This window comes from Faecalimonas hominis, from assembly GCF_054660755.1.
On sequence record NZ_BAAHSH010000058.1, the window covers coordinates 1 to 47,854 of the forward strand.

Consider the following 47,854-nt stretch of genomic DNA (forward strand, 5'->3'; position numbering starts at 1 on the left):
GGGCAGTTTCTGCCATCTCCGTAACTTCGAGATAAATGGCTTCCGTCATTTTCCCAGAATGTTGATTGCTTTTTTTAATACTTCAAGGGCATCCTGTGCATCTCGTAATTCTCGTTTTAATCGTGCGATTTCTTTTGCTTCATCAGAAGCATAGTTACCGGAACCTCGGCTTTCAATATCACCTGTTTCACGCAGTTCTTTCTGCCAGCGTGATAAAGTCTGCTGACTGATTCCTAAATTTGTAGCACAGCCCTGCAGTCCTAAGGTCTTGTGATCATGATAATACTGGACTGCATCCAGCTTAAATTGTTTGTCATAGTGCTTTGCCATAATGAGATCCTCCTTCAGTGCGGTACCTACATTGTACCATAATTTTTCTTATAAGGAATTCTCATTTTGACTTGTACTATTTATATTCTAACACCAGTATGGAATTTTATGATTGGTAAGCGGTTTCAAGGGAAAGGTTATGAGAAACAAGCAACAATGGCATTTTTGGAGTATTTTAAGACTTAAGCATAATGCCAGTAAATCATATATCAGCGTAACTTTGGAAAATGTGGTTACATGCAAAATGTATTTTTTTATAGGTTTAAAGAAAACAAAGAGGTGGAGTATTCCTTTTTTGGACAAGCATTTTAGAGAAATACAAATGGTAAAAAAATCGTAGCAGATTTAAAAACTTCCGATTTGTAAAGTGAATAAAAACGTGGAATTTATTACGAGGAGGATTGGCATGATTTTTAATTTTAATCCGTGGCAATTAGATGCTGATGTTGACTTGACAAAACAATTATATGAAGAAGTTGACTATTCCGTCGATAAAACAGCCAATATAGAGTTTATCGAAAGTCTGTCATCAGAACAACAACTGTTTTTTAACTCTTTAGGAATTGACTTGGCTAAAATAGAGGTTGATAAAGTGGCTTTTATATGTGTGCATAATTCTTGTCGCAGTCAAATTGCGGAAGCACTTGGAAAATATCTTGCATCGAATGCTTTTGAAAGTTATTCTGCCGGAACAGAAATAAAACCACAAATCAATCAAGATGCAGTTCGTTTGATGAAAGAAATGTATCAGATAGATATGGAAAAAACACAATACTCAAAATTATTATCGGATATACCACAAGTAGATATTGTCATTACAATGGGCTGCAATGTAGATTGCCCTGCAATTCCATGTAAATATAGAGAGGATTGGGGCTTGAATGATCCTACCGGTAAGGACGACATTGAATTTTCAAAAATTATACGCACAATCCATTCAAATATACTTGAGTTGATGGAAAGAGTTTTGATATACGATAAAATCGCTAAGGGAGATGGCACAAAATAACTGTGCCTCTCCCGATTTTTTCATACAAAGTTTATAAATCTTTCGCTTTCATTTTTTGAATTTCTTTTTCAATTTCTTGTGTTCTGCGTTTTCTTCCCTGATAACATTCAATCAAACACCAAACAAGCGGAACAGCAAATACTGCTACATTTTTATAATTCACTTCAATATTTCTGAAAAAGTAGAAATATATTCCTGTCGCAACTATCAGAACAGGAATGATTAATCCCCAAAACGGGCTTTTGCGCTTTGTCAAGATTGTTTGCACACCCATAAGTGCGAAAACAACTGCAATGATAACAATAATTAAATAAGTTGGCATAGTCATTTCTCCTTTTCACTTTTGTATTTTTCGATAATAATTTTTGCGGTTTCCAAATCTATTCGAGAATCAACTGCAAGACCTTTCACAAATGTTGTAAAGGGTTCTTCTTCCTTTTGGTCTGACACTTCAATTTTCTGAATTAACTTATCTAATCGTAATCGTACCGTAGGATAAGTAACGCCATATATTTTTGCGATTTCTTTTAAGGAACCTGACTTCAAAACAAAGTTCTTCAAAAAGGTAGCGTCTTCCTGTTCTAAAGCCAATATCCATTGAGGTATTTTGTCAATCTCCATTTTATAAACACCTTTCATTTATTATTTAATTAATATTAATAAAAAGTAAATTATGTAAGCGGTATTTAAAAGTTGTGCTTGAAGAAGGAAAAGGCTGTGTAAAACATTGTTAAGCCTCTGTAAAGTGTATTGAAATCAAAGAAAAAAGTGATAATAATGAAACCTGCAAGACGTGAAAGCAAAAGTCAAAAAGGAGAAAAATAATGAAACAAAAATCAAAAAAGAAAATGTTATTATCGTTAGCAGTAGTGACAACGGTTTCCATGATTGGAAATACACAGGTACAGGCATTTGGAGAGTACGGGCAGGGAGATGGAACAAATAAATTAAACAGTGGGTTAACAGCGACACAGGATTATCAGACATGGTATAACACGAAATGGAATCAACAGGAAAGCGGAGAAATGGATTCGGGAAAAGTAGTGCTGACACCGGGGAAAGATGAGAGAAGTTTGAATTTTGCATGGTATTCAGAAGAAAAAGGAGTTCCTCAGATTCGTATTTCTGTAAATCAGGATATGACTCAGGCAAAAACATTTACAGGGACAGCGGAGTCGATTCAAAAGAATAACTTATTTAAAACATATACGTCAAGCAATAAAGTATCCGTAGAAAATTATTTGCAGGAAAATACAACATACTACTATCAGTGTTCCATAGACGGACAAAATTGGAGTGGTACAAATAAGTACCAGACACATTCGTTTAGTCAATATCAGGCAGTTTTAGTGGGTGATCCACAGATTGGAGCGTCTGGAAGCAATGGACAGGGAACAGAGGAAGATACAGACATTGCGGTTAATACTTACTCATGGAATAAAACTTTGAATTGTGCATTAGGAGAGAGCGGGATTGCTCGAAATGCAAGTTTTATCTTATCGGCAGGAGATCAGATTGATTATTCTGATGATAACTATACGATTAGAGAACAGGAATATGCAGGATATTTGTACCCGGAAGTTTTGAGAAGTGTACCGGTTTCAACGACAATCGGAAATCATGAGTCAAAAGGTGACGATTATTCATACCACTATAACAACCCAAATGCGTCAGAACTTGGAAGCACAGAGTCGGGCGGAGATTATTACTATAGTTATGGAGATGCACTTTATATTGTGTTAAACAGTAATGATCGTAATATGGAAGAACATCGTCAACTTATGGCGCAGGCAGATGAAAGCCATAAAGATGCTAAATGGAAAATTGTAATGTTCCACCATGATATTTACGGTTCCGGTTCGCCACACTCTGATGTAGATGGGGCAAATTTAAGAATTTTATTTGCACCTTTAATGGACGAGTTTGATGTGGACGTCTGTCTGACAGGACATGATCATTCTTATGCCCGTACTTATCAGATTTTAGATGGAAAAGTAATCGATACAGAAGGCGTGGGAGAAGGTGCAAGCAATGCGGTTAATCCTGAGGGAACTTTATATATTGCTGCAGGTTCTGCAACCGGAAGTAAATTTTATACATTAAATACGACAAAACAATACTATCTGGCAGAACGTTCCAACACACCGATTCCGACATTTTCAACAATTGATGTTTCGGCAGATAAATTGACATTAAAAACATATGATTATGAAGGAAATAAATACGCAAACGACGTGACAATTCAAAAGAACAATGGAGCCACTTCTATCATTGAAGAAAAAGATGCGGCAGAGAAATTGGACTTAAGCGTGATGACAAGCGGTTCAAAAGTAAGAGTGCAAGATGCGTTAAAAAATGTTGATACTATATTAGATACGAGAGATGACAGCAAAGCAACAGGCGAATTGGTCAGAAAATATAACACGGCGGAAGATCCTGTAAATTATTACGCATATGCGCAAAATGGTTACGGGGATACGTCCAATAACAAAGTGCTGAAAAAAGGGTATTCTACTTTGTTAGATAAAACTTTGTATGAAAATGATACAAATGTTCCTGTCTCAGCGGAGATGATTACAAAAGCGTATGCAAATCTTACATATGCAAAAGAAGAAATTGTGACAACTACAGAGTTTGCTGAACTTGTAAATCAGTTTGCAGAAGCAGAAAAAGAACTGTCGAATGCAACGATAGGAAACAAAAAAGGTGAATATGCGCAGGAAACAGTAGACACATTCAAAAAAGTTTTGGGCGAATTGAAAGTTCAGGCAGATGAAACAAAGATTACCAAAACAGAATGGACGCAGTTAAGTGCAAAACTTGCTGATGAAAGAACAAAATTTGCTCAGAGTGCAAATCAGAAAGACAAGGAAGAAAAACCTATCGGTTCACAGAACCCGGAAAGCAGCACGCCGGATACAGGTGCTTCCGGAAACGGTACTTCTGCAAAACCGGGAAATACAGTGAAAACAGGAGATACTCAACCAATTGGACTGTTAGGGGCAGCAGGGTTTGTGTCATTGGCAGTTGCGGTGTTGGTGAAAAGAAAAAATAAATAATTAAGAGTAGACAGGACAGAGGTATCTGTCCTGTCTGACATATGGAGGAGATTGTGAAAAAAGGTATATCAGCATTCGGAAAATTAAGCAGAAAAGAAAAATGCAAACATTTTTGTGTATGGGAAGCAATTTTGTTATTTCTCCTGTTTTTATTTGTGTTCAATCAGAAGATAGAAAAAAAGCAACTAATTGAAGAAAATGGAAATCAGTTTGAAAAAGCGGAAGTGGTGGAGATTGTTTCAGAAAACCGAAATGAAGACGGAAGTCAACAGGGAACGCAGAAAATCAAGGTGCGTTTAAAAAGCGGGGAATTTAAAGGAGAAGTTGTAGAGGCGACCAATATTGACAGTTATCTCTATGGAGCGGACTGTAAAGTGGGGACGTCTGTTGTTGTACAGATTAGCGAATATAATGGAAAAATTAGTGCCAGCGTGTACAATTATAATCGCACAACAATTCTATTTGCGATGATAGGAGTATTTCTTCTTGCGCTTGTTTTGATTGGAAGAGGAAAAGGGGTTACATCTGCCTTGGGGTTGATTTTTACTTTTGTCTGCATTTTGTACTTATATTTACCTATGATGTATTTAGGATTTTCACCGTTTTTCAGTGCAGTTGTGGTGACGATTCTAACCACGCTGGTCACAATGTACTTTATAGGAGGATTTTCTAAAAAGACGTTGTGTGCGATTGTCGGAACGGTAGGCGGTGTTGTAATTGCCGGAATTTTTGCAAACCTATTTGGAAAGTTAGGGCATATAACAGGGCATAATGTGAGCGATATTGAAACATTACTATATATAGGGCAAAATAGTAAATTACAGATAGGAGGACTTTTGTTTTCGGGAATTTTGATTGCGTCTTTGGGAGCGGTTATGGACGTGGCGATGTCAATATCTACAACGATTGAGGAACTTCATTTTCACAACCCAAATCTTACGAGACAGCAGTTATTTAAAAGTGGAATTAAAATTGGCGGAGATATGATGGGAACAATGTCCAACACATTGATTTTAGCATTTACGGGCGGCTCTTTAAGTACGCTTATGACTTTTTATGCGTATGATATGCCGTTTTTGCAGATGATGAATTCTTACGAAATGGGAATAGAGATTATACAGGGAATATCAGGATCGTTAGGTGTAATTTTGACAGTACCGTTGGTTTCGTTAGTTGCAGCGGTATATATGGGAAGACCGGCGGTTGAATAATAAGGAAAATAGGTTGTCAAGTACAGGCAGCCTATTTTTTTAACCAAAATTATGAAAGAAGAAAGAGGGAATTTTTGTACATTATTTTCCTGTGGAATTTATTGACGGTAGGGGATTGGAGTGGTAGTATAGATAATGCACAGTCGAACAAGATATAGTGATTATGCAAAAAAGATAATACTAAATATAGAATATATAGACAATTAAGAAAGGAGAGAGTTCATGATAAAAGTAATCAAGAAAGACGGAACAAAGGAAGATTTTAATGTACAGAAGGTGATTGTTGCGGTCAACAAATCAGCGTACCGTGCATTAATTAAATTTACGGAAGAAGACTTGGACTTCATTTGTAAATTTGTTGAGGAAGAAGTACAGAAGATGGGTGTGGAAGAAATTCGTATTGCCCAGATGCACAATGTTGTGGAAGGTGCTTTAGAGAAGGTTAATCCTGTAGTGGCAAAAAGTTATCGGGATTACAGAAACTACAAACAGGATTTTGTGCAGATGTTAGATGAAGTTTACAAGAAAAGTCAGTCTATTATGTACATTGGGGACAAGGAAAACAGTAATACGGACAGTGCGCTTGTATCTACAAAGAGAAGTTTGATTTTCAACGAATTGAATAAAGAATTGTACAAGAAGTTTTTCCTTACGGTTGAGGAGATACAGGCAATCAGAGAAGGTTATATTTACATTCATGATATGTCGGCGAGAAGAGATACGATGAACTGCTGCCTGTTCGATGTGAAAAATGTATTGACAGGCGGATTTGAGATGGGAAATCTCTGGTATAACGAGCCGAAATCTTTGGATACGGCGTTTGACGTTATCGGAGACATCGTTTTAAGTGCTGCGAGCCAGCAATATGGCGGATTCACTGTTCCGAGTGTCGATGACATATTAGAACCGTTTGCGGAAAAATCTCATAAGGCATTGTTGGAAAAATATAAAAACTTGGGCCTTTCTGAAGAAAAAGCACATGAAGTGGCATGGGCGGATTTGGAAAAGGAAATGGAACAGGGATTCCAAGGCTGGGAATACAAGTTCAACTCAGTATCTTCAAGCCGTGGCGACTATCCGTTTATTACGGTGACTTCAGGTACAAACACAAGTATCTACGGTAAACTGGCAACAATTAAAATGTTGGAAGTGCGTAAGAATGGGCAGGGAAAAGAAGGGCATAAAAAACCGGTATTGTTCCCTAAAATTGTGTTCCTATATGATGAAAATCTACATGGTCCGGGAAAACCACTGGAAGATGTTTTCGAGGCAGGAATTGAGTGTTCAAGAAAAACAATGTATCCTGACTGGTTAAGCCTGACAGGAAAAGGATATGTTCCAAGCATGTATAAACGATATGGAAAGATTGTCAGTCCAATGGGCTGTCGTGCGTTTTTATCACCGTGGTATGAAAAAGGCGGAATGAATCCGGCTGATGAAAATGATAAACCTGTATTTGTGGGAAGATTTAATATCGGTGCAGTAAGTCTTCATCTTCCAATGATTTATGCAAAGGCAAAACAGGAAAACAGAGACTTCTTTGAAGTGCTTGACTATTATTTGGAACTTATCCGTCAACTCCATATCCGTACTTATGAATACTTGGGAGAGATGAAAGCATCTACAAACCCATTGGCATACTGCGAAGGCGGATTTTACGGCGGTAATTTGGGGTTGTACGATAAAATCAAACCGTTATTAAAATCAGCAACTGCTTCCTTTGGAATCACGGCAATTAATGAATTGCAGCAACTTCACAATAAGAAATCTTTAGTGGAAGACGGAGAGTTTGCAATTAAGACATTGGAATATATCAACAAGCGTGTAAATGAATTTAAGAAAGAAGACGGACACTTATATGCGATTTACGGAACACCGGCAGAAAATTTATGTGGTGTTCAGGTACAGCAGTTCCGTAAAAAATATGGTATTGTAGAAAATGTTTCTGACCGCGAATATGTAAGCAACAGTTTCCACTGCCATGTAACGGAAGACATTACACCGATTGAGAAACAGGACTTGGAAGCACGTTTTTGGGATTTGTGTAACGGTGGGAAAATTCAATATGTAAAATATCCGATTAATTATAATGTAGAGGCGATTAAAGCGCTGGTAAGAAGAGCGATGGAGATGGGATTTTACGAAGGCGTAAACCTGTCGTTATCTTACTGTGATGACTGTGGACATGAAGAACTTTCCATGGATACATGCCCAAAATGCGGAAGTACAAACCTTACTAAAATCGACAGAATGAATGGATACCTTTCTTATTCACGAGTAAAAGGAGATACGCGTTTAAATGACGCTAAAATGGCTGAAATCGCAGAAAGGAAGAGTATGTAAATGCGGTATCACAATATAACTAAAGATGATATGCTAAATGGTGACGGATTGCGTGTAGTTTTGTGGGTGTCAGGCTGCAGTCATTGCTGCAAAGAGTGTCACAATCCGATTACATGGGACGCTAACGGAGGACTGGAATTTGATTCCGCTGCAAAAGAAGAATTGTTTGCGGAATTAAGCAAAAGTTATATCAATGGAGTTACCTTCAGCGGTGGTGATCCGCTGCATATCAATAATATTTACGAAATAGCGGATTTGGCAAAAGAAATTCGAGAAAAATTTCCACATAAAACAATTTGGCTTTACACAGGCTCTGTTTGGGAGAGCATAAAAGATATGGAACTCATGCGCTATATTGATGTGCTTGTTGACGGGGAATTTGAATGTGATAAAAAAGATGCCAATTTACATTGGAAGGGAAGTTCCAATCAGAGAGTAATCGATGTGCAGGAAACATTGAAAAAAGGAAAAGTAGTATTACATGACTAAGGCGGGAAGAGAAGATGAAAAGAATAGCAAAATTTCATAAAGTAAGTTATGAGCAGTTCAAGGAAGGCTGGACGGATACATTTGGGAAAATTGAAGACGGTAAAATAAAAGAGATTTATGACGGAATAAGATTGCCGAAAAGAGCGACTTCAGGCTCGGCCGGATATGATTTTTACGCGCCGGTTACAGTTGTGTTAAAACCGGGAGAAACAATAAAGATTCCTACAGGAATTCGTGTGGAAATGGAAGAAAACTGGGTTCTCAAATGTTACCCAAGAAGCAGTCTCGGATTTAAGTACCGCCTGCAGCTAAATAACACGGTTGGTATTATTGACAGTGACTATTTCTATTCAGATAATGAAGGACATATTTTCGTGAAATTAACAAATGATTCCAACGAAGAGAAGACGGCAGAAATTCTGAAAGACACAGGATTTATGCAGGGGATTTTCGTGGAATATGGAATTACGTTCGATGATGATGTTACAAACGTCAGAAACGGTGGACTTGGCAGTACAACAAAATAGTTTTTTTGATAATCCTCTATAGAGAAGACATGGCAGAAATGCCGTGTCTTTTCTTGTATATTTCTACTATGTTTCGGACATGATAATTTAAGAAGAAAAAACGGAGGGGAAATATGGTAGAAAAAATGACAACAAGAAAAGTGAGTTCTTCACTTTCTGAGAATGTGGAATATATGAATCAGGTTTTACCTGTAGATGAAAGTTTTGATTTGATTAGAAGAGACATTGTCATTGGTGAGAAAAAAAGTTCCTTCTATTTTATAGACGGGTTCACCAAGGACGATACAATGCAGAAATTAATGACATCATTTTTAGGAGTAAACAAATATGATATGCCGGAGGACGCAACTACATTTTCTCAAAAATTTATTCCCTATGTGGAAGTGGACGTGTTGACCGAGTTTGATGAAATATTGAGAAATGTGTTGTCGGGAGTGTCATGCTTTTTTATAGAAGGGTACTCTGCCTGTCTTGCCATTGACTGCCGCACATATCCGGCGAGAAGTGTGGAAGAACCGGATAAAGATAAGTCTCTTAGAGGCTCAAGAGATGGTTTCGTGGAAACAATCGTATTTAATACTGCTTTGATGAGAAGAAGAATTCGAGATCCGCATCTGATTATGCAGATGATGGACATAGGGGACAGTTCCAGAACAGATGTGGTCGTTGCATATATGGAAGACAGAGTGGATAAGGAACTGTTAAAAAATCTGACAAACAGGCTGAACGAGATTAAAGTGGACGCTCTCAGAATGAACCAGCAAAGTCTGGCGGAACAGTTATTCAAACGGAAATGGTTTAATCCCTTTCCAAAATTCAAATTTACAGAAAGACCGGATACGGCATCTGCCTGTCTGTTGGAGGGAAAAGTCGTCCTTTTGGTAGACAACTCTCCGTCAGCGATGATTCTGCCAACCTCGATTTTTGATATGATAGAGGAAGCGAACGATTATTATTTTCCGACCGTGACAAATGTATATTTGAAAGTTTCCAGAGCCATTATCACTGTCGCTACGGTATTTGTCACGCCGCTGTTCCTTTTATTTATGCAGAATCCACAGTGGCTTCCTAAAATGTTTGAGTTTGTCCTTATACGAGACGTGCAGAATATTCCGCTATTATATCAGTTATTGCTTCTTGAACTTGCCATCGACGGACTTAGGCTGGCTGCAATGAACACGCCGGGTATGTTAAGTACGCCGCTGAGTGTGATAGCGGGTATCGTTATGGGGGAATTTTCTGTGAAATCCGGCTGGTTCAACAGCGAAGTGATGCTGTACATGGCCTTTGTGGCGGTGGCAAATTATACGCAGCCAAACTTTGAATTGGGGTATGCGTTGAAGTTTATGCGATTGATATTGCTCGTTCTCACTGCATGGTTTAACTGGATAGGATTTGTCATCGGTTGTGTGATTGTTATTCTCTCAGTTTCCTGCAACAAAACGCTGTCAGGGCGAAATTATTTAAACGTAAAATTAAATTAAAGTGTTTTCCTGATGAGAAAAAAATGGTATGATAAACCTATATAGACAGGAGGTATCAACCATGAAAGAATTTATTATTGCAACGGATAGTACAGTAGATTTACCAAAAGCATTTTTAGAGGAAAATCATGTTTTAACTATTTCCTTATCTTATGTTATGGACGGGGTTACTTATAAAGACTTAGACGGGTTATCCCATGAGGAGTTTTTTGAAAAGATAACAAACGGCTCTCTTCCGACAACTTCACAGATTAATCCTGAGGAGGCGAGAAAAGCGTTAGAGCCTGTTGTAAAAGAAGGAAAAGAAATTTTATATCTGGGCTTTTCGTCAGGGTTAAGCGGAAGTTATAACAGTGTGCGAATGGCAGCAGAAGATTTGATGGAAGATTATCCTGAAACAAAGATTGTTACCATTGATAGTTTGTGCGCGTCTATGGGCGAAGGGCTTCTTCTCTATAAGACACTTCAACTAAAAGAACAAGGGAAAAACCTTGATGAGATAGCAGAGTGGGTAGAGGCTAATAAACTGCATATCTGTCACAATGTTACTGTAGATGACCTTAATCATTTACATCGGGGCGGAAGAATTTCTAAGACAACAGCAGTTTTAGGGACTATGGTTAAAATTAAGCCGATTATTCATATGGACAACGAAGGAAAATTAGTTGTTATTGGAAAAGAACGTGGAAGAAAGAAATCTTTGCTTACACTTTTAGACAAAATGGAGAAGCAGATGCAGGGATACGAGAATGATGTAGTGATGATAACCCACGGAGACTGTATTGAAGATGCGAAATATGTGGAAGAGCAGATACGTGAGAGATTCGGTATTGAAAATATTATCGTCAATGGAATCGGTTCTGTAATCGGCAGCCATACGGGAGCGGGAGTAGTTGCAGTATTCTTTATGGGAAGTGAAAGATAAAGACAAAGAAAAGGGCGTGTGAAAAAACGAAAGTTTTTTCACAGCCCCTTTTCTTATTATAATACAATAATTCCTAAAGCATTGAGAATGGAACTGACCAAAATCGCAATAAGGCATACAGGTGCAATCCATTTAATCATAACGGAGAATAACCTTTCTCCTTTGAATTGTGTGTTTCCTATTTTTACTTCATCGGCAATTGTTTTTGGTTTGATTACAAAGCCGACAAAAATGCAGGTGAAAAATGCAAGAATCGGCATTAATACACTGTTGCTGATAAAGTCAAATGTATCCAAAATGGAGAGACCAATAAATTTGATGTGTGACCACATACCGAATCCAAGTGAGGACGGAAGTCCCATAAGAAGCGCAATGATGGTGACAACACCGCAGGTGAATTTTCTCTTCCAGTGGAATTTATCACGCAGGATAGATACAATGGTCTCCATCAAAGAGATGGCAGATGTCAGCGCTGCAAAAAATACAAGCAGGAAGAATAATGTTCCGATAACATCGCCCATCGGCATACTGTCAAATACTTTTGGGAGAGTGACAAACATAAGTCCCGGTCCCTGATTAAGACTTTCTGCAGTTCCTCCTGAGAAAGCAAATACTCCTGGAATAATCATAAGACCTGCAAGAAAGGCAATGCCTGTGTCAAAGATTTCAATCTGTCGTACGGAAGATTCCAAATTATTGTCTTTCTTCATGTAAGAACCGTAAGTTACCATAATTCCCATTGCAAGCGACATGGAATAGAAAAGTTGTCCCATTGCAGCCAACACTGTTTTGATGGAAAAGTTCTCAAAACTTGGCTTCAGATAATAAATCAATCCTTCCATAGCGCCGTCCACAGTCAGTCCGTAAAGGGCAATACCTACGGAAAGAAGGACAAGAACAGGCATCATAAACTTACTGACTGTTTCAATTCCTTTCTGTACACCGAGTAAAACTACAACGGCGGTAAAGGCGATAAAGAGAAAGAACCAGCCGATAGGTTCTGCCGTGGAAGAAATAAATTCGTTAAAATAAGTATCAGTTGCCGCTTTCGCACCGTTGCCTGAAATGAATACGGCAAAATATTTAATTACCCAACCACCGATTACACTATAATATGGAAAGATAATAATTGGAATAATTGCGGCGAGAATACCCAAAAATCCAAAACGGCTGTCCAGTTTCCTGAAAGCACCTATGGCACTGAGTCCTGTTTTACGTCCGATGGCTATCTCTGCGATCATTAAAGTGAATCCGAAAGTGACGGCGAGAATGAGATATACAAGCAGAAAAGTTCCACCCCCATACTGTGCAGCAAGATATGGGAAGCGCCAAATGTTCCCCAGACCTACTGCTGAACCTGCTGCGGCAAGTACAAATCCGATTTTACTTGAAAAACTACTACGTTGTGACATAATAAAACCCTCCTCTTCCTTTAAAATATTGTTTATGATTATTGCACAAGAACAGTATAAAATCAATAAAAAAATAAAAAGAAAAAAATTGTTGACAGTGCGATAAGATTGTGATAGATTAATAAGAGCGGAAAGCAAAAAATAAAGTAGAGTATCCACTCTCACCTTAGCACGAGCAGGTGACTAACGGTTTGATATTGAGCATAATTATAGCATTTTCCTTTAGAAAAGAAAAGTATATTATGTAATATTCAGGTGGATAGTTTGTGCTATTCATTTTTTTGCGTTCAAGAGGTTTTATATTTATGATGGAGGTGCAAGACAATTAGCGATTTAATGATTAACGAACAAATCAGAGACAAAGAGATACGTCTGATAGGAGAAGATGGAGAACAGTTAGGAATTATGTCTTCAAGAGAGGCGATGAAACTCGCACAGGAAGCAGATTTGGACTTGGTTAAAATTGCTCCAACAGCAAAGCCGCCGGTTTGTAAGATTATCGATTACGGTAAATACAGATATGAGTTGGCAAGAAAAGAAAAGGAAGCAAAGAAAAAACAGAAAACTGTTGATGTGAAAGAGGTACGTCTGTCACCGAATATTGAATCAAATGATTTGAATACAAAGGTCAATAACGCAAAGAAATTTATCGAAAAAGGTAATAAGGTAAAAGTAACATTACGTTTTCGAGGAAGAGAAATGGCACACGTTCAGACAAGCAAACATATCTTAGATGATTTTGCGGAGATGCTGAAAGATGTTGCTTCTGTTGAAAAACAGCCAAAGTTAGAAGGAAGAAGCATGAGCATGGTTTTAACGGAAAAACGTTAAACATAAAATAAAAACGGATTAAAAATCCACAGTAAACATTAAGGAGGAAGTTTATTATGCCAAAAATTAAAACAAATAGAGCCGCTGCAAAGCGCTTCAAAAAAACAGCAACAGGGAAATTAAAAAGAAATAAAGCTTATAAAAGCCATATCTTAACTAAGAAATCTACAAAGAGAAAAAGAAATCTTAGACAGGCAACTATTACAGATGCCAGCAACGTAAAGAATATGAAGAAAGTATTACCATATCTATAAGATTTAGATAAGATTGAAGGAGGACTAAGAAATGGCAAGAATTAAAGGCGGAATGAACGCTAAGAAGAAACATAACAGAACATTAAAACTGGCTAAAGGTTACAGAGGAGCCAGAAGTAAACAGTATAGAGTAGCAAAACAGTCAGTAATGAGAGCATTGACATCTGCATATGCCGGAAGAAAACAGCGCAAACGTCAGATGAGACAGTTATGGATTGCACGTATCAACGCAGCAGCAAGAATGAATGGTTTATCATACAGCAAATTTATGCACGGATTAAAAGTTGCAGGCGTAGAAATGAACAGAAAAATCTTAGCAGACATGGCTATCAATGATGCAGCAGGATTCGCTACATTAGCAGAATTAGCTAAAAAAGCAAACTAATTAAACAATAAAACTATTCAGTCATGGGAAAATCCAATATGACTGAATAGTTCAAAAAAAGTTTTAAAAAGTTGTTGACAAATATATTGAAATATAGTAATATTATTTTCGGAGAGAAAATGATATAAGGTGTGCAGGAGTGTCGGAACTGGCAGACGAGCAAGACTAAGGATCTTGTAAGCAATGCGCTTGTGTGGGTTCAAGTCCCATCTCCTGCAGGAGAATGAAGATAGAAACATAGAAATATGTTTCTATTTTTGCGTATGACAAATTTATGAGAATTCTGATTTACATATCTGTTTTATCCAATAGCGGGAAAGTGCATGAGTACTTTCGGTTTCTAAACAAAAGAGACATTGTCTGTAGAAATGTATTTCCCATTCCAATACGGGAAGGGATACGTTTTCCAAAACACAGATTAGTTTTTGCAGCAAAAGAAGAACGTCTTGGTTTATGTATTTTATTTCCTGAGAACAATCCAAAGAAATTTCAGAGGAAAACAGGCAGTTTCCGGCCTGCGCAGTTTTAGATAAGAGTGTTTTATATTTTTTTTCAAAAGAAGACAGTGCATTATAATCTTCCGCAGGAGATAAAGCAGAAATTTGCTTTAGAATTATCCGGCCTAAAAATAAGTGAAGTTCAATGGATTTTATTGTGTAGGATTCCCGTTCTGTCATAAAGACCTCCTAAAACTATCATTATAATTTATTATATGCAGCCAAATATAAAAAGTTAGTCAAAAAATTTGACGAAAAAAAGGAAATGAGAGTAAAGTACAGAATATTATATAATAAGACACTGAAAATTGTTTCTACAGGAAGTTGAGGGACGGTTTATGACGATACGGGAGCAGTTAGAATTAAGAGAATTAGAATATTTAAGTCCTTTTGCCACGTTGAGCAGCCGGTCAAAAGGAAGAGAAAGAGAAGAGGAACAGTGTGACGTGCGTCCGGTGTTTCAGCGGGACAGAGACAGAATTTTGCATTGTAAGGCGTTTCGCAGGCTGAAGCAGAAAACACAGGTATTTCTGTTGCCCAAAGGCGATCATTATCGGACAAGGCTGACACATACACTGGAAGTTTCCCAAAATGCCAGAACGATTGCAAAAGCCCTGCGGCTGAATGAAGATTTGGTTGAGGCTATTGCTTTAGGGCATGATTTGGGACATACGCCTTTCGGACACGCCGGGGAGAGAGCATTAAATGAAGTGTGTCCGCATGGATTTAAACATAACGAACAAAGTGTACGTGTTGTGGAATGCCTTGAAAAGCAGGGACAGGGATTAAATCTGACATGGGAAGTGCGGGACGGTATTTTAAATCACAAAACAAGCGGCAGGCCGTCCACACTGGAAGGAGAAATCGTAAGACTCTCCGATAAGATAGCATATATCAATCATGACATTGATGATGCCATTCGGGGAGGGGTTCTGAAACCGGAGGATATTCCGGAAGAATATCGGGAAATACTTGGTGAGACAACACGAATGCGCCTCAATACAATGATACATAATGTAATTATCAACAGTATGGATAAACCTTACATTAAAATGTCGGAGGATATAGAAAAAGCGACGGCAGGGTTGAGAAAATTTATGTTTGAGCATGTATATTTTAATCCGGCAGCAAAAAGTGAGGAAAGCAAAGCGGTAGAAATGATTAAAAATCTGTATGGGTATTATATTTGCCATATGGATAAACTTCCGGAGAAATATTTACAGAGAATTGATGAGGGAAAGAGTACAAAAGAACAGAACGTGTGTGATTTTATTGCGGGAATGACTGACGCATATGCGGTAAAGAAATTTCAGGAATTTTTTATTCCGGAATCGTGGAAAAATTAAAAGGAAATAAGAAACTTTTGTCGAATATATAAATATGGGAGCATAAATCATAAAGACTTTTATATACAGGAGGTATTCCATGTATTATTCGGAAGAATTAGTAGAGGAAGTGAGAATGAGGAATGATATTGTAGATGTCATCTCCGGATATGTAAAACTTCAGAAAAAAGGAAGTTCCTACTTTGGACTTTGTCCGTTTCATAATGAGAAGTCTCCGTCATTTTCAGTCAGCAGAGAGAAACAGATGTATTACTGTTTTGGCTGTGGGGCAGGCGGGAACGTGTTTACTTTCATTATGGAATATGAGAATTATTCATTTGTGGAGGCATTGAAATTTCTTGCCGAGAGGGCGGGAATTGATTTGCCCGAGGTGGAATATTCAAAAGAGGCGAAGGAAAAAGCAGATTTAAAACTGACTATTTTAGAGATAAATAAACTGGCGGCGAAGTACTTTTACGCACAACTGAAAGCGGAGGGTGGAAAGACTGCGTACGCTTATTTGAAAAACAGAGGGCTGAGTGAGGAGACGATCGTGGCTTTTGGACTAGGGTATGCTAACAAATACAGTGACGATTTGTACAGATACCTGAAGATGAAGGGATATGGTGACGAACTGCTTTTGAAAGCCGGACTGATCAGCGCTGACGAACGAAAAGGCGCATATGATAAATTTTGGAACAGAGTTATGTTTCCGATTATGGACGTGAATAACAGGGTAATTGGTTTTGGCGGACGGGTTATGGGAGATGCAAAACCGAAATATCTGAATTCACCGGAGACGATTGTTTTTGACAAGAGCCGCAATTTATACGGACTGAACCGGGCAAGAACATCAAGAAAGCCGTATTTCCTTATTTGTGAGGGATATATGGACGTGATAGCACTGCATCAGGCAGGATTTACGAATGCGGTTGCATCACTGGGAACGGCGCTCACAGTGGGACATGCTTCCCTGCTGAAACGTTATGTAAATGAAGTGTATCTTACTTATGACAGCGATGAAGCGGGAACGAGAGCGGCGCTTCGGGCAATTCCTATTTTAAAAGATGCGGGAATTACCGCAAAAGTTATCCGTATGGATCCTTACAAAGATCCCGATGAGTTTATTAAAAATCTTGGAGCAGAGGCTTTTGAAGAGAGAATTTCAAAAGCGAGAAACGGATTTATGTTTGGTTTGGAAATGCTGGAGAAAGAGTTCGATATGAATTCTCCGGAAGGGAAAACGGAATTTCATCATGAAGTTGCAAGAAGGCTTTGTAATTTTGAAGAGGAAATTGAGAGAGAGAATTATATCGAAGCGGTGGCACAGGCATATCATATCGGCTACGATAACTTGAGAAAACTTGTGACAAAAATGGCAGTACAGTCAGGGCTTGCGACTCCGGCAGTAAAGCCAAAACAGGCTGTTGGAAAAGATAAAATTCGGGAAGACGGTAACTTGCAATCACAAAAAATATTGTTGACATGGCTGCTGGAAGATGAGAAAATCTTCGGGCAGATAAAAAAATATATTTCTCCAAAAGATTTTACGGAGAAACTATATACAACCGTTGCAGACATTTTGTATGAACAGTATGAGGACGGAGAAGTAAACCCGGCAAAGATTATGAATCATTTTACAGACGAGGAAGAACATAGGGAAGTCGCTTCACTGTTCCATACAAAAATTAAAGAACTGACAACAAAGCAGGAGCAGGAAAAAGCGTTAAAGGAGACAATTATCCGAGTGAAGAATAACAGCATAGAATATGCTACAAAGATGTTAGATCCAACGGATATTGTCGGACTGCAAAAACTGATGGACGCAAAGCGGGAACTACAGGACTTGCAGAGACTGCATATTTCCATTGATTAAGGATAAAATAAAAGCAAATGAGAGGATTGATACGATATGGAAGAAAATATAGTAAAATTTGAAGAAAAACTAAAGGAATTATTGGCGCTTGGGAAAAAGAAGAAAAATATTTTGGAAATACAGGAAATCAATGAAATTTTTGCGGACATGGAGTTGGAGCCGGAGCAGATGGAAAAAGTGTTTGAATATTTGGAAGGGCAAAATATTGACGTTCTCCGCATCAATGGCGATGTAGATGATGATGACGATTTAGAGGTTGTTATCACGGAAGAAGATGAAGTGGACGTGGAGAAAATAGACTTGTCTGTGCCGGACGGTATCAGTATTGAAGATCCTGTCCGTATGTATTTAAAGGAGATTGGTAAAGTCCCTCTGTTAAGCGCAGAAGAGGAGATTGAACTGGCAAAACGTATGGCGGAAGGCGATGAAGACGCTAAGAAACGTCTTGCAGAGGCAAACCTTCGTCTTGTTGTCAGCATTGCAAAGCGTTATGTGGGAAGAGGAATGCTTTTCCTTGATTTGATTCAGGAAGGAAATTTAGGTCTGATTAAAGCGGTGGAAAAATTTGATTATGAAAAGGGCTTTAAATTCAGCACATATGCGACATGGTGGATTCGTCAGGCGATTACAAGAGCAATCGCAGATCAGGCGAGAACAATCCGTATTCCGGTTCACATGGTGGAAACAATTAACAAATTGATTCGTGTATCAAGACAGTTGCTTCAGGAATTGGGAAGAGAACCGTCACCGGAAGAGATTGCGGAAGAATTAGATATGCCGGTAGAAAGGGTAAGAGAAATTTTAAAAATTTCGCAGGAACCTGTATCCTTGGAAACACCGATTGGCGAGGAGGAAGATAGTCATTTAGGAGATTTCATTCAAGATGATAATGTTCCTGTACCTGCTGAGGCGGCCGCTGCCACACTGTTGAAAGAACAATTGGGAGAAGTTTTAAATACATTGACAGACAGAGAGCAGAAAGTATTGCGCCTTCGTTTCGGAATGAATGACGGAAGAGCGAGAACTTTGGAAGAAGTAGGAAAAGAATTTGACGTCACAAGAGAAAGAATTCGTCAGATTGAGGCAAAAGCGTTAAGAAAACTTCGTCACCCTAGCAGAAGCCGTAAATTGAGAGATTACTTAGATTAGGAGTCGCTATGGAATTATCAGTAAGACTACAGGCGGTTGCGGATATGGTCACGGAAGGGACTAAAGTTGCAGATGTAGGGACAGATCATGCGTATATACCGATTTATTTGGTAGAGCATGACAAAAATCCCTCTGCAATAGCGATGGATATTAACAGAGGACCTCTTAAGAAGGCGGAAGAAAATATCTCTTCTCACAATCTGGAAAACAAAATAGAAACGAGGTTATCTGACGGATTGAAACAACTCCATTTGGGTGAGGCGGACAGTGTCGTTATTGCCGGAATGGGCGGAGGCCTTGTCGTGAAGATTATGGAAGAGGGGACTTTGCATAAGAAATATGTAAAAGAATGGATTTTGCAGCCACAGTCGGAAATCAGTAAAGTAAGACAGTATCTGAATGAGAACGGATATTGTATTGTGGAAGAAAACATGGTTATCGATGAAGGAAAATTCTATCCGATGATGCGGGTGACAGAAGGAACGATAGAAGAGTATACACAGGAAGAACTGTGCTACGGGAAATGCCTTTTGAAAGAAAAGAACCCTATATTAAAGAAGTTTTTAGAAAAAGAAATTGATATAAAGAAGGAAATCCTTGAAAAACTGCATCAGACAAAAGGTGGACAGGTAGCGAAAAGAATTGAGGAAATTGAAGAAGAGACAGACAGATTACAAAAAACTTTGAGTAGTTTTTAAGGAAGGAAGAGCATATGCTGTGTAAGGAGATTATAGAAAAACTGGAAGAGTTGTATCCGAGTAATGCGGCGCTTACATGGGACAATGTAGGACTTCTTGTGGGAAGGAAGCAGAAAGAGGTGAAGAATGTTTATGTTGCCTTAGATTTGACGGAAGAAATCATTGACAGGGCGATAGAGGAAAAGGCTGACATGATTATCACGCATCACCCATTGATTTTTTCGCCGCTTCGCACAGTTACGGATATGGATTTTATCGGCCGCAGAGTGGTAAAACTGCTGCAAAACGATATTTCCTATTATGCCATGCATACAAACTATGATGTGCTTCGCATGGCAGATTTGTCAGCAGATATTTTGGGAATCGACTGTCAGGAGGTTCTGGATAAAACTTCGACAGAGGAGGACAAAGGTATCGGCAAAATCGGCATATATGAAAATGAGATGACTTTGAGGCAGTGCAGTGAATTGGTAAAAAAGAAATTCGGCTTAAATGCCGTTCAGGTATTCGGAGCGGAAGAGAAAACTGTCAGAAAAATAGCGGTTTGTGCCGGTTCAGGGAAAAGTGTTATCTCTCTTGCCATTGACAAAGGGGCTGATGTACTTATTACGGGAGATATAGGTCATCACGAAGGAATAGATGCGGTAGAGCAGGGGCTTACAATCATTGATGCAGGGCATTATGGCTTGGAGCATATTTTTATAAAAGATGTAGCGGAAACGCTGGAAAAGGATTTTTCTGAACTTGTGGTAAAACAGGCAGAGATAGTTTTTCCGTTTCAGGTATATTAAAAACAGTTTCTAAATCATATAGAAAAGAGGGAGTAGTATGGACAGAAAAATGTGCAGAATACAGATAGGGAACGAGATAAAACTTTATGAGGAAGGAACAACATATAAAAAGATTGCCGAGGACTATCAGGGAGAGTATGAAAATGATATAGTTCTCGTGCTTGTTGACGGAAAGTTACAGGAGTTGCCAAAACAATGTAAGCATGACTGTAAGTTAGAATTTATTACAACGGATACAAAGATTGGAAATGAAACATACAGAAGAAGTATGTGTCTTTTGATGGTAAAAGCCATTGAGGACGTAACGGGCAAAGAAAATGTGAAAAAAATACGGGTACAGTACTCGGTGAGTAAAGGATATTATTGTACGGCAGATGGAGATTTTGAGATTACCGATACATTTTTGCGTCAGGTAGAAAAGCGCATGGAAGAAATGGCGGAGGAAAAAACTCCAATTGTAAAGAAAACGGTTCACATTGATGATGCCATGTCTCTCTTTAAAGAGCAGGGAATGTATGATAAGGAGAGACTGTTCCGATATCGAAGAGTTTCAGCGGTAAATTTATATGAAATGGAAAATATGGCTGATTATTATTACGGATATATGGTTCCAGATGCATCATATCTGAAATATTTTGCCTTATATCGCTATGATGACGGATTTGTACTGCAAATGCCGACAAAGGACGAGCCGAAAGCGGTTCCGCCCTTTGAGCCACAGAAGAAACTGTTTCAGATTTTAAAAGAGTCTACCCAATGGGGAGACATGATGCATATTGAGACGGTGGCGGATTTGAATGAGCAGATAACTCGTCAGGGAATGGAAGAAGTTATACTTGTGCAGGAGGCATATCAGGAGAGAAAGATTGCGGAACTGGCAATGCAGATAGTACAGAGACCAAGTGTTAAGTTTGTTTTGATTGCAGGGCCGTCCTCGTCTGGGAAAACAACGTTTTCGCATCGCCTGTCCATTCAACTGCAGGCATTGGGGTTAAAACCACACCCGATTGCAGTGGATAATTATTTTGTAAATCGTGAGTTCACGCCGAGAGATGAAAATGGGGATTATGATTTTGAATGTCTGGAAGCGATTGACAGAGAACTGTTTAATCATCAGTTGACGGAATTGCTGGAAGGGAAGGAAGTGCAACTTCCTACGTTTAATTTCAAAACGGGAAAAAGGGAATATAATGCACCTCCGACTAAAATGGGAAAACAGGATATACTTGTTATAGAAGGAATCCATTGCCTGAACGATGCCCTTACCTATAAACTGTCATCAGAAAATAAATTTAAAATTTATATCAGTGCATTGACACAGTTAAATATTGATGAGCATAATCGTATACCGACGACAGACGGAAGACTGTTAAGACGTATGGTTAGAGATGCCAGAACGAGAGGAACGTCGGCACAGAATACGATTGCCATGTGGCACTCGGTAAGAAGAGGTGAAGAGAGAAATATTTTTCCGTTTCAGGAGGAGGCAGACGCTATGTTTAGCTCTGCTTTAATCTATGAACTGGCGGTGCTGAAACAATATGCGGAACCGATTTTATTTGGAATTGACAAAGATTGTGATGAATATGTGGAGGCAAAACGATTGTTGAAATTCTTAGACTATTTCGTTGGAATCAGTGCGGAAAACGTACCGAAAAACTCCCTTTTGAGAGAGTTTATCGGTGGCGGCTGTTTTCGGGTTTAGTCAAATAGTTTTGCCATGTCATAAGGAAGAGGAGCAGTGAATGTAAGATGCTGTTTGGTAATCGGGTGCATGAAAGTCAGGCGGTGAGAGTGAAGCGCCTGCCGTCCGATAAAAGTATAATCGGGATTATATAAGAAATCCCCTAAAAGTGCATGACCGATATATTTCATATGAACACGGATTTGATGGGTACGCCCTGTTTCTAATTTTAAGGAAACGAGGGAATACCCATTTTTTCTTTGCAAACATTTGTAATGTGTCCGGGCAAAATCTCCCTCAGAGAAATTTACTTCTCTTTCTATCGTGGAGTCTTTTGTGCGGGCAATAGGGGCATCTATTATTCCGGCATCGTCCACATATCCGTCGGCAATGGCTATATACTCCCGATGAATCAGACGGTTTTTTACCATATCGGATAGGAGAGAAGCGCTGTACATATGCTTTGCCAGAATAAGAAGACCGGTTGTGTCCCTGTCCAGACGATTGATACAGCGGTAGACAAAAGGGACTTCTTTTTGGGCATAGTAGTATGCTACGGCATTTGCCAGAGTGTTATCATAATTATTTTGGGAAGGGTGGATAGGCATATTTGCGGGCTTATTTATTACCATTAAATCTTCATCTTCATAGACGATATCGAGGGGAAGAGAAACCGGAACGATGTTGTCAGAGGAAGTTGTCTCTAATAAAGTTACGGTGAGTATATCATTTTTGTGAAGAATATCCCGTACTCTTGCCCAGTTTCCGTTTAACAGTAATCCTTTCTCAGTTCGTTTTAAATGTGTGATAATCGGAGAAGAATAACACTCTGCTTTCAGGAAAGAAAGCAGAGTGTCATTTTCAAATTCCTCCGGTATCCTATAAGTAAATACTCGTCTCATAAATACCTCTCTTCAGAATTAATTTGATTTAATTTCACGCCATAATTCATTGTAAATGGCGTCATTTTTATCCCCTAAGAACTTAAATGTCTCACAGCGCTCTAATTCTTTGGCGTCAGGGAAAGCAATTGTACTGTTTCGTATTGCCGGATCTTCAATCAGTTTTCGTCCTTCTGTATTTGGAGTAGAGTAGGTGATATAATCGAAGTTCATCTTTGCAATATCAGGACGGCAGAGGAAGTTGATAAATTTCTCGCCGTTTTCTTTATGTTTTGCGTTTTTCGGAATGACCCATGAGTCAATCCATACATTTGATCCTTCTTTTGGGATAACATACTCTAAGTCCGGATTTTCGAGTTGTGTATAAATTGCCTCTCCGGAGTAGATGACACCGATTGCCGCCTCGTTTCCAATCATTTTATCTCTAACCTGGTCGATGACATATGCATGCACAAGAGGTTTCTGCTTGATGAGCAATTCCTTAGCCTCCTGAAGTTCGTCCAAATCAGTAGAGTTGAGTGAGTAGCCGAGATATTTTAATGCTACGGCAAAAGCATCGCGGACGCTGTCCTGCATCAAGATGTTATCTTTATATTTCTTATCCCACAACACAGACCAACTGTCAATTGGTTCGTCAACCATTTTTTTGTTGTAGAGGATACCTACAGTTCCCCAGCAATATGGAACGGAATATTTGTTCTCGGCATCAAACTGTTTGGACTGTTCCATATACTGCGATCCGATGTTTTTGATATTTGGAATGTTATCAAAATTTAATTCGGCAAGCAGATCGTTTTCAATCATACGCTGAATCATGTAATCAGAAGGACAGACAACATCGTAAGCGATAGCGCCTGACTGAATTTTCGGATACATAATTTCGTTTGTTTCAAATTCCTCGTAGACAACATTGATTCCTGTTTCTTCCTCGAACATGGTAATGACTTCGGGATCGAGATACTCTCCCCAGTTATAAACGATTACCTGATTATCACCGCTTAAATCTTCTTTTGAACTGTAGAAGATACCTCCTGCGACAACGACAAGGGCCATAGCGACAGGAATGACACGGCGGAAGACGAAACGTGAAACCCGCGTAGATTTTTTCATTTCTTTTGCCTTTGCTTCACCATCTTTTTTAGCCGGAGAAATGTTAATCAAGATTAACAAAATCAATACGGACACAAAAAGAAGAGTGGAAAGCGCATACATTTCCGGTTTAATTCCTTTACGCACTTCACTGTAAATTTTAGTGGAGAGTGTATCTACTCCCGGTCCTTTTGTAAAGTGAGTGATAACAAAGTCATCTAGCGACATAGTGAATGCCAGTAAAAATCCTGAAAATACACCCGGTAAAATATCAGGAAATACAACTTTAAAGAAAGCGTAAACCGGAGATGCACCTAAGTCCAACGCGGCCTCATAAGTACTTCGTTTCGTCTGCTTTAATTTGGGCATAACACTTAAAATAACATAAGGAATGTTGAATGTGATATGTGCGATTAAAACAGTTGCAAATCCGAGTGAAAACTGGATTCCCATGAATTTTAATGCCGTTCCCATTGCGATGAAAAGAAGCATTAAAGAAATTCCAGTAACGATATCTGCATTTAGCATGGGAATGTTTGTGATTCCCATCATAAGTGTCCGCGATTTCCGTTTCATACTTTGAATGCCGATAGCGGCAGCGGTACCGATGAGCGTTGCGATGAAAGCGGACAAAAGTGCGATAAGTAAAGTTGTATACAGAGCATTCATAATCTGTTCGTTTTGAAAAAGGGAAACGTACCATTTTCCCGTAAATCCACCCCATTTTGCGCGTGTCTTTGAATTATTAAAAGAAAGTACGGCAAGTGTAACAATCGGAGCATATAGTAAAAAAATGATAAGTGATAAATAAATATTTTGTAATGTCTTTTTCATTAAAATGCTGTCCCCTCTCCATCTTTATCGTATTTTGCAATCAATGCCATACTGGCAATAATAAATATCATTAAAACCAGTGAGAGTCCTGAACCTACATTCCAGTTGCTGCTCTGTTTGAATTCCTGCTCAATAACATTTCCGATAAGAAGAATTTTACTTCCTCCGAGCAAGTCGGAAATAACGAAAGTAGTCAGGGCAGGAACGAATACCATGGTAATTCCACTGATGATTCCGGGTGTAGTCAGTGGAAAAATAATTTTTGTAAATGTCTGTATATTGTTTGCTCCTAAGTCTTTGGCAGCAGAGATAACGTCTTTGTCAATTTTTACAATCACATTATAGATAGGCAGCACCATAAACGGCAGGAAGTTGTATACCATACCGAGTATAATGGCGGACGGCGTATTGATAATGGATTGGGTAGGTAAGTGGAAGAAGGATAGAATACTGTTAATAACTCCGTTCTTTTCCAAAAGTGTCTGCCATGCAAGTGTGCGGAGCAAAAAGTTCATCCACATTGGCAGGATAAAAATCAATACAACAAAACTTGTCTGGTTCATACTTTTTGAGGCGAGTATCATTGCCAGCGGGTATGCTAATATAAGACAGATAACTGTGCTGATTAAGGAGAGCAGAAGGGCAAGCCCGAGTGCTTTTAAATTTTCCGGTGTTGTAATCTTAGCAAGGTTTGATAAAGTAAATTCATTTTTACTGTTTGTCAGCCCGTAATATAAAATCATAAAAAGAGGAATGATGATAAAGGAAACTGACCAGAAAAGATATGGTCCTGCTAATAGTTTTTTTCTATTCTTCAACGATAACAGCCTCCTCATCTTCCGATTCCGGTTTTTTCATAATCTGAATATCAAACGGATCTACTTTAATACCGACTTCCGTTCCGACCGGAAACATATCCGTACTATGAACAAGCCACTTATAATTGTTGGCAGTTACTTCCATTTCATAATGCACGCCTTTAAAAATCAGATGGGTAACGACACCCTGCATAATTCCTTCATCAACTTTTACAAGGTCAATATCTTCAGGCCGTATTACCGCATCAACAGGTTTGTTTCGCCCAAAGCCCGTGTCTACGCAAGGGAAGTTTACACCGAGAATTTTTACAAGTTTATCTTCCACCATAGTAGCGGGAAGAATGTTGCTGTCACCGATAAAGTCTGCGACAAAAGCGTTTTCAGGCTCATTGTAAATGTCTTCCGGAGTACCAATCTGTTGGATATACCCCTGATTCATGACAACGATTGTATCCGACATGGTTAGGGCTTCTTCCTGATCATGTGTAACATAGACGAAAGTAATTCCCAATTCATTTTTTAAACGGATTAATTCGTACTGCATATCCTGACGGAGTTTTAAGTCCAAAGCGCCGAGAGGCTCATCGAGAAGAAGCACTTTCGGTTCATTTACGATGGCACGGGCAATGGCAATACGCTGTTGCTGACCGCCGCTTAATGAGTCGGGTGTACGATTTTCATATCCGTCTAAGTTTACGAGTTTTAAGGCATATTTGATTTTGTCGTTAATATATGCTTTTGACTTTCCTTTGATTTTCAGTCCAAATGCAATATTTTCAGCAATGCTCATGTGTGAGAACAAAGCATATTTCTGGAAAACAGTGTTTAACTGACGTTTGTTTGGAGCAAGATTTGTAATATCATTGCCCTCGAAAATGATTTTACCTTCATTTGCAGTTTCAAAACCGCCGAGAATGCGAAGAAGAGTTGTCTTCCCACAGCCGCTTGGACCAAGTAAAGTCAAAAATTCATTTTCTTTTATATATAAGTTTAATTCATCTAAAACAAGATTATCTCCATAGGATTTGGAAATGTTTATCATATCAATTAGTTTCTTTGCCATGACAGCCTCCTTAGTAGTAAGTATTAAAAATTCGGTGGTGTACTTACCCAGATAAGTTTCGCACCGGTTGAGCGGTTTGCTTTAATATAATGCTCTGAATGGGGAGTGAAATAGAAGGCCTCCCCCTTTTTTGCGTGGTATACTTTTTTCCCTACATGAATTTGTATGCTTCCCTGAAGGACGTAGCCAAATTCTTCTCCTTCATGTGGAAGGTCGGGATAAGTAGAACCACCGGGTTGTAATGTGAGTCGAATCGGTTCCATCATATTTTTTTGCGCATTTGGAATAATCCATTCAACTGTATTTTTTAATTCTGTATCTACTTTTTCAAAATAGTCTTCATTCCCAAACACAATCTGTTCATCAGATTCCTCCTGAAAAAAGTCTTTCAAACTGGTTCCGAGACATTGAAGAATATCGACCAAAGTAGAGATAGAAGGGGAAGTTAAATCCCTTTCCAACTGGGAAATAAATCCCTTTGAAAGTTCCGCGCGGTCGGCGAGTTCTTCCTGAGGTAAATTTTTTGCAATACGTAATCCTTTTAATTTCTGACCAATTTGCATAAATCTCCTTTCTGTCTGATGAATATTGACTTTACTAAACAAAAAGTTTAGTATTTCTTAACAAAACGCACAAATATTATTATACAGAAAAATGTAAAAAAATCAATAAAAAAAGTGCTTCAAACAGAAGTTTTTGTCGAAGCACTTTTTTATAATATTTTAACGGTCGTAGAAACGGGTTATGTTTTCCAGACGGGAAGACATGTTTGCAAGAAGTAAGTCAATGAGAGTCAGTGCAGTCATGGTTTCCACAACGACAATCGCGCGGGGAACTATAATCGGGTCGTGTCTTCCGTGAATGGATAGAACAGTATTTTCACCCGAAGAGGTAACTGTGTTTTGTTGTTTTGCGATGGAAGGGGTAGGTTTGAAGGCTGTGCGGAAAATAATATCGTTTCCGTCGCTTATGCCTCCTAAAATTCCACCGGCATGATTTGTTTTTTTGTATATTTTTCCATTTTCTGTATAAAAAGCATCGTTGTTTTCACTTCCGCAAGATGTGGCAGCACAGAAACCGTCTCCAATTTCAAAACCTTTTACTGCGCCGATAGAAAACATTGCCTGTGCAAGACAGGCGTCTAATTTGTGGAATACGGGTTCACCGATTCCGGCAGGAAGGTTTTTCACCTGACATTCGATTACTCCTCCCGCAGAATCGCAGTTTTCCATACACTGATTTAAAAATTCCGACGCTTTTTCCGCATATGCAAGATTGGGCATGCAGAGAACATTTTCCTCCATTTCTGAAAAACGATATGCAGAGGAAGGAATTTCATAAGGCCCGATAGCTTTTGGATAGGCGGAAACGGTAATTCCTAATTCACTCAAAAGTTTTAAAGCGACGGCACCGCCGGCAACTCTTCCGATTGTTTCCCGACCTGAAGAACGTCCTCCGCCTCTGTAATCTCTGAAGCCGTATTTTACATCAAATGTATAGTCGGCATGTCCCGGACGGTAGCAGGAAGCAATGTTTCCATAATCTTTTGAGCGTTGGTCCTCGTTGCGAACAAGAAGGGAAATGGGAGTTCCCGTTGTTTTTCCTTCAAAGACACCTGATAAAATTTCTACGGTATCGCTTTCATTTCGTTTTGTTGTGTATTTATTTTGTCCCGGTTTTCTTCGGTCTAAATATTTCTGAATATCTTCTTCGCATAGGGAAAGTCCGGCAGGACAGCCGTCAATGACAACACCGATTCCTTTGCCATGTGATTCGCCCCATGTCGTTACCTGAAAAATATTTCCATATGTTGATCCGGCCATAGTGTACCTCCTTTGTACAATTATTACATAACTATTATAGAATAAGGTTAAATATCACGCAATTATTAATTTTTAAAGTTTTCTATATACATTTACCGGGCAACGTATTATAATAGACACGATAGTCAAAGCAATACTTTTGGTAAATATTGGCTTTGGCTATTGATTTGCTTAAAAAAGATAAAAGGGAGAAGTATTCAATGAGTGATATGAGTAAAGACAAGAAAAATGTATCATCTCAAAACGATACAAGACAAAAGGAACTGCTTGCGGAACTGGAGGCTTTGGAAACAGAAGACTTATCCGGATTTGTCAGTAAAGAAGAAAAAAAGCAGGAAACAAATGAGGGAGAGTTAGTTTTTCTGTATGATGAGGACGAGAAGAACCCCAATTATCGTCCAAAGAAGAGAAAAAGGGAAAAAGAAAAATCTAAATCGGGAAAGAAATGGATAATTGCTTCCCTATCTTTGGCAGGCGTTTTGCTTGTTGTCTATTTGGGATTTGCATTTTATTTTAACAGCCATTTTTATTTTGGAACAACGATAAATGAAAATAAATTTGGTGGCAAGAGTGTTGCACATGTGGAAAAATCCATTGAAAAACAGATAAGTGATTATGAATTGACATTAAAAAGAAGTGATGGACAGACCGAGAAGATTCAGGGAAAAGAAATCGACCTGAAATATAATCCGGGAAATGAACTTCAGAAAGTGTTAAAATCTCAAAATCCGTTTTTATGGCCAAAATCGCTTTTTAAGAAAGATATAAGAGAGATTGAGATTGGTGTCACTTATGATAAACAGAAATTAAGCGCACAAATCAGTCAGTTAGAGAGTGTAAAAAACCAAAACCCGGTAAAATCAGTTTCGGCTACACCTGTATTTGATGGAACTGAATTTACTATCCAGAAAGAAGTTTATGGAAATGAAGTCAATGTAGAAAATCTTACAAAAGTAATCGAGGAACATTTGGACGGCTTGAATGAAGAAGTGGATATGAAGAAAAGCAAGGCATACTATGAGCCGAAATATGTCTCTGACTCAAAAGAAGTTGTTTCAGCAAAGGACGCGTTAAACAAATGTCTGACGGCTGAGATTACTTATGATTTTAAACCGTTTACAGAGAAAGTGGATAAAGGAAGTATTTCAGACTGGCTTTCAGTCGATGAAAATATGAATGTAAGTTTCAAAGAAAAAGAAGTGAAGGCATACATTAAGAAACTTGCAAGCAAATATGACACTTCGGGAAAACCGCGTTCTTTTGTAACTGCTACAGGAAAGACTGTGGAAGTGAAAAATGGAGTTTATGGCTGGAAAATTAATCAAGATGGAGAATATAAGAAATTAACGGAGGATATTCTTGCAGGTAACTCCGTAAAACGTGAACCGGAATATAAAAGAAAAGCGGTATCACATGAAGGCAATGATTTCGGAAATACATATGCCGAAGTTGATTTGACAACACAACATATGTGGTTCTTCCAAAACGGTAAACTGATGATGGAAAGTCCGATTGTAACAGGAAAGCCAAGTACCGGACATGCGACTCCTCAGGGAACATACACAGTTACTTACACACAGAAGGGTGCAGTGCTGCGAGGTAAAATTTTGCCAAACGGTAAGAGGGAATATGAAACACCGGTAGATTTTTGGATGCCGTTTAACGGAGGAATCGGTTTCCACGATGCAACATGGCAGAGTTCGTTTGGAGGAAACAGATATTTGACACATGGTTCACACGGCTGTGTCAACATGCCTTATGATAAAGCGCAGCAGTTATTCGGATATCTAAAAGCAGGAACTCCGGTTATCTGTCACTATTAAAAGAAAAGGATAGAAATATATGTATAAAATTATTAAGAAAGACGGTCTTGCTAAAAGAGGAAGACTGGAAACGGTGCATGGCACAATTGAAACGCCTGTATTTATGAATGTAGGGACGGCTGCTGCCATCAAAGGCGCAGTGTCCACGGAAGATTTACAGGGAATAAAAACACAGGTGGAATTATCAAACACATATCATCTTCACGTACGTCCGGGTGATGAGGTTGTAAAAAAACTGGGCGGGCTTCACAAATTTATGGTGTGGGACAAACCAATTTTAACAGACTCAGGTGGATTCCAAGTGTTCTCTTTGTCGGGATTGAGAAAGATTAAAGAAGAGGGAGTTTATTTTCAATCACATATTGATGGAAAGAAAATTTTCATGGGACCGGAAGAGAGTATGCAGATTCAGTCAAATCTTGCATCTACAATTGCGATGGCGTTTGATGAGTGTCCTTCAAGTGTCGCAAGCAGACAGTATATTGAAAATTCGGTAGCGAGAACGACGAGATGGCTGGAACGATGTAAAGCGGAGATGAATCGTTTAAATCAATTGCCTGATACAATTAATAAGCATCAGTTATTGTTTGGAATCAATCAGGGAGCAATTTACGAGGATATAAGAATTGAGCATGCGAAACGTATTTCTGAGTTAGATTTGGACGGATACGCATTGGGTGGTCTGGCAGTAGGAGAATCCCATGAAGATATGTATCGTATTCTTGATGCGACAGTCCCTCATTTACCTGAAAATAAACCGACGTATTTAATGGGAGTGGGAACACCTGCAAACATTCTGGAAGCGGTCGACAGGGGAGTGGATTTCTTTGACTGCGTTTATCCAAGCAGAAACGGAAGACATGGTCATGTTTATACAAATCATGGAAAATTAAATCTGTTTAATGCAAAATATGAATTGGACGACAGGCCGATAGAAGAAGGCTGTCAGTGTCCTGCCTGCAGAAAATACAGCCGGGCATATATAAGACATCTGTTAAAAGCGAAAGAGATGTTGGGAATGCGTTTATGTGTTCTTCACAATTTGTATTTCTATAATACAATGATGGAAGAAATCAGAGAAGCAATCGAAGAAGGAAGATACAAAGAATATAAGAAGCAAAAACTGGATAGTATGTCGGGAAAGCAGATATAAAGTTTTTATGAAATTTATGGAAAAGCCTTGATGTATATCCTATAATTGTGTATATTGGTAATATCGCAAAATTTAGGAGGAAAAGATAATGTTAAGTATCATTATTGTTTATGCAGTAATTTTAGGAGGATTTTGGTTTTTACTTATGCGTCCTCAGAAGAAAGAACAGAAAAGAATTAAACTGATGTTGTCGGAATTAGAGGTAGGGGATACTGTTTTAACAACAAGCGGTTTCTACGGAGTAGTTATTGATGTTCAGGAAGATGATGTTGTTGTAGAATTTGGTAATAATAAGAATTGCCGTATTCCAATGCAGAAAGCAGCAATTAGCCAGGTTGAAAAGCCGGGGACAGAAAACTAGAAGATTAAGCAAAGCAGATATAAAGGCGAAACTCGTAAGAGTTTCGCCTTTATTGTCGTTTAGCAGGCAGAGAAAATTAATTATAGTCCTGCTGAGCAGTCAATGTGTCTATCGCCACTTATATATTTTTTGCATGGCTGAATAGTTACAAAAAAGTTAACAAATTTAAAGAAAACTTAAATGTTGTTTTGTTGCATAGGGATTGGGGATAGTCTATAATAAAAAATAAGATTAAAACAGCATAGGGGAGATTACGAATGATAAGGGAAAAATTCAAAAAAGACAACCATATATGGAAAGTGGTTATATGTCTGTTACTATGTTTTGTGGTTATGGGAGTGTTGCAAACGTCAACGGCCGCAGAAGAGAGTGAGAAGGCAGTGATTATACTCAGACCTGAATCTGTGGAGATGGTTCAGGAGGAAGAAGTACCTGAGATTACGGCAAAGGCAAGCGGTAAAGGGGACATGAAACTGGTACTGAATGAAGATACAGGTTATACAGTGCAGGATTTATTGGATAGTTTTAATAAGGGAAATCACTATCAGATTTCCTGCAGTGCAGACGGTAAAGTGGACGGGGAGTTTCCGATTAAGATAAAATTATCTGAGAAGATTGAAGATTCCCTGGCAAAAGACTGGCTGGGTAAAGTCAGAATTGATTTGCAAGATGGAAAAGTCACTGTAAAGAATAAATACGGACAATGGGAAAATGATAAATTCAAGAAAAATGACGGTCAATATGCAGCCAATGAATTTGTAGTTTCAAAAGGAAAAACATATTACATGGGAGCAGACGGGAAGAAGCAGACCGGCTGGCAGGAGAAAGATGGACAAATTTATTATTTTGACAAAAAAGGTGTTATGCAGACCGGTTGGAAAGAGAAAGACGGCGTAAAGATTTACTTAAAACAAGATGGAAGTATGGCAGTCGGCTGGCAGAAGATTAAGGACGATAAATACTATTTTGATAAAGATGGAAAGGCAGTTACGGGAAAGCAGCAGATTGGCACGAAGAAATGTGAATTTGCAAAGGACGGAAAGTTGATTTCAGAAGAAAATTCGATAGATTCTAATAAGCCGATGATTGCCCTTACGTTTGACGACGGTCCCGGACCGGATACGGAGAAGATATTAGATGCCTTGAAAGCAAACAATGCACGGGCAACTTTCTTTATGCTTGCTCCGAAGGTAGAGAAATATCCGAATGCTGTGAAGAAAATGCAGGAAATCGGCTGTGAATTGGCAAATCATTCTACAACACATACGGCACTTACCACACTTACGCCGGAGGAAATCCGCAAGGAAATTTCAACGACCGCACATGCAGTGTCAAAAGCGACCGGAGGATTCCCGACAACATTGGTGAGACCGCCTTATGGTAAGAAAAATGATACGGTAAAAGCGACTGTGGGACAGCCAATTATCATGTGGTCGATAGACACGCTTGACTGGAAAACAAGAAATGTACAAAGCACAATTAATAATGTGTTGAAAAATGCAAAAGACGGGGATATTGTACTTATGCATGATATCCATAAACAATCTGTTGAAGCGGCAGTACAATTAATTCCGATGCTGATTCAGAAGGGTTACCAGTTAGTTACGGTAAGTGAGTTGGCTGAAGCAAGAGGAGTTACAATGGAAAATGGAGTAAGTTATTCACAGTTCCGTAAATAGAGAATAAAAAATGGTGTGACCGAATTGAGTGGTCACACCATTTTTAAGTCATTAAATCTGCTTATGTTTTGCCAGTAACTGGTGGATTCTGTCTGTTGGATTTAAGACAGAACCGATTGTCAAATCATGATTCAAAGAATCGATAATTAAGGCAAGGAATTTACTCATGTCAGCAGTTACGAAATAAGGTTTTTCGTGAACTTCTTTAGGAAGGTAAGTAAGATTTGTTGTAATGACACGGTCAATATAACCTTTTTCATAGTATTCGTCAAATTTTGCAAAACCTTCCGTGAATAAACCAAATGTTGTACAAACAAATACGCGTCCTGCTCCGCGAGCTTTTAACTGTTTTGCAACATCAAGCATACTTTCTCCTGAAGAAATCATGTCGTCAATGATGATTAAGTCTTTTCCGCGAATATCATCACCGAGGAATTCGTGGGCAACGATAGGGTTTTTACCGTTGACAACAGTAGAGTAGTCGCGTCTCTTGTAGAACATACCCATATCTACTCCGAGTACGTTAGAGAAGTATACCGCACGGTGCATTGCTCCCTCATCAGGGCTGATAATCATTAAATGGTCTTTATCCACCTGTAAATCAGGAACTGAGCGGAAAAGTGCTTTCATAAACTGATATGGCGGAGTGAAGTTGTCAAATCCCTTTAATGGAATGGCATTCTGCACACGAGGATCGTGGGCGTCAAAAGTAAGAATGTTAGAAACACCCATATTTGTCAATTCTTCCAATGCGAAGGCACAGTCTAATGATTCACGTTTTGTACGTTTGTGTTGACGGCTTTCGTATAAGAAAGGCATGATAACGTTGATGCGGTGTGCTTTTCCCGTTGCTGCGGAAATAATACGTTTTAAATCCTGATAATGGTCGTCCGGTGACATATGATTTAAGTGACCGTTCACGCTGTAAGTTAAACTATAGTTACATACGTCGACCATAACAAATAAATCGCAGCCGCGAATGGATTCGTGGAACATACCTTTTGCTTCCCCGGAGCCGAAACGAGGGCAGGAAAGACTTGCAAGATAGTTGTCTGTCTGATGATTTGCAAATAATGTCGGATCGATGGAATCTACGACAGGTGCATGACGAAACTGTACGATATAGTCATTTACCTTTTTTGCTAAATCCGTGCAACTTTCTAATGCTGCGATTTTAAGAGGTGCTATCGGTAAACTCTGTTCTAAAACTTTTAAATTTGGCATAGTGGCCTCCGTTTCTATATGATTCTTTTTTTCAGAAATATTTTAGCAAAAAAGAACAGTGGATTCAACAAGGCAGCGTTAAAAATTGCATTTTCTTTAAAAATTTAGTATGATAGAGAAGATAAAGAAGATTTGTTTGATGACAGGAGTAAAACATGAAAAAGGAACATATCATTCGCAGTGTGGAAGAGGGAAGCATTGCATGGGAATTAGGAATAGAAGCGGGAGATAAACTTATCAGCATCAACGACAATGAGATAGAAGATGTATTTGATTATCATTTTTTGGTGAATGATGAAGAATTAATCGTATTGATAGAGAAACCGGACGGAGAACAGTGGGAACTGGAGATTGAGAAAGACTATGAAGAGGACTTGGGCATTAGTTTTGAGCAGGGACTGATGGACGAGTACCGTTCCTGCAGAAATAAATGTATGTTTTGTTTTATTGATCAGATGCCAAAGGGAATGCGTGACACACTTTACTTTAAAGATGATGACTCGCGTTTGTCTTTCCTGCAGGGAAATTATATTACGCTGACAAATATGAGTGATGATGATGTGAGAAGAATAGTGAAATATCATCTTGAACCGATTAATATTTCCATACACACGACAAACCCTGAATTGCGTTGTAAAATGCTGCACAATCGTTTTGCGGGGGAAGCGCTGAAGAAAGTGGATATTCTATATGAAGGCGGAATTACGATGAACGGTCAGATTGTACTCTGTAAAGGAGAAAATGACGGGGAAGAGTTGGAGCGAAGTATAAGGGACATGACAAAATATCTTCCATATCTGCAGAGTGTTTCCGTTGTGCCCGTAGGTCTTACAAAATATCGCGAAGGATTGTACCCGCTTGAATCTTTTGAGAAAGAAGATGCAAAAAAGGTGCTGGAAACCATTCATAAATGGCAGAAGAAAATTTATGAAGAACACGGAACACATTTCATTCACGCGGGTGATGAGTGGTATATTCTTGCTGAGGAAGAAGTGCCGGAAGAAGAAAGATATGACGGCTATCTGCAGTTAGAAAACGGAGTAGGAATGTTAAGACTTCTGCAAAATGAGTTTGAGGAAGAGTTTGACACTCTTGTGGGGGACGACAGACGAAGAGAGATTTCTCTTGCTACAGGAGTGCTTGCGTATCCGTATTTGAAGAGAATGGTTGAAAGACTGCAGACAAAATATCCAAATATCACCGTACATTTATATAAGATTATCAATAATTTCTTTGGAGAGAAAATTACGGTTGCAGGATTGATTACAGGGCAGGACTTAATCGGACAGTTAAAAGGACAGCCTTTAGGAGATACTTTGCTGTTGCCGTGCAGTATGCTCAGGGACGGAGAAGAAGTGCTTTTAGATGATGTGACATTGACAGACTTGAAAGAGTCTTTACAAGTAGATATAGATATTGTAAAATCAAGCGGACAAGATTTAATAGAAGCAATTATAAATAATATATAGAAGGAGAAAAAGTATGAGTAAACCGATAGTAGCCATCGTAGGAAGACCTAATGTTGGAAAATCCACATTATTTAATGCGTTGGCAGGAGAAATGATTTCGATTGTAAAAGATACGCCGGGTGTGACGAGAGACCGTATTTATGCGGAAGTGAACTGGCTTGATAAAGAATTTACGTTAATTGATACAGGAGGAATTGAGCCGGACAGCAAAGATATTATTTTATCACAGATGCGTGAACAGGCACAGATTGCCATTGATACGGCAGATGTCATTATCTTTTTGACAGATGTAAAACAGGGGCTTGTGGATTCGGACTCCAAAGTGGCTGATATGCTTCGACGCTCGGGTAAACCGGTTGTATTAGTTGTAAATAAGGTGGACAGTTTTCAGAAGTTTATGGCAGACGTATATGAATTTTATAATTTGGGAATTGGCGATCCATTTCCGATTTCCGCATCTTCACGTCTGGGCATAGGGGATATGCTTGATCAAGTTGTAAAACATTTTCCGGAAACAACAGCGGAAGAGGCTGAAGATGACAGACCTCGTATTGCCATTGTCGGTAAACCGAATGTAGGAAAATCATCTATTATCAATAAACTTCAGGGAGATAATCGTGTGATTGTGTCCGATATTGCGGGAACGACAAGAGATGCCATCGATACACCAATCACTTATAACGGAAAAGAATATGTATTTATTGATACGGCGGGACTTCGCCGAAAAAATAAAATTAAAGAGGAACTGGAAAGATACAGTATTATCCGTACAGTTACGGCGGTGGAGAGAGCGGACGTCGTTCTGATTGTCATTGATGCGACAGAGGGAGTGACGGAGCAGGACGCTAAAATTGCGGGAATCGCACATGAACGGGGAAAAGGCATCATCATTGTTGTCAATAAATGGGATGCCATTGAAAAACATGATAAGACAATGTATGAGTACGAAAAGCAGGTTCGACAGGTATTATCTTATATGCCATATGCAGAGATTATGTATGTTTCAGCACATACGGGACAGCGCTTAAATAAATTATATGAAAAGATTGATATGGTTATTGAAAACCAGACACTTCGTGTTGCTACAGGTGTGTTAAATGAAATTATGATGGAAGCCGTTGCCATGCAGCAGCCGCCGTCAGACAAAGGAAAACGTTTAAAATTGTACTATATTACACAGGTATCGGTAAAACCGCCAACCTTTGTAATTTTCGTAAATGACAAAGAACTGATGCATTTCTCGTATACAAGATATTTGGAGAATAAAATCAGGGAGGCATTTGGATTTAAAGGAACATCATTAAAATTCTTTATTCGTGAGAGAAAGGATAAGGATAAGTAATATGGAACGTTTTGTTTGTCTGATACTTGGATATATATGCGGATTATTTCAGACAGGGTATATTTATGGAAGGTTACATCATATAGATATTAGAAAACATGGAAGTGGAAATGCGGGAACGACAAATGCTCTTCGGACACTCGGCTGGAAAGCGGGGGCCGTTACTTTCCTGGGAGACAGTTTGAAATGCGTTTTGGCTGTAGCAATCGCTTATATGATTTACGGAAAAAGTCATAACGAAATGTTTGAACTGTTGGCAATGTATGCGGGAATAGGCGCAGTGCTAGGGCATAATTTTCCTTTCTATCTTAACTTTAAAGGAGGAAAGGGAATTGCTGCTACAGCGGGACTTTTGCTCGCGGTCAATCCTAAAGTAGCACTTGTGGCAATGGTTACATTTATTATTGTGGTAGGGGTGACGAGATATGTTTCACTTGGCTCAATTATTCTGGTAGTGATTTTCGGAATCGGAATGGTTGTACAGGGAGAAGTGTTCGGGACAACCTTATCGCAGTCGCAGCAGTATGAACTGTATGCACTTTCGGTATTTTTAATGGTATTGGCGGTGTATAAACATCGTGAAAATATAAAAAGATTATGTAACGGAACTGAAAACAAATTAAAGTTTGGAAAGAAGTAGGAGAACAGAATATGGCAAATGTAGGTGTATTAGGAGCAGGAAGTTGGGGAACTGCATTAGCATTATTACTTCACAAAAACGGTCATCATGTGACGGTTTGGTCAATTTCAAAGGAAGAGGTGGAAATGCTTTCAAAGGAAAGAGAGCATAAGAGTAAACTTCCGGGGGTGAAACTTCCAGAAGAGATGCAGTTTACGAACGTGTTGGAAGAGGCAATTCAGGGGAAAAATTTTATGGTGCTTGCAGTACCGTCTCCGTTTACAAGAGCAACGGCACGCAATATGAAATCATATGTGGCAGAAAATCAGATTATTGTGGACGTGGCAAAAGGGATTGAAGAAGATACGCTTATGACTTTGTCACAACAGATTCATGAAGAGATTCCACAGGCAGATGTAGCAGTGCTTTCAGGACCGAGTCACGCTGAGGAAGTGGGAAGAGGGCTTCCGACAACATGTGTTGTGGGAGCGAAAACGAAAAAGACGGCGGAATATTTGCAGGAAGCCTTTATGAATGAAGTATTTCGCGTGTACACAAGCCCTGATATGCTTGGAATAGAACTTGGCGGTGCCCTGAAAAATGTTATTGCGCTCGCAGCGGGAATTGCAGACGGATTGGGGTATGGTGATAATACAAAAGCCGCCTTGATTACAAGAGGAATTGCTGAGATTGCAAGGCTTGGAGTGGCGATGGGCGGCAAGATGGAAAGTTTTACAGGACTTACGGGAATCGGTGATTTGATTGTTACCTGTGCGAGCGTTCACAGCCGCAACCGCAGAGCCGGAATTTTAATCGGACAGGGAAAAACAATGGAAGAAGCGATGGAAGAAGTTAAGATGGTCGTGGAGGGAGTTTACTCTACAAAATCAGCCGTAAAACTTGCTGAGAAATATAACGTATCCATTCCGATTATCGAACAGGTAAATGCCGTACTGTTTGAAGGAAAAAATCCGGGTGAAGCGGTAAAAGAACTGATGTTGAGAGATAAAAGAATAGAAATTCCTACATTGCCGTGGGAATAGAATAGAAAAGGGAGGAATGCGTCTGCAGTCCTCCCTTTTATCGTACTTCCGTATTTCCAAAATATTCAACATCAGGGAGAAGTTCAAAATAGAAATCCTGATATTCTTTCTTAAGGGCATCGATAATCAGTCCCTGCAAATTTCGAAGTCGGGAAATGGAAATCATGTCTTTATCAAATGTAATATAGACGCTAATCCAAAGTTTTCTGCCTGTGCGGACAATATCGTAATGAAGTTCTTCGTAACCGTAGGAATCTAGAATCGGATTCACAATATTTTTAATTTCAGTTACGGTTTCTTCCTCGGGAGCAATCAGGAAAATATCCCTAAGTCCGGTGATGATGGCACGAATAGGAGTGGGCAGCATAAACAGTGAGAGTAAAATGGCAATAATCTGATCCAAATAAGGAACGATATTAGAAAACCAGTTTGCTTTGATAAAAAGGGGAAGGAAGAAAGCGACGGACATACCTAAGGAGGCGATTCCGTCAATAATCCATTCCTGAATTTCCATTGTCACCAGTGCAGAGTGAGTTTTCGCATTTTTCTTTTTCAAAAGAAAGATGACAAATATGCTTAAGACTGCTGCGAAAAGCTCGAAATAAGCAATGTTATTAAAAGAAATATGCCGTCCTCCGTTTAATACGATGTCAATGTTGGTAGCGATTAGTCCGATAGTAACGGCAACCATTGTCACTCCCTTAATCACAACGAAAAAGGATTCAATCTGCAGATAGCCGAAAGGCCGTTTTTCATTGGAAGAACGGTAGAGCAGAGGGATAATTCCGATGGAAATTACGATCATTACAGATTCCACCCCGTCATAGAAACCGTCGAGGAGAACTGCCTGAGAATGTGTATACAGAGCGATAATGATTTCCAGCAGGGCAAAAACCAGCCCTGCAATCAATGAAATGTTCAGGGCAGAACGCTCTTTTTTCTGTTTTGCGCGAGTCGCATGCATATATGTAACACCAACCTTGTTTTTTTATTTTCATCATACGACTTTTATGGGAAAAAATCAACGCAGTAACTTCTAAAAAAAGAAAAACTGACATACATTATTATCAGCATAACAAGGGGGTATTTTATGAATACATTTCATTTATACAAAGACATACAGGCGAGAACAAACGGGGAAATCTATATTGGAGTGGTTGGTCCTGTAAGAACGGGGAAGTCGACGTTTATCAAAAGATTTATGGATTTGCTTGTTCTGCCTCATATGGAAGATGAGCATATGAGAGTGCGCACGAGAGATGAATTGCCACAGTCTGCTTCGGGCAAAACGATTATGACGACAGAACCTAAATTTATACCGAAAGAGGCGGCAGCAATCGAGCTGGAGGAAGGGATTACCGCAAATATCCGGCTGATAGACTGTGTCGGTTATATGGTGGAGGGAGCGGTCGGCCATATTGAAAATGAGGAGGAACGTCAGGTGAAAACACCGTGGTTTGAGCATGAAATCCCATTTACAAAGGCGGCTGCAATCGGCACACAAAAAGTAATTCGGGAACATTCAACCATAGGAATTGTGATTACGACAGACGGAAGCATCGGAGAATTAAAGAGAGAGAACTATTTGGAGGCGGAGAGAAACACTATTCGGGAACTGCAAAATATTGGGAAACCGTTTGTTGTTTTGGTAAATTCTAAAAAACCCCACGGGGAGGAGGCCAATGCTGTCAAAGAAGAGGTGGAATCAAAATACGGAGTGACGGCATTAACCGTAAATTGTGAACAGTTGAGACAGGAAGACATTCATCAGATTATGCAGAGTGTTTTATTTGAATTTCCGATTGCCGAAGTACAGTTTTACATACCGAAATGGGTTGAAATGCTTCCGATGGAGCATAGAATTAAACAGGATTTGCTCTCGCATGTAAGAGAAATGCTGGACGCATTTTCACAAATTAAAGATGTGAAAAAAGAATGGAAACAGACGGAAAGTGAATATATTGAGGAAATGCGTGTAGAGGAAGTGAAAATGGATTCGGGCAGTGTGAAGGTTCGGCTACAGATTGGAGAGCCTTTTTATTATGAAGTGTTAAGTGAAGTGACCGGTGCGGATATTACGAGTGAATACGATTTAATTGGAACAATGAAAGAACTTTCAACTCTGCGCAAAGAATATGAAAGTGTGAAAGATGCGATGGATTCTGTCAGATTAAAAGGCTATGGGGTTGTATCGCCTGCGAAAGAGGAGATTAAACTTGAGGATCCGGTAATCATCAAACAGGGAAATAAATTCGGGGTGAAGATACATTCCGAGGCGCCGTCCATTCATCTGATTCGGGCCAATATCGAGACGGAGATTGCTCCTATTGTGGGAAGTGAGCAGCAGGCGGAGGATTTGATAAAATATATTAAAGAAACGAAAGAAACGGAGGAGGGAATGTGGAAGACAAATATTTTCGGGAAATCCATAGAGGAACTGGTTACAGAAGGAATGCACAATAAAATGATGATGATTAATGACGAAAGTCAGGTGAAACTGCAGGATACGATGCAGAAGATTGTAAATGACAGCAATGGCGGACTTGTCTGTATTATTATTTAAAATATTTCCGCTTTTGTGCTATAATGAAGAATATAGTCAAAAGTTAGGAGGGACATCAAATGATAGCATTTAATTGTGATTATAACGAAGGGGCACACCCACGTATCTTAGAGGCACTGATTGAAACAAATATGGAGCAGACGGCAGGTTACGGAGGAGACCAATACTGTCGGGAAGCGGAAATCATTATAAAAGGGTTGTGTCAATCACCGGAAGCAAAAGTACATTTTATGGTAGGCGGAACGCAGGCAAACCTTACAGTGATTTCCTCTGTTTTAAGACCACATCAGGCAGCGTTATGTGCGGTAAGCGGTCATATCAACGTACATGAGACAGGGGCGATTGAAGCATGCGGGCATAAAGTAATGACAGTTCCAAGTGAGGACGGAAAAATTTCCGCAGAGCAGGTGAGAGAAACTTACGCACTTCACAAAAATGATTCATCTTTTGAACATACGACACAGCCGAAATTAGTGTATATTTCCAATCCGACAGAACTGGGAACAATATATACGAAGAAAGAAGTGGAAGAACTGCGTGCGGCTTGTGATGAATGCGGTATGTATTTATATTTGGACGGTGCGAGACTGGGATATGGTTTGTGTGCTGAAAACAATGATTTGGACTTAGAAAGCATTGCGAAAAACTGTGACGTTTTTTATATCGGAGGAACAAAAGTCGGGGCATTGTTTGGGGAGGCAATAGTCATCTGCAATCCGGCTCTTCAGGAGGATTTCCGCTATATTATGAAACAGAAGGGCGGAATGCTTGCGAAAGGAAGATTACTCGGATTACAGTTTAGAGAATTATTTAAAGACGGATTATATTTTACAATGTCAAATCATGCAATCCGCTTGGCAATGCGATTAAAAAATGGTCTTGCGGAGAGAGGATATAAGTTCTTGCTGGACAGTAATACGAATCAGCAGTTCGTTATTGTTCCTGATAAAAAACTGGAGCAATTAAAAGAAAAATATGCGTATACATATCAGGAAAAATATGATGAAAAGAACAGTGTTATCCGTCTATGCACAAGTTGGGCAACGAAAGAGGAGAACGTAGAAGAACTTCTTAGTGATATGTAAGAAAAAACAGATTGTGTCGATTGGCACAATCTGTTTTGCGATTAATCTTCTTTAAATGTAAGTTCCGTATCTGTCATGGATTCCACGATGGCAAGGGATTCCAAATGGATTCCTTTCTCGCGTATTTGCTTTCCTCCGTCCTGCATTCCTTTTTCAATAACAATTCCTGCACCCTCGATTGTAGCGCCGGCTTCCTGAACAATGTCAATCAGTCCAAGCAGTGCGCAGCCGTTTGCGAGAAAATCGTCAAGGATAAGTACATGGTCATCTTCTGTTAAAAACTTTTTGGAAAGAATAACGTCATATGTACGTTTGTGTGTGAAGGACTCAATCTTTGTTGAATAAACATCACCGTCAATGTTGATACTCTGTGCTTTTTTTGCAAATACAACCGGTACGTTAAAATACTGGGCAACGATGCAGGCAATTCCGATTCCGGACGCCTCTATAGTAAGAATCTTTGTGATTTTATCAGAAGGAAATCTTCTTCTGAATTCCTTCCCGATTTCATTGATTAAGTCAATGTCCATCTGATGATTTAAAAAACTGTCTACTTTCAGTACATTTCCGGGTTTAACAACACCGTCTTTTAAAATTCGTTCTTTTAAAAGTTGCATAATTTTATTCCTCTCCTAACCAAAATTCACTCTGATTATAGTAATTCTATATTGTTATCCATGATAACGCATAATAAGATTTTTTTCAATGTTAAATTTTAGAAAAGAAAAGAGAGAGTAGTATTTCTTTTTCTTTCGTGTTAAAATGATACATAATTATTTTGGAAAAGGAGAAGAGAAAATGACAAGATTGGAAAAGCAAATACAATTTATTGTTGAAGTGGATAAAGTGAAAAATATTTTCAGACAAACGTATCTGTCTGACGGAGAAAGAAAAGAAAATGATGCGGAACATTCATGGCATCTTGCATTGTCTGCCATCTTGCTGAAGGAATATGTCAGCGAAGAGGTTGACCTTCTCAAAGTGATTACAATGGTATTGATTCATGACCTTGTGGAAATTGACGCGGGGGATACATATGCCTATGACAGTGCGGGGGCGAAGGATAAAAGAGAGCGTGAAGAGAAGGCGGCAGATCGCATTTTCAGTATACTTCCGACAGAACAGGGACAATACTTTAGAGAGTTATGGGAAGAATTCGAGGAGTATGAAACGGAGGAGGCAAAATACGCCCATCTTCTTGATAATTTCCAGCCGATGCTGCTAAATGATGCGGCAAAAGGAAAAAGTTGGAGTGAACATCAGGTGAAAAAACAGCAGATTTATAAAAGAAATGAGAGAATTGAAGAAACTTCAGAAACAATTTGGGGAGAGATGCAGCGAATAGTGGAGGAGAATATTCAACTGGGAAATATTCACGAAAAATAGTGAGGAAGATAAGATGGAGATAGAAATCATATTGGCAGCAGTGGCAGCCCTCATTGTTTTTAGTATAGTACAGATATATCTGAGTGAGAAAAAGGCAAGAGGAGTCTGGCGAGCGAAGTTTTTAAAAGAGTGGGGTAAAATTCCTCAAAGAGAGTATGATGAGGAAGAAGTGGAGAAGATTTCAAGATATTTTGAATATCAGTTAAAGAAAGGGAAAATCAATGAACCATATATTGATGAAATTACATGGAATGATTTGGATATGGACAATGTTTTTGCCTACATAAACAATACGAAGTCTTCTGCCGGAGAAGAATATTTATATTATCTGTTGAGAACTCCTGTGACAGAGCAGAAAACATTAGATGAGAGAGAACGGCTTATACATTTCTTTGCCACACACGAAAGTGAGAGAGCGGATTTAGAAGTATGCTTTCGACAGATAGGAAAAACAAGAAGGTTTTCCATAAATGACTATATTGATCTGCTTGTCACATTGAAAAAAGAGAGCAATGTAGAACATTATATAGCGTTGCTGACCATTCCGATAGGACTTGTGCTGATGACGGTTTTTGAAGTTGGTGTCGGGTTAGTTGTTATGATGGTATTTTTGGTGTGGAACGTTATGCGGTATTTTAAAAGGAGAGGAGAGATACAGCCCTATTTAACAACTTTTTCCCATATACTGAAAATGTTAGATGCCAGCAAGGAGATTTCCAAATTAAAGATTGATGAAGTGCAGACTTATGTAGATAATATTGCCGACATTCGGAAGAAATTCAAAAAGTTTCGTTTTGGTTCATCGCTTTTAATGTCTACTCAACGAGAAACGGGAAGTCTGGCAGAGGCGTTTTTGGATTATATCCGTGTGGCAACACATATTGATTTGTTAAAGTTTAATTCTATGTTGGAGGAAATAAAGCAAAATGCAGGTGAAATAGATAATTTGGTAGAAAACATAGGAATATTAGATGCACTTATTTCTGTAGCATCTTTTCGAGAAAGTCTTCCATTCTATAGCCTTCCGGAATTGAGAGAAACGGAAGAGGCGTTTATTGAAGTGAAAGATGTATATCACCCTCTTATCGTAGAACCTGTGGCAAATTCTATTACAGAAGACAGAAATGTGTTGATTACAGGTTCAAATGCTTCGGGAAAATCTACATTTTTAAAGACGGTGGCAATTAATGCTGTTTTGGCCCAAACGGTAAATACAAGTATTTCCACGTTTTATCGGGCAAGTTTCTTCCAGATTTATTCCTCTATGGCATTAAAGGACAATTTGCAGGGAAATGAAAGTTATTACATAGTGGAGATTAAATCTCTGAAAAGGATTTTAAGCCATGCGGACGAAGACATACCGATGCTCTGTTTTGTAGATGAGGTGCTTAGAGGGACAAACACGATTGAGCGTATCTCGGCGTCGGCACAGATTTTAAAAAGTCTTTCCAAGAAGCAGGTGCTTTGTTTTGCAGCAACACATGATATAGAATTGACACATATGCTGGAAAATGAGTATAGCAATTATCATTTTCAGGAAGAAATTCAGGAAAATGATATTTTGTTTAACTATGAATTGTATCGTGGAAGAGCGGTTTCGCGAAATGCCATAAAATTGCTGAGTATTATCGGTTATGATAAAGCGATTATTGAAAGTGCCGAGCAGACGGCAACACATTTCTTAAAAACGGGAGAATGGAGAGTATAGATATGATGAAAGTGAAAATATATACGGACGGAGCGGCACGAGGGAATCCTGACGGTCCGGGAGGATATGGAACGGTTTTAGAGTATGTGGACACGAAAGGGGAACTGCATACAAAGGAATTATCACAAGGGTATAAAAAAACAACAAATAACCGTATGGAGTTAATGGCAGTTATTGCCGGCTTTGAAGCGTTAAATCGTCCGTGTGAAATTGAATTATATTCGGATTCCAAATATGTTGTAGACGCTTTTAATCAAAAATGGATTGACGGTTGGATAAAAAAAAGGTGGAAACGAGGAAAGAATGAGCCGGTAAAAAATATTGATTTGTGGAAACGTTTATTAAAAGCAAAAGAACCGCATCAGGTAACATTTATTTGGGTAAAAGGTCATGACGGACATATGCAGAATGAAAGGTGCGATTTTTTAGCGACATCGTCCGCTGACGGAGAAAACTTAATTGACGATGTAGTAGAAGTATGTTAAAATGTTTAACTGTATGTAAGTAAGACAGACGGTCGCAGCTGCAAGTGTCGAAAGACCGCAGATGAGGAAAGTCCGGGCTTCATAGGGCAGGGTGCCGGATAACGTCCGGTGGAGGCGACTCTAAGGATAGTGCAACAGAAATGTACCGCGTTAGCAATGAGGTGTGCAGCCTCTTGCAAGTATATGTGCTGTAAATTTATTTATAAGTCCATATACTTGCAAGAGGCTATACGGTGAATGCCGCGTAGAGTGAGTTGTTTTACAACTCACTCTACCGCACACCTCTTATAGCGTAAGGTTGGAAGGGCAGTGTAAGAGACTACCGCCCTGTTGGTAACAACAGGGGCATATGTAAACCCCACCCGAAGCAAAACCGAATGAAAACATTGTGGTTGCCCGCCACGTTTTAGGTAGGTTGCTTGAACCTGTTGGCAACGATAGGTCTAGATAGATGACCGTCCAACGACATAACCCGGCTTATCGTCTTGCTTACATATGTTGAAAGGGAAAATATGGATTATTTAATTCGCATGAAAAAAAGAAAACGGCAAGTGGAGAAGAGAACAATTATTAGTGTAATAATGTTCTTTTTATTTGTTATGGGATATTACACAGTTGTTTTTAAGAAACCTGATGTGATTTTTGTTGAAAGTATTCTTATCATTATGTTGTTATATTTTGCGATAATCGTATTTAATTTGCATAAATGCGAAAAACAGGTAGAAATGACGCATATGAAAAGAATTTGTGATATGGTTTCGGCAGAAGAATTGCGGGAAATAGATGATTTTGTTTGTCATGTAGCCGATACATTATGGTTTAAAGGCAGTATTGTTCATATGCAGTGTGTGTTATCTGAAAAGACAATATATGGCTGGGGATATGGAACAGCAGATTTCTATTGCTATAAAATAGAAGATATTACCAAGATAGAAATAAAAAAGAACTTACTTTACATTACCTTGCAAAATGGTGAAGAAAAATTAATTGGTTCATATTATAGCAACGGACGAGGTACATTTAGTTTTAAGATGAAAGATTTGAAAGAACAGATAGAAAAAAGGTTCATAAACAGTTAGGTGTTAAAAACTGTTTATGAACCTTTT

44 protein-coding genes, 1 tRNA gene and 1 other RNA gene are annotated in these 47,854 nt (G+C 38.9%); 33 read left to right on the forward strand and 13 right to left on the reverse strand.

The window, feature by feature from the left end; translation table 11 throughout:
• Positions 1-45 precede the first annotated feature (45 nt).
• Positions 46-330 (reverse strand): transposase, encoded by a 285-nt coding sequence (locus ACYQ35_RS10275; protein WP_459829726.1) that lies wholly within the window; start codon positions 328-330, stop codon positions 46-48.
• 577 nt (positions 331-907) lie between these two features.
• On the opposite strand from ACYQ35_RS10275, the gene ACYQ35_RS10280 reads away from it, so the two are divergent.
• Complete coding sequence (locus tag ACYQ35_RS10280; RefSeq protein ID WP_459833220.1) at positions 908-1,339, forward strand: arsenate reductase ArsC; 432 nt, start codon at positions 908-910, stop codon at positions 1,337-1,339.
• Positions 1,340-1,370: 31 nt separating this feature from the next.
• Here the strand turns inward: ACYQ35_RS10280 and ACYQ35_RS10285 are convergent, their stop codons facing one another.
• On the reverse strand, positions 1,371-1,661 hold the full coding sequence (locus ACYQ35_RS10285) for a hypothetical protein (protein ID WP_459833115.1): 291 nt from the start codon (positions 1,659-1,661) through the stop codon (positions 1,371-1,373).
• 2 nt (positions 1,662-1,663) lie between these two features.
• On the reverse strand, positions 1,664-1,960 hold the full coding sequence (locus tag ACYQ35_RS10290) for a DUF2089 family protein (protein WP_009460866.1): 297 nt from the start codon (positions 1,958-1,960) through the stop codon (positions 1,664-1,666).
• Between the two features lie 203 nt (positions 1,961-2,163).
• Here ACYQ35_RS10290 and ACYQ35_RS10295 point away from each other — a divergent pair, with 203 nt between their 5' ends.
• The 7 genes from ACYQ35_RS10295 (at position 2,164) to ACYQ35_RS10325 (ending at position 11,377) form a co-directional block, all read left to right on the forward strand.
• Positions 2,164-4,398, forward strand: coding sequence for a purple acid phosphatase family protein (locus ACYQ35_RS10295; protein ID WP_459833118.1), 2,235 nt, complete (start codon positions 2,164-2,166; stop codon positions 4,396-4,398).
• A gap of 53 nt (positions 4,399-4,451) precedes the next feature.
• Positions 4,452-5,609 carry a YibE/F family protein gene (locus tag ACYQ35_RS10300; protein WP_459833121.1) on the forward strand — a complete coding sequence of 386 codons (1,158 nt, stop codon included), beginning with the start codon at positions 4,452-4,454 and terminating at the stop codon, positions 5,607-5,609.
• 222 nt (positions 5,610-5,831) lie between these two features.
• Entirely contained in the window at positions 5,832-7,952 is a 2,121-nt protein-coding gene (gene nrdD / locus ACYQ35_RS10305) for an anaerobic ribonucleoside-triphosphate reductase (protein ID WP_459833125.1), read from the forward strand.
• Complete coding sequence (gene nrdG, locus ACYQ35_RS10310; RefSeq protein ID WP_009460870.1) at positions 7,953-8,441, forward strand: anaerobic ribonucleoside-triphosphate reductase activating protein; 489 nt, start codon at positions 7,953-7,955, stop codon at positions 8,439-8,441.
• 14 nt (positions 8,442-8,455) lie between these two features.
• Positions 8,456-8,968, forward strand: a complete 513-nt coding sequence (locus tag ACYQ35_RS10315) for a dUTP diphosphatase (RefSeq protein ID WP_009460871.1) — start codon at positions 8,456-8,458, stop codon at positions 8,966-8,968.
• Positions 8,969-9,081: 113 nt separating this feature from the next.
• The gene (locus ACYQ35_RS10320) at positions 9,082-10,452 is read left to right on the forward strand and encodes a spore germination protein (protein WP_459833134.1); all 1,371 of its coding nucleotides are present in this window, start codon (positions 9,082-9,084) and stop codon (positions 10,450-10,452) included.
• Between the two features lie 61 nt (positions 10,453-10,513).
• Positions 10,514-11,377 (forward strand): DegV family protein, encoded by an 864-nt coding sequence (locus ACYQ35_RS10325; protein WP_459833139.1) that lies wholly within the window; start codon positions 10,514-10,516, stop codon positions 11,375-11,377.
• A gap of 56 nt (positions 11,378-11,433) precedes the next feature.
• On the opposite strand, the gene ACYQ35_RS10330 is transcribed toward ACYQ35_RS10325, so the two are convergent.
• Positions 11,434-12,789, reverse strand: coding sequence for a sodium-dependent transporter (locus ACYQ35_RS10330; protein ID WP_009460874.1), 1,356 nt, complete (start codon positions 12,787-12,789; stop codon positions 11,434-11,436).
• Between the two features lie 336 nt (positions 12,790-13,125).
• Here ACYQ35_RS10330 and infC point away from each other — a divergent pair, with 336 nt between their 5' ends.
• From infC to ACYQ35_RS10380, 10 genes are all read left to right on the forward strand, one after another.
• Positions 13,126-13,620 (forward strand): translation initiation factor IF-3, encoded by a 495-nt coding sequence (infC, locus tag ACYQ35_RS10335; RefSeq protein ID WP_009460875.1) that lies wholly within the window; start codon positions 13,126-13,128, stop codon positions 13,618-13,620.
• A 56-nt stretch (positions 13,621-13,676) separates the two neighbouring features.
• Positions 13,677-13,874, forward strand: coding sequence for a 50S ribosomal protein L35 (rpmI, locus tag ACYQ35_RS10340; protein ID WP_009460876.1), 198 nt, complete (start codon positions 13,677-13,679; stop codon positions 13,872-13,874).
• A 31-nt stretch (positions 13,875-13,905) separates the two neighbouring features.
• A complete protein-coding gene (gene rplT, locus ACYQ35_RS10345; RefSeq protein ID WP_009460877.1) occupies positions 13,906-14,259 on the forward strand; it encodes a 50S ribosomal protein L20 in 354 nt (117 codons plus the stop codon).
• A 133-nt stretch (positions 14,260-14,392) separates the two neighbouring features.
• Positions 14,393-14,477 (forward strand) — tRNA-Leu (locus ACYQ35_RS10350).
• Positions 14,478-15,094: 617 nt separating this feature from the next.
• Complete coding sequence (locus tag ACYQ35_RS10355; protein WP_009460879.1) at positions 15,095-16,102, forward strand: deoxyguanosinetriphosphate triphosphohydrolase; 1,008 nt, start codon at positions 15,095-15,097, stop codon at positions 16,100-16,102.
• Between the two features lie 79 nt (positions 16,103-16,181).
• Positions 16,182-17,957 carry a DNA primase gene (dnaG, locus tag ACYQ35_RS10360; RefSeq protein WP_009460880.1) on the forward strand — a complete coding sequence of 592 codons (1,776 nt, stop codon included), beginning with the start codon at positions 16,182-16,184 and terminating at the stop codon, positions 17,955-17,957.
• A 36-nt stretch (positions 17,958-17,993) separates the two neighbouring features.
• Entirely contained in the window at positions 17,994-19,106 is a 1,113-nt protein-coding gene (rpoD, locus tag ACYQ35_RS10365; protein WP_009460881.1) for an RNA polymerase sigma factor RpoD, read from the forward strand.
• An 8-nt stretch (positions 19,107-19,114) separates the two neighbouring features.
• The gene (locus ACYQ35_RS10370) at positions 19,115-19,804 is read left to right on the forward strand and encodes a tRNA (adenine(22)-N(1))-methyltransferase (protein WP_459833157.1); all 690 of its coding nucleotides are present in this window, start codon (positions 19,115-19,117) and stop codon (positions 19,802-19,804) included.
• 14 nt (positions 19,805-19,818) lie between these two features.
• Entirely contained in the window at positions 19,819-20,595 is a 777-nt protein-coding gene (locus ACYQ35_RS10375) for a Nif3-like dinuclear metal center hexameric protein (RefSeq protein WP_009460883.1), read from the forward strand.
• 37 nt (positions 20,596-20,632) lie between these two features.
• On the forward strand, positions 20,633-22,300 hold the full coding sequence (locus tag ACYQ35_RS10380; RefSeq protein ID WP_009460884.1) for a nucleoside kinase: 1,668 nt from the start codon (positions 20,633-20,635) through the stop codon (positions 22,298-22,300).
• On the opposite strand, the gene ACYQ35_RS10385 is transcribed toward ACYQ35_RS10380, so the two are convergent.
• The 6 genes from ACYQ35_RS10385 to aroC form a co-directional block, all read right to left on the reverse strand.
• Positions 22,297-23,181, reverse strand: a complete 885-nt coding sequence (locus ACYQ35_RS10385) for an RluA family pseudouridine synthase (RefSeq protein WP_009460885.1) — start codon at positions 23,179-23,181, stop codon at positions 22,297-22,299. The genes ACYQ35_RS10380 and ACYQ35_RS10385 overlap by 4 nt on opposite strands.
• A gap of 18 nt (positions 23,182-23,199) precedes the next feature.
• The gene (locus ACYQ35_RS10390) at positions 23,200-25,104 is read right to left on the reverse strand and encodes an extracellular solute-binding protein (protein ID WP_459833166.1); all 1,905 of its coding nucleotides are present in this window, start codon (positions 25,102-25,104) and stop codon (positions 23,200-23,202) included.
• Positions 25,104-25,940 carry an ABC transporter permease gene (locus ACYQ35_RS10395; protein ID WP_040449518.1) on the reverse strand — a complete coding sequence of 279 codons (837 nt, stop codon included), beginning with the start codon at positions 25,938-25,940 and terminating at the stop codon, positions 25,104-25,106. Before ACYQ35_RS10395 ends, ACYQ35_RS10390 begins: the two co-directional genes overlap by 1 nt.
• Positions 25,912-26,985, reverse strand: coding sequence for an ABC transporter ATP-binding protein (locus ACYQ35_RS10400; protein WP_009460888.1), 1,074 nt, complete (start codon positions 26,983-26,985; stop codon positions 25,912-25,914). The genes ACYQ35_RS10395 and ACYQ35_RS10400 overlap by 29 nt, the downstream gene beginning before the upstream one ends.
• Positions 26,986-27,008: 23 nt before the next feature.
• A complete protein-coding gene (locus tag ACYQ35_RS10405; RefSeq protein ID WP_459833171.1) occupies positions 27,009-27,548 on the reverse strand; it encodes a helix-turn-helix domain-containing protein in 540 nt (179 codons plus the stop codon).
• A 159-nt stretch (positions 27,549-27,707) separates the two neighbouring features.
• A complete protein-coding gene (gene aroC, locus ACYQ35_RS10410; RefSeq protein ID WP_459833175.1) occupies positions 27,708-28,808 on the reverse strand; it encodes a chorismate synthase in 1,101 nt (366 codons plus the stop codon).
• Between the two features lie 200 nt (positions 28,809-29,008).
• Between aroC and ACYQ35_RS10415 the strand changes: the two genes are divergently transcribed.
• From ACYQ35_RS10415 to ACYQ35_RS10430, 4 genes are all read left to right on the forward strand, one after another.
• Positions 29,009-30,631 (forward strand): L,D-transpeptidase family protein, encoded by a 1,623-nt coding sequence (locus tag ACYQ35_RS10415; protein ID WP_009460891.1) that lies wholly within the window; start codon positions 29,009-29,011, stop codon positions 30,629-30,631.
• Positions 30,632-30,650: 19 nt separating this feature from the next.
• Positions 30,651-31,784, forward strand: coding sequence for a tRNA guanosine(34) transglycosylase Tgt (gene tgt / locus ACYQ35_RS10420; RefSeq protein WP_009460892.1), 1,134 nt, complete (start codon positions 30,651-30,653; stop codon positions 31,782-31,784).
• An 88-nt stretch (positions 31,785-31,872) separates the two neighbouring features.
• Positions 31,873-32,145, forward strand: coding sequence for a preprotein translocase subunit YajC (gene yajC / locus ACYQ35_RS10425; protein WP_009460893.1), 273 nt, complete (start codon positions 31,873-31,875; stop codon positions 32,143-32,145).
• Positions 32,146-32,402: 257 nt separating this feature from the next.
• Positions 32,403-33,824, forward strand: a complete 1,422-nt coding sequence (locus ACYQ35_RS10430; protein ID WP_459833182.1) for a polysaccharide deacetylase family protein — start codon at positions 32,403-32,405, stop codon at positions 33,822-33,824.
• A gap of 51 nt (positions 33,825-33,875) precedes the next feature.
• Here the strand turns inward: ACYQ35_RS10430 and ACYQ35_RS10435 are convergent, their stop codons facing one another.
• The gene (locus tag ACYQ35_RS10435; protein WP_459833185.1) at positions 33,876-35,048 is read right to left on the reverse strand and encodes a ribose-phosphate pyrophosphokinase; all 1,173 of its coding nucleotides are present in this window, start codon (positions 35,046-35,048) and stop codon (positions 33,876-33,878) included.
• A gap of 155 nt (positions 35,049-35,203) precedes the next feature.
• On the opposite strand from ACYQ35_RS10435, the gene ACYQ35_RS10440 reads away from it, so the two are divergent.
• The 4 genes from ACYQ35_RS10440 to ACYQ35_RS10455 are packed head-to-tail and all read left to right on the forward strand — an operon-like array spanning position 35,204 to position 39,521.
• Positions 35,204-36,517 (forward strand): DUF512 domain-containing protein, encoded by a 1,314-nt coding sequence (locus tag ACYQ35_RS10440; protein ID WP_009460896.1) that lies wholly within the window; start codon positions 35,204-35,206, stop codon positions 36,515-36,517.
• A 13-nt stretch (positions 36,518-36,530) separates the two neighbouring features.
• Entirely contained in the window at positions 36,531-37,859 is a 1,329-nt protein-coding gene (gene der, locus ACYQ35_RS10445; protein ID WP_459833189.1) for a ribosome biogenesis GTPase Der, read from the forward strand.
• A 1-nt stretch (position 37,860) separates the two neighbouring features.
• Entirely contained in the window at positions 37,861-38,499 is a 639-nt protein-coding gene (plsY, locus tag ACYQ35_RS10450; RefSeq protein WP_009460898.1) for a glycerol-3-phosphate 1-O-acyltransferase PlsY, read from the forward strand.
• An 11-nt stretch (positions 38,500-38,510) separates the two neighbouring features.
• On the forward strand, positions 38,511-39,521 hold the full coding sequence (locus ACYQ35_RS10455; protein ID WP_459833195.1) for an NAD(P)H-dependent glycerol-3-phosphate dehydrogenase: 1,011 nt from the start codon (positions 38,511-38,513) through the stop codon (positions 39,519-39,521).
• 37 nt (positions 39,522-39,558) lie between these two features.
• Here ACYQ35_RS10455 and ACYQ35_RS10460 read toward each other — a convergent pair whose 3' ends face one another.
• Positions 39,559-40,485, reverse strand: coding sequence for a cation diffusion facilitator family transporter (locus ACYQ35_RS10460; protein ID WP_459833198.1), 927 nt, complete (start codon positions 40,483-40,485; stop codon positions 39,559-39,561).
• Positions 40,486-40,611: 126 nt separating this feature from the next.
• Between ACYQ35_RS10460 and spoIVA the strand changes: the two genes are divergently transcribed.
• Together spoIVA and ACYQ35_RS10470 are read left to right on the forward strand one after the other, a co-directional pair.
• Positions 40,612-42,084, forward strand: a complete 1,473-nt coding sequence (gene spoIVA, locus ACYQ35_RS10465; protein ID WP_009460901.1) for a stage IV sporulation protein A — start codon at positions 40,612-40,614, stop codon at positions 42,082-42,084.
• Positions 42,085-42,143: 59 nt separating this feature from the next.
• A complete protein-coding gene (locus ACYQ35_RS10470) occupies positions 42,144-43,169 on the forward strand; it encodes a threonine aldolase family protein (RefSeq protein ID WP_459833203.1) in 1,026 nt (341 codons plus the stop codon).
• Between the two features lie 41 nt (positions 43,170-43,210).
• Here ACYQ35_RS10470 and ACYQ35_RS10475 read toward each other — a convergent pair whose 3' ends face one another.
• Positions 43,211-43,786 carry a xanthine phosphoribosyltransferase gene (locus ACYQ35_RS10475; RefSeq protein WP_009460903.1) on the reverse strand — a complete coding sequence of 192 codons (576 nt, stop codon included), beginning with the start codon at positions 43,784-43,786 and terminating at the stop codon, positions 43,211-43,213.
• 181 nt (positions 43,787-43,967) lie between these two features.
• Here ACYQ35_RS10475 and ACYQ35_RS10480 point away from each other — a divergent pair, with 181 nt between their 5' ends.
• The 5 genes from ACYQ35_RS10480 to ACYQ35_RS10500 all read left to right on the forward strand — a co-directional run bounded on the left by ACYQ35_RS10480 (position 43,968) and on the right by ACYQ35_RS10500 (position 47,827).
• Positions 43,968-44,555, forward strand: a complete 588-nt coding sequence (locus ACYQ35_RS10480) for an HD domain-containing protein (protein ID WP_459833208.1) — start codon at positions 43,968-43,970, stop codon at positions 44,553-44,555.
• Positions 44,556-44,568: 13 nt separating this feature from the next.
• Positions 44,569-46,263 carry a MutS-related protein gene (locus ACYQ35_RS10485; RefSeq protein WP_009460905.1) on the forward strand — a complete coding sequence of 565 codons (1,695 nt, stop codon included), beginning with the start codon at positions 44,569-44,571 and terminating at the stop codon, positions 46,261-46,263.
• Between the two features lie 5 nt (positions 46,264-46,268).
• Positions 46,269-46,748, forward strand: a complete 480-nt coding sequence (gene rnhA, locus ACYQ35_RS10490) for a ribonuclease HI (protein ID WP_040449828.1) — start codon at positions 46,269-46,271, stop codon at positions 46,746-46,748.
• A 16-nt stretch (positions 46,749-46,764) separates the two neighbouring features.
• An RNA gene (gene rnpB, locus ACYQ35_RS10495) (RNase P RNA component class A) lies at positions 46,765-47,244 on the forward strand.
• Between the two features lie 16 nt (positions 47,245-47,260).
• Complete coding sequence (locus ACYQ35_RS10500; protein WP_459833215.1) at positions 47,261-47,827, forward strand: hypothetical protein; 567 nt, start codon at positions 47,261-47,263, stop codon at positions 47,825-47,827.
• Positions 47,828-47,854 lie beyond the last annotated feature (27 nt).

What these genes read in the sequence shown, in the direction of transcription:
- ACYQ35_RS10330 (WP_009460874.1), bottom strand. Translation starts at nt 12,789, where the DNA reads ATGTCACAACGTAGTAGTTTTTCAAGTAAAATCGGATTTGTACTTGCC.
- tgt (WP_009460892.1), top strand. Translation starts at nt 30,651, where the DNA reads ATGTATAAAATTATTAAGAAAGACGGTCTTGCTAAAAGAGGAAGACTG.
- ACYQ35_RS10485 (WP_009460905.1), top strand. Translation starts at nt 44,569, where the DNA reads ATGGAGATAGAAATCATATTGGCAGCAGTGGCAGCCCTCATTGTTTTT.
- ACYQ35_RS10385 (WP_009460885.1), bottom strand. Translation starts at nt 23,181, where the DNA reads ATGAGACGAGTATTTACTTATAGGATACCGGAGGAATTTGAAAATGAC.
- rpoD (WP_009460881.1), top strand. Translation starts at nt 17,994, where the DNA reads ATGGAAGAAAATATAGTAAAATTTGAAGAAAAACTAAAGGAATTATTG.
- spoIVA (WP_009460901.1), top strand. Translation starts at nt 40,612, where the DNA reads ATGAATACATTTCATTTATACAAAGACATACAGGCGAGAACAAACGGG.
- ACYQ35_RS10405 (WP_459833171.1), bottom strand. Translation starts at nt 27,548, where the DNA reads ATGCAAATTGGTCAGAAATTAAAAGGATTACGTATTGCAAAAAATTTA.
- ACYQ35_RS10325 (WP_459833139.1), top strand. Translation starts at nt 10,514, where the DNA reads ATGAAAGAATTTATTATTGCAACGGATAGTACAGTAGATTTACCAAAA.
- ACYQ35_RS10430 (WP_459833182.1), top strand. Translation starts at nt 32,403, where the DNA reads ATGATAAGGGAAAAATTCAAAAAAGACAACCATATATGGAAAGTGGTT.
- ACYQ35_RS10440 (WP_009460896.1), top strand. Translation starts at nt 35,204, where the DNA reads ATGAAAAAGGAACATATCATTCGCAGTGTGGAAGAGGGAAGCATTGCA.
- ACYQ35_RS10455 (WP_459833195.1), top strand. Translation starts at nt 38,511, where the DNA reads ATGGCAAATGTAGGTGTATTAGGAGCAGGAAGTTGGGGAACTGCATTA.
- ACYQ35_RS10315 (WP_009460871.1), top strand. Translation starts at nt 8,456, where the DNA reads ATGAAAAGAATAGCAAAATTTCATAAAGTAAGTTATGAGCAGTTCAAG.
- rnhA (WP_040449828.1), top strand. Translation starts at nt 46,269, where the DNA reads ATGAAAGTGAAAATATATACGGACGGAGCGGCACGAGGGAATCCTGAC.
- plsY (WP_009460898.1), top strand. Translation starts at nt 37,861, where the DNA reads ATGGAACGTTTTGTTTGTCTGATACTTGGATATATATGCGGATTATTT.
- ACYQ35_RS10295 (WP_459833118.1), top strand. Translation starts at nt 2,164, where the DNA reads ATGAAACAAAAATCAAAAAAGAAAATGTTATTATCGTTAGCAGTAGTG.
- ACYQ35_RS10375 (WP_009460883.1), top strand. Translation starts at nt 19,819, where the DNA reads ATGCTGTGTAAGGAGATTATAGAAAAACTGGAAGAGTTGTATCCGAGT.
- ACYQ35_RS10395 (WP_040449518.1), bottom strand. Translation starts at nt 25,940, where the DNA reads ATGAGGAGGCTGTTATCGTTGAAGAATAGAAAAAAACTATTAGCAGGA.
- ACYQ35_RS10380 (WP_009460884.1), top strand. Translation starts at nt 20,633, where the DNA reads ATGGACAGAAAAATGTGCAGAATACAGATAGGGAACGAGATAAAACTT.
- ACYQ35_RS10285 (WP_459833115.1), bottom strand. Translation starts at nt 1,661, where the DNA reads ATGCCAACTTATTTAATTATTGTTATCATTGCAGTTGTTTTCGCACTT.
- ACYQ35_RS10275 (WP_459829726.1), bottom strand. Translation starts at nt 330, where the DNA reads ATGGCAAAGCACTATGACAAACAATTTAAGCTGGATGCAGTCCAGTAT.
- ACYQ35_RS10390 (WP_459833166.1), bottom strand. Translation starts at nt 25,104, where the DNA reads ATGAAAAAGACATTACAAAATATTTATTTATCACTTATCATTTTTTTA.
- ACYQ35_RS10480 (WP_459833208.1), top strand. Translation starts at nt 43,968, where the DNA reads ATGACAAGATTGGAAAAGCAAATACAATTTATTGTTGAAGTGGATAAA.
- ACYQ35_RS10415 (WP_009460891.1), top strand. Translation starts at nt 29,009, where the DNA reads ATGAGTGATATGAGTAAAGACAAGAAAAATGTATCATCTCAAAACGAT.
- ACYQ35_RS10370 (WP_459833157.1), top strand. Translation starts at nt 19,115, where the DNA reads ATGGAATTATCAGTAAGACTACAGGCGGTTGCGGATATGGTCACGGAA.
- der (WP_459833189.1), top strand. Translation starts at nt 36,531, where the DNA reads ATGAGTAAACCGATAGTAGCCATCGTAGGAAGACCTAATGTTGGAAAA.
- ACYQ35_RS10400 (WP_009460888.1), bottom strand. Translation starts at nt 26,985, where the DNA reads ATGGCAAAGAAACTAATTGATATGATAAACATTTCCAAATCCTATGGA.
- ACYQ35_RS10470 (WP_459833203.1), top strand. Translation starts at nt 42,144, where the DNA reads ATGATAGCATTTAATTGTGATTATAACGAAGGGGCACACCCACGTATC.
- ACYQ35_RS10460 (WP_459833198.1), bottom strand. Translation starts at nt 40,485, where the DNA reads ATGCATGCGACTCGCGCAAAACAGAAAAAAGAGCGTTCTGCCCTGAAC.
- yajC (WP_009460893.1), top strand. Translation starts at nt 31,873, where the DNA reads ATGTTAAGTATCATTATTGTTTATGCAGTAATTTTAGGAGGATTTTGG.
- nrdD (WP_459833125.1), top strand. Translation starts at nt 5,832, where the DNA reads ATGATAAAAGTAATCAAGAAAGACGGAACAAAGGAAGATTTTAATGTA.
- ACYQ35_RS10355 (WP_009460879.1), top strand. Translation starts at nt 15,095, where the DNA reads ATGACGATACGGGAGCAGTTAGAATTAAGAGAATTAGAATATTTAAGT.
- ACYQ35_RS10475 (WP_009460903.1), bottom strand. Translation starts at nt 43,786, where the DNA reads ATGCAACTTTTAAAAGAACGAATTTTAAAAGACGGTGTTGTTAAACCC.
- ACYQ35_RS10435 (WP_459833185.1), bottom strand. Translation starts at nt 35,048, where the DNA reads ATGCCAAATTTAAAAGTTTTAGAACAGAGTTTACCGATAGCACCTCTT.
- infC (WP_009460875.1), top strand. Translation starts at nt 13,126, where the DNA reads ATGATTAACGAACAAATCAGAGACAAAGAGATACGTCTGATAGGAGAA.
- nrdG (WP_009460870.1), top strand. Translation starts at nt 7,953, where the DNA reads ATGCGGTATCACAATATAACTAAAGATGATATGCTAAATGGTGACGGA.
- ACYQ35_RS10320 (WP_459833134.1), top strand. Translation starts at nt 9,082, where the DNA reads ATGGTAGAAAAAATGACAACAAGAAAAGTGAGTTCTTCACTTTCTGAG.
- ACYQ35_RS10290 (WP_009460866.1), bottom strand. Translation starts at nt 1,960, where the DNA reads ATGGAGATTGACAAAATACCTCAATGGATATTGGCTTTAGAACAGGAA.
- ACYQ35_RS10500 (WP_459833215.1), top strand. Translation starts at nt 47,261, where the DNA reads ATGGATTATTTAATTCGCATGAAAAAAAGAAAACGGCAAGTGGAGAAG.
- rplT (WP_009460877.1), top strand. Translation starts at nt 13,906, where the DNA reads ATGGCAAGAATTAAAGGCGGAATGAACGCTAAGAAGAAACATAACAGA.
- aroC (WP_459833175.1), bottom strand. Translation starts at nt 28,808, where the DNA reads ATGGCCGGATCAACATATGGAAATATTTTTCAGGTAACGACATGGGGC.
- rpmI (WP_009460876.1), top strand. Translation starts at nt 13,677, where the DNA reads ATGCCAAAAATTAAAACAAATAGAGCCGCTGCAAAGCGCTTCAAAAAA.
- dnaG (WP_009460880.1), top strand. Translation starts at nt 16,182, where the DNA reads ATGTATTATTCGGAAGAATTAGTAGAGGAAGTGAGAATGAGGAATGAT.